53 protein-coding genes, 1 tRNA gene, 2 rRNA genes and 1 pseudogene (2 of these 57 running past the window's edge) are annotated in these 56042 nt (G+C 63.0%); 23 read left to right on the plus strand and 34 right to left on the minus strand.

Annotation, left to right across the window (positions count from 1 at the left end; genetic code table 11):
- The 3 genes from A9K68_RS07700 to A9K68_RS07710 all read left to right on the plus strand — a co-directional run.
- A 23S ribosomal RNA gene (locus A9K68_RS07700) occupies window positions 1-1253 on the plus strand; it begins 1568 nt to the left of the window's first position.
- A 294-nt stretch (window positions 1254-1547) separates the two neighbouring features.
- A 5S ribosomal RNA gene (gene rrf, locus A9K68_RS07705) occupies window positions 1548-1662 on the plus strand.
- Between the two features lie 344 nt (window positions 1663-2006).
- Window positions 2007-2083: transfer RNA gene (locus tag A9K68_RS07710), tRNA-Met, on the plus strand.
- 123 nt (window positions 2084-2206) lie between these two features.
- Here the strand turns inward: A9K68_RS07710 and A9K68_RS07715 are convergent.
- The 3 genes from A9K68_RS07715 to A9K68_RS07725 all read right to left on the minus strand — a co-directional run bounded on the left by A9K68_RS07715 (window position 2207) and on the right by A9K68_RS07725 (window position 4347).
- Complete coding sequence (locus A9K68_RS07715; RefSeq protein ID WP_156768415.1) at window positions 2207-2350, minus strand: hypothetical protein; 144 nt, start codon at window positions 2348-2350, stop codon at window positions 2207-2209.
- Window positions 2347-3354: a cell division protein FtsZ gene (gene ftsZ, locus A9K68_RS07720; protein ID WP_029348340.1), complete on the minus strand. Its 1008-nt coding sequence runs from the start codon at window positions 3352-3354 to the stop codon at window positions 2347-2349. Before ftsZ ends, A9K68_RS07715 begins: the two co-directional genes overlap by 4 nt.
- Window positions 3355-3561: 207 nt before the next feature.
- Window positions 3562-4347, minus strand: coding sequence for an SDR family oxidoreductase (locus A9K68_RS07725; protein WP_065009783.1), 786 nt, complete (start codon window positions 4345-4347; stop codon window positions 3562-3564).
- Window positions 4348-4422: 75 nt separating this feature from the next.
- Between A9K68_RS07725 and uxuA the strand changes: the two genes are divergently transcribed.
- Window positions 4423-5607 carry a mannonate dehydratase gene (gene uxuA, locus A9K68_RS07730; RefSeq protein WP_065009782.1) on the plus strand — a complete coding sequence of 395 codons (1185 nt, stop codon included), beginning with the start codon at window positions 4423-4425 and terminating at the stop codon, window positions 5605-5607.
- 22 nt (window positions 5608-5629) lie between these two features.
- On the opposite strand, the gene A9K68_RS07735 is transcribed toward uxuA, so the two are convergent.
- The 6 genes from A9K68_RS07735 to A9K68_RS07760 form a co-directional block, all read right to left on the minus strand.
- The gene (locus A9K68_RS07735) at window positions 5630-6523 is read right to left on the minus strand and encodes a sugar phosphate isomerase/epimerase (RefSeq protein WP_065009781.1); all 894 of its coding nucleotides are present in this window, start codon (window positions 6521-6523) and stop codon (window positions 5630-5632) included.
- A gap of 116 nt (window positions 6524-6639) precedes the next feature.
- On the minus strand, window positions 6640-7578 hold the full coding sequence (locus A9K68_RS07740; RefSeq protein WP_029348335.1) for an ABC transporter substrate-binding protein: 939 nt from the start codon (window positions 7576-7578) through the stop codon (window positions 6640-6642).
- Window positions 7579-7656: 78 nt separating this feature from the next.
- A complete protein-coding gene (locus tag A9K68_RS07745; protein WP_065009780.1) occupies window positions 7657-8655 on the minus strand; it encodes a ribose ABC transporter permease in 999 nt (332 codons plus the stop codon).
- Window positions 8652-10196: a sugar ABC transporter ATP-binding protein gene (locus tag A9K68_RS07750; protein ID WP_065009779.1), complete on the minus strand. Its 1545-nt coding sequence runs from the start codon at window positions 10194-10196 to the stop codon at window positions 8652-8654. The genes A9K68_RS07745 and A9K68_RS07750 overlap by 4 nt, the downstream gene beginning before the upstream one ends.
- Window positions 10193-11572, minus strand: a complete 1380-nt coding sequence (locus tag A9K68_RS07755; protein WP_065009778.1) for a carbohydrate kinase — start codon at window positions 11570-11572, stop codon at window positions 10193-10195. The genes A9K68_RS07750 and A9K68_RS07755 overlap by 4 nt, the downstream gene beginning before the upstream one ends.
- Window positions 11569-12351 carry a DeoR/GlpR family DNA-binding transcription regulator gene (locus A9K68_RS07760; RefSeq protein WP_065009777.1) on the minus strand — a complete coding sequence of 261 codons (783 nt, stop codon included), beginning with the start codon at window positions 12349-12351 and terminating at the stop codon, window positions 11569-11571. The genes A9K68_RS07755 and A9K68_RS07760 overlap by 4 nt, the downstream gene beginning before the upstream one ends.
- 200 nt (window positions 12352-12551) lie before the next feature.
- Between A9K68_RS07760 and A9K68_RS07765 the strand changes: the two genes are divergently transcribed.
- The 4 genes from A9K68_RS07765 (at window position 12552) to ggt (ending at window position 17463) form a co-directional block, all read left to right on the plus strand.
- Window positions 12552-13595, plus strand: coding sequence for a class II aldolase/adducin family protein (locus A9K68_RS07765; protein ID WP_065009776.1), 1044 nt, complete (start codon window positions 12552-12554; stop codon window positions 13593-13595).
- Window position 13596: 1 nt separating this feature from the next.
- Window positions 13597-14898 carry an FGGY-family carbohydrate kinase gene (locus A9K68_RS07770; RefSeq protein WP_082982523.1) on the plus strand — a complete coding sequence of 434 codons (1302 nt, stop codon included), beginning with the start codon at window positions 13597-13599 and terminating at the stop codon, window positions 14896-14898.
- Window positions 14895-15749, plus strand: a complete 855-nt coding sequence (locus A9K68_RS07775; RefSeq protein ID WP_065009775.1) for a TIGR01459 family HAD-type hydrolase — start codon at window positions 14895-14897, stop codon at window positions 15747-15749. Before A9K68_RS07770 ends, A9K68_RS07775 begins: the two co-directional genes overlap by 4 nt.
- Window positions 15750-15876: 127 nt before the next feature.
- On the plus strand, window positions 15877-17463 hold the full coding sequence (gene ggt / locus A9K68_RS07780; RefSeq protein WP_065009774.1) for a gamma-glutamyltransferase: 1587 nt from the start codon (window positions 15877-15879) through the stop codon (window positions 17461-17463).
- On the opposite strand, the gene A9K68_RS07785 is transcribed toward ggt, so the two are convergent.
- The 5 genes from A9K68_RS07785 to A9K68_RS07805 all read right to left on the minus strand — a co-directional run bounded on the left by A9K68_RS07785 (window position 17457) and on the right by A9K68_RS07805 (window position 22718).
- Entirely contained in the window at window positions 17457-18260 is an 804-nt protein-coding gene (locus A9K68_RS07785; protein WP_065009773.1) for an ATP-binding cassette domain-containing protein, read from the minus strand. The genes ggt and A9K68_RS07785 overlap by 7 nt on opposite strands.
- Window positions 18257-19138, minus strand: coding sequence for an ABC transporter ATP-binding protein (locus A9K68_RS07790; protein ID WP_065009772.1), 882 nt, complete (start codon window positions 19136-19138; stop codon window positions 18257-18259). Before A9K68_RS07790 ends, A9K68_RS07785 begins: the two co-directional genes overlap by 4 nt.
- Window positions 19135-19965 carry an ABC transporter permease gene (locus A9K68_RS07795; RefSeq protein WP_065009771.1) on the minus strand — a complete coding sequence of 277 codons (831 nt, stop codon included), beginning with the start codon at window positions 19963-19965 and terminating at the stop codon, window positions 19135-19137. The genes A9K68_RS07790 and A9K68_RS07795 overlap by 4 nt, the downstream gene beginning before the upstream one ends.
- Complete coding sequence (locus tag A9K68_RS07800; protein WP_065009770.1) at window positions 19962-20948, minus strand: ABC transporter permease; 987 nt, start codon at window positions 20946-20948, stop codon at window positions 19962-19964. Before A9K68_RS07800 ends, A9K68_RS07795 begins: the two co-directional genes overlap by 4 nt.
- 159 nt (window positions 20949-21107) lie before the next feature.
- On the minus strand, window positions 21108-22718 hold the full coding sequence (locus A9K68_RS07805; protein ID WP_065009769.1) for an ABC transporter substrate-binding protein: 1611 nt from the start codon (window positions 22716-22718) through the stop codon (window positions 21108-21110).
- Window positions 22719-23079: 361 nt separating this feature from the next.
- Here A9K68_RS07805 and A9K68_RS07810 point away from each other — a divergent pair, with 361 nt between their 5' ends.
- On the plus strand, window positions 23080-24267 hold the full coding sequence (locus A9K68_RS07810; protein WP_065009768.1) for a Xaa-Pro peptidase family protein: 1188 nt from the start codon (window positions 23080-23082) through the stop codon (window positions 24265-24267).
- 196 nt (window positions 24268-24463) lie between these two features.
- On the opposite strand, the gene A9K68_RS31260 is transcribed toward A9K68_RS07810, so the two are convergent.
- The 3 genes and pseudogenes from A9K68_RS31260 to A9K68_RS07820 form a co-directional block, all read right to left on the minus strand.
- Window positions 24464-24883 carry a cupin domain-containing protein gene (locus A9K68_RS31260; protein ID WP_082982524.1) on the minus strand — a complete coding sequence of 140 codons (420 nt, stop codon included), beginning with the start codon at window positions 24881-24883 and terminating at the stop codon, window positions 24464-24466.
- A gap of 27 nt (window positions 24884-24910) precedes the next feature.
- Window positions 24911-25750: pseudogene (locus A9K68_RS07815) on the minus strand (phosphoenolpyruvate hydrolase family protein); the annotation flags it as partial.
- Between the two features lie 11 nt (window positions 25751-25761).
- Window positions 25762-26958, minus strand: coding sequence for a Tm-1-like ATP-binding domain-containing protein (locus A9K68_RS07820; RefSeq protein ID WP_065009767.1), 1197 nt, complete (start codon window positions 26956-26958; stop codon window positions 25762-25764).
- Window positions 26959-27068: 110 nt separating this feature from the next.
- Here A9K68_RS07820 and A9K68_RS07825 point away from each other — a divergent pair, with 110 nt between their 5' ends.
- The 7 genes from A9K68_RS07825 to A9K68_RS07855 all read left to right on the plus strand — a co-directional run bounded on the left by A9K68_RS07825 (window position 27069) and on the right by A9K68_RS07855 (window position 33761).
- Window positions 27069-27752: a TetR/AcrR family transcriptional regulator gene (locus A9K68_RS07825; protein ID WP_065009766.1), complete on the plus strand. Its 684-nt coding sequence runs from the start codon at window positions 27069-27071 to the stop codon at window positions 27750-27752.
- A 356-nt stretch (window positions 27753-28108) separates the two neighbouring features.
- Window positions 28109-29425 (plus strand): ABC transporter substrate-binding protein, encoded by a 1317-nt coding sequence (locus A9K68_RS07830; protein ID WP_065009765.1) that lies wholly within the window; start codon window positions 28109-28111, stop codon window positions 29423-29425.
- 72 nt (window positions 29426-29497) lie between these two features.
- The gene (locus A9K68_RS07835) at window positions 29498-30403 is read left to right on the plus strand and encodes a sugar ABC transporter permease (RefSeq protein WP_029348308.1); all 906 of its coding nucleotides are present in this window, start codon (window positions 29498-29500) and stop codon (window positions 30401-30403) included.
- Between the two features lies 1 nt (window position 30404).
- The gene (locus A9K68_RS07840) at window positions 30405-31364 is read left to right on the plus strand and encodes a carbohydrate ABC transporter permease (protein WP_065009764.1); all 960 of its coding nucleotides are present in this window, start codon (window positions 30405-30407) and stop codon (window positions 31362-31364) included.
- Entirely contained in the window at window positions 31361-31570 is a 210-nt protein-coding gene (locus tag A9K68_RS07845) for a hypothetical protein (protein ID WP_065009763.1), read from the plus strand. The genes A9K68_RS07840 and A9K68_RS07845 overlap by 4 nt, the downstream gene beginning before the upstream one ends.
- The gene (locus A9K68_RS07850; protein WP_065009762.1) at window positions 31567-32676 is read left to right on the plus strand and encodes an ABC transporter ATP-binding protein; all 1110 of its coding nucleotides are present in this window, start codon (window positions 31567-31569) and stop codon (window positions 32674-32676) included. The genes A9K68_RS07845 and A9K68_RS07850 overlap by 4 nt, the downstream gene beginning before the upstream one ends.
- On the plus strand, window positions 32676-33761 hold the full coding sequence (locus tag A9K68_RS07855) for an ABC transporter ATP-binding protein (RefSeq protein ID WP_029348302.1): 1086 nt from the start codon (window positions 32676-32678) through the stop codon (window positions 33759-33761). The genes A9K68_RS07850 and A9K68_RS07855 overlap by 1 nt, the downstream gene beginning before the upstream one ends.
- 52 nt (window positions 33762-33813) lie before the next feature.
- On the opposite strand, the gene A9K68_RS07860 is transcribed toward A9K68_RS07855, so the two are convergent.
- Entirely contained in the window at window positions 33814-34785 is a 972-nt protein-coding gene (locus A9K68_RS07860) for an AraC family transcriptional regulator (RefSeq protein ID WP_065009761.1), read from the minus strand.
- 92 nt (window positions 34786-34877) lie between these two features.
- Here A9K68_RS07860 and A9K68_RS07865 point away from each other — a divergent pair, with 92 nt between their 5' ends.
- A complete protein-coding gene (locus A9K68_RS07865) occupies window positions 34878-36092 on the plus strand; it encodes an MFS transporter (protein WP_065009791.1) in 1215 nt (404 codons plus the stop codon).
- Window positions 36093-36099: 7 nt separating this feature from the next.
- On the opposite strand, the gene A9K68_RS07870 is transcribed toward A9K68_RS07865, so the two are convergent.
- A complete protein-coding gene (locus A9K68_RS07870) occupies window positions 36100-36447 on the minus strand; it encodes a GFA family protein (protein ID WP_065009760.1) in 348 nt (115 codons plus the stop codon).
- 126 nt (window positions 36448-36573) lie between these two features.
- Between A9K68_RS07870 and A9K68_RS07875 the strand changes: the two genes are divergently transcribed.
- Window positions 36574-37869, plus strand: coding sequence for an amidase (locus A9K68_RS07875; RefSeq protein WP_065009759.1), 1296 nt, complete (start codon window positions 36574-36576; stop codon window positions 37867-37869).
- A 7-nt stretch (window positions 37870-37876) separates the two neighbouring features.
- Here the strand turns inward: A9K68_RS07875 and A9K68_RS07880 are convergent, their stop codons facing one another.
- Genes A9K68_RS07880 through A9K68_RS07895 form a run of 4 tightly spaced genes read right to left on the minus strand, consistent with a single transcriptional unit; the run spans window position 37877 to window position 41692 of the window.
- The gene (locus A9K68_RS07880) at window positions 37877-38857 is read right to left on the minus strand and encodes a hydroxyacid dehydrogenase (protein WP_065009758.1); all 981 of its coding nucleotides are present in this window, start codon (window positions 38855-38857) and stop codon (window positions 37877-37879) included.
- A 1-nt stretch (window position 38858) separates the two neighbouring features.
- Window positions 38859-39575, minus strand: a complete 717-nt coding sequence (locus A9K68_RS07885) for a FadR/GntR family transcriptional regulator (protein ID WP_065009757.1) — start codon at window positions 39573-39575, stop codon at window positions 38859-38861.
- 2 nt (window positions 39576-39577) lie between these two features.
- Window positions 39578-40747: a mandelate racemase/muconate lactonizing enzyme family protein gene (locus A9K68_RS07890; RefSeq protein ID WP_065009790.1), complete on the minus strand. Its 1170-nt coding sequence runs from the start codon at window positions 40745-40747 to the stop codon at window positions 39578-39580.
- 57 nt (window positions 40748-40804) lie between these two features.
- The gene (locus A9K68_RS07895; protein ID WP_065009756.1) at window positions 40805-41692 is read right to left on the minus strand and encodes a sugar phosphate isomerase/epimerase; all 888 of its coding nucleotides are present in this window, start codon (window positions 41690-41692) and stop codon (window positions 40805-40807) included.
- 66 nt (window positions 41693-41758) lie between these two features.
- On the opposite strand from A9K68_RS07895, the gene A9K68_RS07900 reads away from it, so the two are divergent.
- The 4 genes from A9K68_RS07900 to A9K68_RS07915 all read left to right on the plus strand — a co-directional run bounded on the left by A9K68_RS07900 (window position 41759) and on the right by A9K68_RS07915 (window position 45522).
- Window positions 41759-41962, plus strand: coding sequence for a hypothetical protein (locus tag A9K68_RS07900; protein WP_127208719.1), 204 nt, complete (start codon window positions 41759-41761; stop codon window positions 41960-41962).
- A gap of 128 nt (window positions 41963-42090) precedes the next feature.
- Window positions 42091-43146, plus strand: a complete 1056-nt coding sequence (locus tag A9K68_RS07905) for a sugar phosphate isomerase/epimerase (RefSeq protein ID WP_065009789.1) — start codon at window positions 42091-42093, stop codon at window positions 43144-43146.
- Between the two features lie 156 nt (window positions 43147-43302).
- Entirely contained in the window at window positions 43303-44490 is a 1188-nt protein-coding gene (locus A9K68_RS07910; protein WP_036267011.1) for a Gfo/Idh/MocA family oxidoreductase, read from the plus strand.
- 177 nt (window positions 44491-44667) lie between these two features.
- Window positions 44668-45522: a sugar phosphate isomerase/epimerase gene (locus A9K68_RS07915; protein WP_065009755.1), complete on the plus strand. Its 855-nt coding sequence runs from the start codon at window positions 44668-44670 to the stop codon at window positions 45520-45522.
- Window positions 45523-45541: 19 nt separating this feature from the next.
- On the opposite strand, the gene phnE (A9K68_RS07920) is transcribed toward A9K68_RS07915, so the two are convergent.
- The 11 genes from phnE (A9K68_RS07920) to phnG all read right to left on the minus strand — a co-directional run bounded on the left by phnE (A9K68_RS07920) (window position 45542) and on the right by phnG (window position 55693).
- The gene (gene phnE / locus A9K68_RS07920; protein WP_065009788.1) at window positions 45542-47101 is read right to left on the minus strand and encodes a phosphonate ABC transporter, permease protein PhnE; all 1560 of its coding nucleotides are present in this window, start codon (window positions 47099-47101) and stop codon (window positions 45542-45544) included.
- A gap of 4 nt (window positions 47102-47105) precedes the next feature.
- Complete coding sequence (gene phnE / locus A9K68_RS07925) at window positions 47106-48080, minus strand: phosphonate ABC transporter, permease protein PhnE (protein ID WP_065009754.1); 975 nt, start codon at window positions 48078-48080, stop codon at window positions 47106-47108.
- Window positions 48081-48153: 73 nt separating this feature from the next.
- Window positions 48154-49062 carry a phosphonate ABC transporter substrate-binding protein gene (phnD, locus tag A9K68_RS07930; RefSeq protein ID WP_065009753.1) on the minus strand — a complete coding sequence of 303 codons (909 nt, stop codon included), beginning with the start codon at window positions 49060-49062 and terminating at the stop codon, window positions 48154-48156.
- Between the two features lie 146 nt (window positions 49063-49208).
- A complete protein-coding gene (phnC, locus tag A9K68_RS07935) occupies window positions 49209-50066 on the minus strand; it encodes a phosphonate ABC transporter ATP-binding protein (protein ID WP_065009752.1) in 858 nt (285 codons plus the stop codon).
- A gap of 193 nt (window positions 50067-50259) precedes the next feature.
- Complete coding sequence (locus A9K68_RS07940; protein ID WP_065009751.1) at window positions 50260-50877, minus strand: DapH/DapD/GlmU-related protein; 618 nt, start codon at window positions 50875-50877, stop codon at window positions 50260-50262.
- Window positions 50874-51581 carry a phosphonate C-P lyase system protein PhnL gene (gene phnL, locus A9K68_RS07945; protein WP_065009750.1) on the minus strand — a complete coding sequence of 236 codons (708 nt, stop codon included), beginning with the start codon at window positions 51579-51581 and terminating at the stop codon, window positions 50874-50876. Before phnL ends, A9K68_RS07940 begins: the two co-directional genes overlap by 4 nt.
- A 2-nt stretch (window positions 51582-51583) precedes the next feature.
- The gene (gene phnK / locus A9K68_RS07950) at window positions 51584-52360 is read right to left on the minus strand and encodes a phosphonate C-P lyase system protein PhnK (RefSeq protein WP_065009749.1); all 777 of its coding nucleotides are present in this window, start codon (window positions 52358-52360) and stop codon (window positions 51584-51586) included.
- Window positions 52357-53238, minus strand: a complete 882-nt coding sequence (locus A9K68_RS07955; RefSeq protein WP_065009748.1) for an alpha-D-ribose 1-methylphosphonate 5-phosphate C-P-lyase PhnJ — start codon at window positions 53236-53238, stop codon at window positions 52357-52359. Before A9K68_RS07955 ends, phnK begins: the two co-directional genes overlap by 4 nt.
- 268 nt (window positions 53239-53506) lie before the next feature.
- On the minus strand, window positions 53507-54619 hold the full coding sequence (locus tag A9K68_RS07960) for a carbon-phosphorus lyase complex subunit PhnI (RefSeq protein ID WP_065009747.1): 1113 nt from the start codon (window positions 54617-54619) through the stop codon (window positions 53507-53509).
- Window position 54620: 1 nt separating this feature from the next.
- Window positions 54621-55232 carry a phosphonate C-P lyase system protein PhnH gene (phnH, locus tag A9K68_RS07965; RefSeq protein WP_065009746.1) on the minus strand — a complete coding sequence of 204 codons (612 nt, stop codon included), beginning with the start codon at window positions 55230-55232 and terminating at the stop codon, window positions 54621-54623.
- Window positions 55232-55693 carry a phosphonate C-P lyase system protein PhnG gene (gene phnG / locus A9K68_RS07970; protein WP_065009787.1) on the minus strand — a complete coding sequence of 154 codons (462 nt, stop codon included), beginning with the start codon at window positions 55691-55693 and terminating at the stop codon, window positions 55232-55234. Before phnG ends, phnH begins: the two co-directional genes overlap by 1 nt.
- Window positions 55694-55815: 122 nt before the next feature.
- Here phnG and phnF point away from each other — a divergent pair, with 122 nt between their 5' ends.
- Window positions 55816-56042, plus strand: partial view of a phosphonate metabolism transcriptional regulator PhnF gene (gene phnF, locus A9K68_RS07975; RefSeq protein WP_065009745.1) — the 5' portion only. It continues 523 nt past the right edge of the window; the window shows 227 of its 750 coding nt (coding positions 1-227); it begins with the start codon at window positions 55816-55818; the stop codon falls past the right edge of the window.

The raw sequence follows: 56042 nt of genomic DNA on the forward strand, positions 1-56042 counted from the left end.
AAACCGACACTGGTGGACTGGTAGAGTATACCAAGGCGCTTGAGAGAACTATGCTGAAGGAACTCGGCAAATTGCACGCGTAACTTCGGAAGAAGCGTGACCCTTTTCCACGCAAGTGGAGGAGGGTGGCACAGACCAGGGGGTAGCGACTGTTTATCAAAAACACAGGGCTCTGCGAAGTCGCAAGACGACGTATAGGGTCTGACGCCTGCCCGGTGCTGGAAGGTTAAGAGGAGGGGTGCAAGCTCTGAATCGAAGCCCCAGTAAACGGCGGCCGTAACTATAACGGTCCTAAGGTAGCGAAATTCCTTGTCGGGTAAGTTCCGACCTGCACGAATGGCGTAACGACTTCCCCGCTGTCTCCAGCATAGACTCAGTGAAATTGAATTCCCCGTGAAGATGCGGGGTTCCTGCGGTTAGACGGAAAGACCCCGTGCACCTTTACTATAGCTTTACATTGGCATTCGTAGTGGCATGTGTAGGATAGGTGGTAGGCTTTGAAGCCTGGGCGCCAGCTCAGGTGGAGCCACCCTTGAAATACCACCCTTATCACTATGGATGTCTAACCGCGGCCCGTTATCCGGGTCCGGGACAATGTATGGTGGGTAGTTTGACTGGGGCGGTCGCCTCCTAAAGAGTAACGGAGGCGCGCGATGGTGGGCTCAGAACGGTCGGAAATCGTTCGCTGAGTGCAATGGCATAAGCCTGCCTGACTGCGAGACTGACAAGTCGAGCAGAGACGAAAGTCGGTCATAGTGATCCGGTGGTCCCGCGTGGAAGGGCCATCGCTCAACGGATAAAAGGTACGCCGGGGATAACAGGCTGATGACCCCCAAGAGTCCATATCGACGGGGTTGTTTGGCACCTCGATGTCGACTCATCGCATCCTGGGGCTGGAGCAGGTCCCAAGGGTATGGCTGTTCGCCATTTAAAGCGGTACGTGAGTTGGGTTCAGAACGTCGTGAGACAGTTCGGTCCCTATCTGCCGTGGGTGTAGGAATATTGAAAGGATCTGTCCCTAGTACGAGAGGACCGGGATGGACGGATCTCTGGTGGACCTGTTGTGGCGCCAGCCGCATAGCAGGGTAGCTATATCCGGACGGGATAACCGCTGAAGGCATCTAAGCGGGAAACCCACCTTAAAACGAGTATTCCCTGAGAACCGTGGAAGACGACCACGTTGATAGGCCGGGTGTGGAAGAGCGGCAACGCTTGAAGCTTACCGGTACTAATAGTTCGATCGGCTTGATCGTTCTCATTACTTATGCCCATTTTGGGCGACAATCCTTCGGATTGCGCCGAGATGGTTTGTTCTCACTCACGCTTGTTCCGCCCTGCGGGCGGCGCTACGTGGGTGCGGCGCATCGGCGCCGACGGTCGGTCGACCTTGCGAAGCTTCGCTTCGAAAGGCGCCATGACCATAAGAACGCTAAAGGCACACATAAGACCAGCGAACAGCTCAGAGAGAGCAGAACAGGGTTCCCTATTCGCTACTCACTATTGGCTATTCGCTCAAAAAGCTTCTCGAACAACGTGCGCTTTGCCGACCTGGTGGTTATGGCGGAGCGGCTGCACCCGATCCCATTCCGAACTCGGCCGTGAAACGCTCCAGCGCTGATGGTACTTCGTCTCAAGACGCGGGAGAGTAGGTCGCTGCCAGGTCTGCAAAACGCACGTTGTCAAAAAATCCAAATCTTCTCTCTACCAAAACAGGCCCGCCAATCGGGAGCTCGGGCCGCGCAAGCGGCCCTTTCAGTTGGCGGAACTAACTAAGCGCTGACTTGTTGAAAAGTTGACGCGGGGTGGAGCAGCGCCCCGTTCGCCCGCAAAAGGCCGAAGGCCTCGAGGACGAACAAAACAAAAAGCCCGGGCTGCCCGGCCGGCATTCGCCGTCTAGTTGACGCGGGGTGGAGCAGCGCCCCGTTCGCCCGCAAAAGGCCGAAGGCCTCGAGGACGAACAAAACAAAAAGTCCGGGCTGCCCGGCCGGCATTCGCCGTCTAGTTGACGCGGGGTGGAGCAGCCCGGTAGCTCGTCAGGCTCATAACCTGAAGGTCACAGGTTCAAATCCTGTCCCCGCAACCAAATACCAAAACGGCCCGCCTCAGTGCGGGCCGTTTTGCGTTTGCGGCCAGGCGCGGCCAGTTTTTGATGCTCGTCAAGGCCCGCAAGGGAGGCGAGCCGACACAGCTGGACAGAGAAAGAAAGTCAAGTCCTGTCCCCGGCAACCAGTTTCGGCATAAACCCCCAGCAATCTCGAATGGTTGCTGGGGTTTTCTTTGATGCCGGCGTCACTTGTTCGCCGGACATTCCAACCGGCGCTGCCAGGCCATGAATTTTTTTGTCGATCAATTCACACGGTTTTCCAAACCCGCCGTCAGCGGTATCTCGAGCCCGCGACGCAATCCCGTCGCAACAACCGACACCCTGAATTTTCCGGCGAGCGCCTTGTCGAAAATGGCGCCGACGATGATATCGGCGTCGGCGTCGACCTCCTCGCGGATGCGGGTGGCAGCTTCGTCGACCTCGAACAGCGTCATATCAGTGCCACCCGATATCGAGACAAGGACGCCCTTGGCGCCCATCATCGACGCTTCGTCGAGAAGCGGGTTTGCGATCGCTGCTTCGGCCGCCTTCCTGGCGCGGTCCTCCCCGGTGGCTTCGCCGGTTCCCATCATCGCGCGACCCATATCGCGCATCACCGACTTCACATCGGCAAAGTCGAGATTGATCAGCCCTTCCTTGACGATGAGATCGGTGATACAGCCGACGCCGGCGTAGAGGACGCGATCCGCCATGGCGAACGCGTCCGCGAAGGTCGTCCTGGCATCGGCGATCCTGAAGAGGTTCTGGTTCGGGATGACGATGACGGTATCGGCGCTTTCGCGGAGCCGCTCGATGCCCTCATTGGCGGCATGCATTCGACGGTTCCCTTCGAAGACGAACGGCTTGGTGACGACGGCCACGGTCAGTATTCCCGCGTTGCGCGCGGCCTGCGCTATGACCGGTGCCGCACCAGTTCCGGTTCCGCCTCCCATGCCCGCGGTCACGAAACACATATGCGTTCCCGCAAGATGGTCCATGATTTCGTCGATCGATTCCACGGCCGCGGCATGGCCGACCTCGGGCAGGGATCCTGCACCAAGGCCTTCCGTGACGTGCGCTCCCAATTGGATCAGCCGCGTTGCCTTCGACATGGTGAGCGCCTGAGCATCGGTGTTGGCGACGATAAATTCGGTGCCCTGCAAGCCTTCGGCGATCATGTTGTTAATGGCGTTGCCGCCACCGCCGCCAACCCCGATGACGGATATTTTGGGCCTCATCTCCGAGATTGCCGGCCTCGTTGCGGTGTTCATTTGCCGTCTCTCCCATTGAATGCGCCAGCGCAGCGGTCGGTGGAAGGCTTGCTCCTGGCGCACTGCAAAGACTTTGGACAGTGAGCGAATCAGGACAGCCCAGCGTAACCAAGGGAATCAGACGGTTGAACCGGCTGCAAGTGCAGTATGCAAACTCGCGCATGTTAAGCGCCATTGGTTTGCCGGCCGAGACCGATCTTCCTGTTTCTACTTCACGCCGATGCCGGCCGTCAGGCCGCCATCGATCCTGTAGTCCGCACCGGTGCAGAACCCGGCTTTCGACGAACACAGAAAGGCGATGAGTTCCGCCACTTCCTCCGGCTCGCCGATGCGCCCGATGGGGTGGGCTTCGCCGAAGCGCCTGTAGGCGGCCTCGACATCGGCGTCGGTGCCATTCTCGCCGCGCGCCGCCTGTTCAAGGATCGGGGTGCGGATCGAGCCCGGGCTGACGGAATTGACGCGAATGCCGGAGCGCGCGTAGTCGAGCGCCAGAGAGCGCGTCAGGGTGTGGATGGCGCCCTTGGTCGTAGCATAGGCGGCGACGTTCTGCTGGCAGGCGAAGCCCTGCACCGAAGCCACGTTGACGACGGCGCCGCCGCCTCTCTTCATCATCTCGGGAATACCGAAATGCGCGGTCAGGTAGATCGAGCCGACATTGACGGACATCGCCTGGTTCCAGGTTTCGAAATCGGTGCTAACAGCGGTTCCATATGGATGGACCGCCGCGGAATTGACGATGATATCAAGGCCGCCGAACCGCTCGACACCGGCCGCGACCGCATCGCGAACCTGATCCGGCACGGAGACGTCGACGGCCATGACCAGCGCCCCGGCGCCGGAGCTGTCCAGTTCCGCTGTCATCGTCGCGTTGGCCGCGCGGTCGATGCCGCAGGCGATGATCGCCGCGCCGCCCGCCGCAAGACGTCTGGCGGTTGCCAGGCCGATCCCGGTCGTCCCCGTCACCAGAGCGATCTTGCCGTCGAAATCCTTCATTGCGCAAACTCCTTTAATTTGACTTCCATTGTGGCCCAACAATACGGTTCTGTTTTATCGCAAAGGAAAGCCTCGATGGAACAATGCTGGCGCTGGTATGGCCCTGACGACCCGGTGACGCTCGATCATGTCAAGCAGGCCGGAGCCACGGGCGTTGTATCCGCCCTGCATAATATCTATGACGGCCGCGCCTGGCCTTTGGCGGATATCCTGGAGCGCAAGCGGATCATCGAGGCCGAAGGGCTGACCTGGTCTGTCGTGGAGAGCATTCCCGTCCACAATTCGATCAAGATCGGCTCGGCGGAACGGGTTGCCTATGTTGGCTGGTACAAGGACACGATCCGTGCGCTGGCGAAAGCCGGCATAAAGACCATCTGCTACAACTTCATGCCTGTGGTCGACTGGACCCGCACCGACCTTGCCTATCGGCTTCCAACGACGGGCTACGCCCTGCGTTTCGACGCGATCGATTTTGCCGCATACGACCTATTCGTCCTGAAGCGCAGGAATGCCGAGGCCAGCTACAGCGCGGCACGTATCGCAGAGGCGGAATTACGCTTCAAGGCGCTGAACGACGAGCAGATCGACAGGATCGAGCGCAATCTCATCGCTGGCCTGCCAGCAACCGAGCGCAGTTACAACCGTGAAAGCTGTCGCGAGGCATTGGCGGAATACGATTCGATCGGGCCGAAGGAGTTGCGCAACAATCTTGCCCGGTTTTTGCACGAGATCATTCCCGTGGCCGAGGAGGAGGGGGTGCGCATGTGCATCCATCCCGACGACCCACCATTCTCACTCTATGGCTTGCCACGGATCGTCTCGACCGCCGAGGACGCGCGTTTCATCCTGAACGCCGTCGACAGCCCGGCGAACGGCCTGACATTCTGCACCGGCTCGTACGGTACGCGCACCGATAACGACATTGTCGGCATGGTCAAGGAATTCGCCGACCGGATCCATTTCGTCCATCTGCGCAATGTAACCATCGAGGATGACGGCTCCTTCTATGAAGCCGAGCATCTGGAGGGCGGCACTGACATGGCGCATGTCATCCTCGCTTTGATGCAGGAAGAGACGCGCCGCAGTAGGGAAGGTCGCGCCGACTGGCGGATTCCCATGCGTCCTGATCATAGCCACCTGCTCGCCGACGATATCGGCAAGACCAGGATCAACCCCGGCTACTCATTGATCGGCCGGCTGAAGGGCCTCGCCGAACTGCGCGGCATCATGCGCGCCGTGGAACGTTTTGATCTGGCCTGAGGATCGCAAACGGGAAGTGGTGCTAAGGTCGATGGCTTGATGAAACAAGCTCGGCCTTGCGCCGTGCCGTCTCCAGCCCGATGGCTATGAAGCGGCGCGCATGCCGGGCCAGTTCCATATTGTCGGTCCACAGATTGCGCCAGATGGCGGTTTTCTTCGACAGGTTCTCGTCGACGATCTCCGATGAGAAGGATTCGAAGCTGAGGTCGTCGCTATAGCCGATCGCGGTCAGCGCATCGAAGATCGCGGCGAAGTCGATGTTGCCGGTGCCGAGGAAGCCGCGATGGCTCTCGCCGATATGGACATAGCCGATCTTCTTCGCGGCGTGGCGGATGGCCAGCCCGACATCGGCCTCCTCGATATTCATGTGGAAAGTGTCGAGATGCAGGAAGATGTTGTCGGAGCCGGTGTCCTCGACGAAAGCTAGCCCTTGTGCGGCGGTGTTGAGCAGATTGCTCTCGAAGCGGTTGACGATCTCGAGGTTGAGCGTGACGCCGGCGGCCTTGGCGGTCTCCGCGACCTTAGCGAGCGTGGCAGCACTGCGGTTCCATTGATCGCGCGTCGGCGCCCCAGTCTGCAATCCGTGGCTGGTGCTGAGGATGCCGGCGACCTTCCGGCCGCCGAGATCGCGGGTGAGCGCGATCGTACGTTTCAGGATTTCGACGCCGTGCGCCGCAATCGCCTTGTCGGCGCTTGAAATGTCGCCGTCGGCCGGCAGTCCGATGCTGATCGCCACGCCGAGATCGAGGTCGGCGATGCGCCTGGCCAGCCCGCCAATGTCAACATTGGCAGGGTCGAGATAGGAGAATTCGATCAGGTCAAAGCCGGCCTCTTTGGTGTTGGCCAGCGTCCGTTCGAGGTCGCCTTGCGCCGAGCTTGCCGACCAGACGAAAGAATGGATTCCAATGCGCGACATGATCGTCTCCTGCTGGTCGAGAGCATCGGACCCAAAGTGGAACCCGGTTTTGGGAAAATCCGATGCTCAGACAAAAGGTGCGGCCGGTCATCCCGGCCGCAGCTGCCTTGGGAGGCTTAGCGGGCTGCGGTCCAGCCTTTGTAGTCCTTCAGGTTCTCTGCCGTGATCAGCTGCGGGTCGAGCAGTACCGTCGCCTCGGCCGGCTTTTTGCCGGCGAGCACCTCAGCCGCCATCTGCAGCGACTGGCCAGCCATGACGTAAGGATCTTGCGAGGCCGAGGCCTTGATCATCGAGGTGCCGGAAGAGAGTTCCTTCTCGATGTCGGGCGCGCCGTCGACCGCGGTGAAGATGAACTCCGAGCGGTTGAGCTGCTTGGCCGCAAGCTGGGCGCCGATCGCCGTCGGATCATTGATGGCGAACACCGCGTCGATCTTGTCGAAACGGGTCAGCAGCGACTGGAACACCTTCAGGCCACCGTCGCGCGAGCCTTCGGCATTCTGGTCGTCGGAGAGGATCTTGATATCCGGGTGCTTCGCCAGCACGTCCTTGCAGCCTTTGACCCGCTCCAGGATCGACGACGATGCCGGGCCGTTCAGGATGACATAGTCGCCCTTGCCGCCGGTGTGGTCGACCAGATACTGGCAAGCCGCTTCGCCGGCCTTGACGTTGTTGGTCATCACGGTGACGTCGGCGCCCGGCGCCGAAACATCGAAAGCGGCAACCACGATGCCCGCCGCCTGCGCCTTCTTCACCGCCGGTGCGATCGCCTTGGCATCGACGGCGTTGAGCATGATCACGTCGACGCCGGCGGCGATGAAGGAGTCGACCTGCGAGACCTGCTTGTTGAGGTCGTAGTCGGCCGACACCGACGTCACCTCGACATTAGGATTGATCTTCTTGGCGGCGTCCTCGATGCCCTTGATGGTGGCGACGAAGAACGGGTTGCCGAGCAGGCCGACCGAGATGCCGACCTTGTTCAGATCCTTGGCCGAAGCCGGTGCGATGACGACGGCCGCAAGGGCAACGCCGCAGAGCAGTTTAGCGATGGTCTTCATTGTTTTCCTCCTGATGCCCCGCGCCTCTCACGGTGCGTTACATGAAACCGGGTCGTTGACGCCGGCGACTAAGGTCAATCACGTTCTTGCTCCTGCCTGGAGCCTGTAGCGGTCGAGGGCGACCGCCACGATGATGACCAATCCCTTGATGATGTACTGCCAGATATCCGAAACACCGGCCAAGATGAGCCCATTGGAGAGCACCGCGATGATCAGCCCGCCGATCAGCGTGCCCCAGATCGAACCGACGCCGCCGACAAAGCTGGTACCGCCGAGAATGACCGCGGCAATGGCGTCGAGTTCGTAGGATTGCCCAAGCTGCAGCCCGTTGGCCGCGTAGAGCCGGGCCGCCGACATGGCGCCGCCAAGGCCGGCCAGAAGGCCGGAAACGCCATAGACGAAGAGCAGCACCAGCGGCACCTTGATGCCGGTGAGGCGCGCGGCCTCGGCATTGCCGCCGACGGCATAGATCCAGGTGCCGAGCACGGTGCGCTTGAGCACCAGCCAGGACAGCACCACGACCGACAGAGCGATGATGACCAGCCAGGGGATGCCGAACAGCGAACCGTTGCCGATGAAGTCGAACGGCAGGTCCGAGTTGAACACCGTGGTGTCCTGGCCGAGCAGGCGGGCGACGCCGCGCACGGCTGTCAGCGAACCCAGCGTGACGATGAAGGGCGGCAGCTTGATATAGGCGACGAGCAGCCCGTTGATGACGCCGAAGCCGAGGCCGACCAGAATGGCCGCCGGCACGCCGAGCATGCCCCACTCCGGCACCAGCGACACCATCACCGCCACCATCGCCGAGGCGGCAAGAATGGAGCCGACGGACAGGTCGATGCCGCCGGTCAGGATGACGAAGGTCATGCCGGCCGCGAGCACGATGTTGATCGACGACTGCTGCGTGACGATCAACAGGTTGGTCTCGGTGAGAAAGCGCGGGTTCATGAACTGGAAGCCGGCCGCCAGCAGGATCAGGACCGGCAGCATGCCAAGCGCGGCGAAGGCGGTGCGCAGCCGCCGGCTCCTGCCGACCGCCTGGTCACCCGCGCTGATCTCGGTTGCCTTGTCGGTCATCCCTTGGCCGCTCCCGTTGCAAGTTCCATGATTGCTTCCTGACTGAGCGGCTGGCCGGCGGATGCCATAACTTCGCCAGCGATAGTGCCGTCGCGCATCACCAGCACGCGGTCGGCGACGCCGATCACCTCCGGCAGTTCGCTGGAGATCATCAGGATGGCGATGCCCTTCTTGGCGAGATCGTCGATCAGCCGGTAGATTTCGGACTTCGCCCCGACATCGACGCCGCGAGTCGGCTCGTCGAGGATGAGGACCCGCGGCTCGGTTTCGAGCAGACGGGCGAGCAGCACCTTCTGCTGGTTGCCGCCCGACAGAGAGCCGGCATTGGCCTGCACCGACCTGGTGCGGATGGAGAGGTCGGAAACGGCCTTGGCGGCGCGCCTTTCGGCCGTGGCGAAGTCGCGCAGGCCGCCGGCCTGCGCGTCCCTTGCGAGCACGCCCATGCTGATATTGTCCGAAATCGACATGTCGAGGAACAGACCGAGTTCCTTGCGGTCTTCGGTGAGATAGGCGATGCCGGCGTCCAGCGCCTCGCGCGGCGAGTCGATGGCTATCGGCTTGCCGTCGAGTTCCAGCGTGCCTGATGTGTGCCTGTCGGCACCGAAGATCAGCCGTGCGAGCTCGGTGCGGCCTGAGCCGACCAGGCCCGCCAGCGCCAAGACTTCGCCCTTGTGCAGGTCGAAGGAACAGTCCTTCAGAAGATTGCCGTCCGACATGCCCTGCACCGATAGCGCGATCGCGCGCTTGCTGTCCGGCGGGCGGTGATCCTTCTTGTAGAAGGCGGACAGATCACGGCCAACCATCATCGAAACGAGGCGCGAGGCGTTCAGATCGGCGCGGTCGAGCGTGCCGACAAAGCCGCTGTCGCGCAGCACGCTGACACGGTCAGCAAGTTGGTAGACCTCTTCCATTCGGTGGCTGATGTAGATGATGGCGATGCCCTGCGACTTCAGCGTCGCAATGACCTCGAACAACCTGTCCGTCTCGCGCGAGGTCAGCGAGGTGGTCGGCTCGTCCATGACGATGATGCGCGCGCTGGTCGACAGCGCGCGAGCGATCTCGACCAGCTGGCGTTCGCCGAGCGACAGGCTGGAGACCGAGTCCCGCGCCGAGAAAGAGACGCCGAGCCGTGCGATGATCTCGTTAGCGCGCCGATTGCACTGATCGCGGTCGACGATGCCGAACCGTCTCGGCTCGTTGCCGAGGAAGATGTTCTGCGCAACCGTCAGGTTGGGCGCCAGCGACAGCTCCTGATAGATGACCGCAATGCCGTTGGCGCGCGCCTTGATCGGGTCGCCGGTCGCAACCGGTGTGCCGTCGATCAGGATATCGCCGCCTGGATCCGGCCGATACGCGCCGGACAGCACTTTCATCAGCGTGGACTTGCCGGCGCCGTTTTCGCCCATCAGCGCGTGCAGTTCGCCGGCGTGGACGGTCAGCGACACGTCCTGCAAGGCGCGGATCGGGCCGAACGTCTTGGAGATGTGCCGCATCTCCAGCATCGGCTGGCGCGCCGTCTCGATTTGGGCAGCGGCGGTCATCGTGCACCTCGCGCTGCAGTTTCAACGATGCCTCGATCGCCGGAGAGGCCGCGCCAGCTGTCGCGGTATCCAGCAAGACCAGCGAAGCCGGAGGCGCACACCGGCTCCGGCGCCTCGGCGGCAAATTCGCGTCCAACACTCTCGAAGGCAAGAGCCGCCGCTCCGGTGGCGCTGCCCTCCAGCGTGGCGCCCTGCATGAAGAGCTGGCCGGGCCGCAGCTGCGCCAGCAGGGCGGCGAGCACGCCGCCACTGTTCAGCCCGCCATCGACGATTACGGTATCGTTCGAATGGATCAGTTCGAGACACAGATCGATCATCAGTGCGACATAGAGCAGTGCCACAGCCGCGCGCTCCTCCGCGTTGGGTGTGCGCCCGACCAATTCGCCGGGATGGCCAGGCATCGGCCCGCCCGGGGCGAAACTAGGCAGCGCCATGATGCCGGCGTCGATCACCTGCTGTACCGAGGAGCGGGCGATTGCGCCTTGCCAGCCGGCGCTGATTGTCGCGAATTCACGGCCGCCCATGAAACGGATGGTCGGCACCGGGCCAGCATCGACATCGACATTGACCAGCATGTCGCGGTCGCGGTCGAGCGCGTCGAGGGGGCAGTCCGGGTTGAGCACGACGACCCAGGTGCCGGTCGAGACGACAGTGACCGGCCCAAGCTCCTGCCGGCGATAGGCATGGAGCGCCGCATTGCTGTCATGGACACCGTTGTGGATGGCAATCGGCTGTGTTGCCCCGCCGAAGCGCCGCTCGCCGATGACAGCTCCGGCACGCTCAAAGGCGGGCATCTGGCCGCGCCAGCCCTCGGCGTCGACCAGCGAACTGAAATCGCGCTTGCGCGGCGCCCACAGATGCGAGTGACAGCCGAGATAGGACACTTCCGAGACCGCCCGGCCGCCAAAGCGCCAGCTCCAGTATTGCGGATAGCCGAGGATCGATTTCGCGGCATCGAACGCGCTGGGTTGCACCGCCTTCAGCCACAGCATGTGGCGACCATAGTTGAAGCCGAGCGGCAGGAGCGGCGAGAAAGTCTCGGGAAAATCCGGAATGCGGCGATCGATCTGCGCGGCGATCTCAGCAGGTGGCTCCTGCTCGTAGTCGAGAATAGGATGCGTCAGCGCCGCATTGTCGACCAAGGCAAAGGTGCAGCCATGGCCCGAAACCATCAATCCTTCCACACCATGATTGTCGACCGCTTCGCCGACGACGCGAGCCGCCCAATCGTGAAGCGCTGTCTCGTCGAGCACACTGAAGTCGCCTTTGCGCGTCCAGTTCGGCTGAGTCCGGCGCTCATCGAGAATCTGCCCGTCCTGACCAAAGACGAAGAGCTTCGAGTTGGTCTTGCCGAAGTCGAGGACGGCCACCTTCACTGCAGGGCTCCAGACGCAGAGGCGATCCGCACCGTGACGCCGGCGTCTTCGAGCATGCGTGCGTCCGCATCGGACAGGCCGTCATCGGTCACCAGCGTGCCGATGCGGGACAGAGGCAGCGCGATGTTGCGCGCGTGGATCGACAGTTTGCGGCTGTCGGCCAGCACCACGATCTGGTCGGCGCATAGGCTGAGTTCGACGATGGAGCGGACCAGCAGCGGATGCGATTCCAGCACGCCCTCCGGGCCGATGCCTTGCGCGCCAAGAAAGAATTTCGACGCATAGAACGGCACGGCCTGGGTGAGCGAATGGATGATGCCAGGCTCGCGATGAAGCTCACCGCCGGCGATGGTTAGGCTGCAATGACCGTGGTCGCTCAAATAGGCGATGAGCGGCATCGAGTTGGTGTAGAGCCGGATGTTGCGGTCGGCGAGCTTGGCACCGAGATGGAAACAGGTCGAACCGCCATGCACGATGACGGCGTCGCCATCGCGCACCATGGTCGCGGCGAGAGCCGCGATCAGCCGCTTGGCTTCGACTGCGAGATCGCGGTTCTCGTCATAGGGCCTGGCATAAGCGACGCCCGCCTGCGAGGCGCCATCGAGCGCCGAGATGCCGCCATAGACCTTTCGTGCTTCACCGGCCTCATCGATCTTGTCGATGTCGCGCCGCACCGTCGCTGCCGACACGCCGAGCCGCTCCTGCAGCTCGCGCACTGAGGCGAAGGGGCGATCCCGCAACAACTCGACAATCTGACGCTGGCGGCCGGAGTCGCTCAACGGATACCCTCCCGAAATGCCATTTTGCCACGGCAATTGGTGCAACTTACTCAACATCGACCAGATTGCAAGCTCGATTTGACTAGATAAGATCACTATTGACGTAACTTACTCGCATCTGCGATACCAGCATCACTCGTTATCCCGGCAGCGGGATATCCAAAGCCGTGGCCACGCGGCGGTTTTGTGAAGGAATTTCGATGGCAAACTATGCGGATGCGCAGGAATTGGCTGCTTTGCGGTCGCTTTCGGCCAGCATCGGGCGCGACCCGCATTTGACCCAGGCCGCGGGCGGCAACACTTCGCTGAAGGCTGGCGACACGCTCTGGATCAAGGCTTCCGGTACTTGGTTGAAGAATGCGCTCGCCGAAGACATTATGGTGCCCGTGGCGATCGCCCCGCTGCTCAGGGCTGTCCAACAGCGCGACCCGGCCGCCGATAAGCCGCAGGGTTTCGCCATCGAGGCGCTCAACACACGCAGGCTGCGCCCCTCGATCGAGACCACGGTTCATGCCCTGATGCCGCAGCGCGTCGTCCTGCATGTCCACTGCGTCGACACTATTTCGCTTGCCGTGCAGGCCGACTGCGAGGCTCAAATCGCCAAGCGCCTCGATGGTCTCGAATGGGCGTATGTTCCCTATCGCCGGCCGGGCCTCCCGCTCGCCCAAGGCATTGCCGAGCGCCTTCGACCAGGGGTCGATATGCTGATCCTTGCCAATCACGGCCTGGTCGTCGCAGCCGAGACCGTTGCCGGCGCCGAAGCGCTGCTGCGCCGCGTCACAGGGCTGCTGGCGCGGCCGCCCCGCGAGGTGGCGGAGCCCAACCTTGCTGCACTGACGGCGCTCATCGGACGCACCGGTTACAGGTTGCCGGCGGATGTCGAAGCGCATGCGGCCGCGATCGATCAGGAAAGCTGCCGCATGGCGTCGGGGGGCAGCCTCTATCCCGATCACGTTATCTTTCTCGGCCAGGGTTCGGTCGTGGCGAGACCCGGCGAGGACGTGAGGCGTGTCACCGAACGGTGCGACAGTGCACCGGTGGCAATCCTGTTTCCCGGGCTTGGCGTGCTGATGCGCGGCGACGCGAGTGGCGGCGCCGACGCCATGCAACGCTGCCTTGCCGACGTGACGGCGCGGGTCGATGTCGCGGCGAAGCTGAACTATCTGACCGCAGCCGAGAACGACGAACTGATCAACTGGGACGCCGAGCAGTACCGCCAGAAACTCAATGCAGCCGGCAGCTGACATGGCGCGTTCGAAGGGCCCGCTTTCGATCGGCCCCCTTTCGATCGGCATCGACATCGGCACATCAGGTGCGCGCGCCGTCGCCATGCGCCCGGACTTTTCGATTGCCGCGCGTTCCGCCGTCCCACTCGATAGATTTGGCCAGAACGCCCCCGACCCATCAGTGTGGTGGTCAGCGGTCGGCGCGGCGCTGACCGAACTGCTTTCAGGCATCGATCGCGTCGCGGTCCGGTCGATTGCCGTCGACGGCACTTCGGGCACGCTGCTGCCGGTCGACGGCACCGGGCGGCCGCTCGCCGAACCGTTGATGTACAATGACAAGGTCGACGACGACGCCATTCTGGCCGTGATCGCGCGCGAGGCGCCGGCAGCGAGCGCAGCACTTGGGGCGACGTCCGGTCTCGCCAAGGCGCTCCGGTTCCAGCGACGGTCGGGCGTTGCCGCGGTGCTGCATCAGGCCGACTGGATCGCGGGACAGTTCTCCGGCCGTTTCAATGTCAGCGACGAGAACAATGCCCTGAAAACCGGTTACGACGTCGAGGCCCGGCGCTGGCCGGACTGGATCGCCGCGACCGCCATGCGCATGGAACTCCTGCCTCGCGTCGTCAAGCCGGGCGACATCACGGGAACGCTCTCCGCGAGCGCCGCGGATTTGTTCGGCCTGGCGCGCGACGTCGCCGTGGTCGCCGGGACAACGGATGGCTGCGCGTCATTCCTGGCGACGGGGGCTGCGGCAGTTGGCGACGGCGTCACCGCTCTGGGGTCCTCGCTGACCATCAAGATCCTCTCCGACCGGCCGATCTCGGCGCCGCAGTTCGGAATCTATAGTCACCGGTTGGGAGATGCCTATCTGGCGGGTGGTGCGTCGAATTCGGGCGGCAAGGTGCTGGCGCAGCATTTTCCCCTTGCGCGCATCATCGAGTTGAGTGCGGCGATCGACCCTATGACGGAGACGGGCCTCGACTATTATCCACTTCCCGCGGTCGGCGAACGCTTCCCCGTAGCCGATCCTGCCCTGCCGCCGCGTCTGACGCCGCGGCCGGCGGACGACGCCGACTATCTGAAAGGAATGTTGGAGGGCATTGCCGAGATCGAGGCGCTCGGCTATCGCCGGCTTGCCGAGCTCGGCGCGCCTCGGCTGAACTCGGTCAGAAGTGTCGGCGGCGGTGCGGCAAACGCCGCCTGGACCGCGATCCGGCAGCGCAAGCTGGGCGTCGATTTTCTGCCGGCGCTTTCGGACGAGGCGGCCGCCGGCACGGCGCGGCTGGCGCTGATGGGCGCAATCGAAGCGGGGCTTTTGTGATCACGAAGACAGTTGAACATGTCGATGGCATCGGAGCGCTGGTTGAGCGCTATCAGGTGTTCCTGCTCGATCAGTTCGGCGTGCTGCACGATGGTACAAACCCTTATCCGGGCGCCGTGGAGGCATTGTCGGCGCTTAAGCGCGCAGGCAGGACGATTGTGCTGGTCTCAAACTCGGGCAGGCGCGCGCGGCCCAACGAAGCCCGCTTGCTGAAGCTCGGCTTCCAACCAGGAAGCTGGGATCAATTTGTCTCCTCCGGCGAGATCGCGTGGCGGTCCTTTCACGAAATGGCGATATCTGGAACGCTGCGCCCAAACACGAAGTGCCTACTGATCAGCCGCGAGGGCGATCGCTCGGCGATTGAAGGCCTGCCTTTCGCGTTGACCGGTGACGGCGACGATGCCGAGCTGGTGCTGATCGCTGCCAGTGAGGGCGATCGCTATGACATCGATCACTATCACAGACTTTTTGCACCGGCAGCAATGCGGCAGGTGCCGTGCTTCTGCACCAACCCCGACAAAATCATGCTGACCGCCGTGGGGCCCCGCTTTGGCGCCGGTCAGCTTGCGGATCTCTATGAGAGCCTCGGCGGCAGCGTCACCCGTATCGGCAAGCCCTATACCCCGATCTTCGACGCCGCGCTGGCGCTGGCGGGCAACCCGGACCGAAGCAGCGTGGTTTGTGTCGGCGACAGCGTCGAACACGATGTCGCCGGCGGAATTGGCGCCGGCGTGGCGACTGCGCTGGTCCTGTCCGGAATATTGGCTGACACCCCTGACCTGGCCGAGCTTTTCGACAGGCTGGATGCCTACCCCGATTACACCACGGATGCTTTTAAATTCGCTGATTGAGGCCGTCAGTTTTCCAGGGTTGGGCGCTGCCACGGCAATGATACTGTCGGTCGTGGTGCTCGGTGGCGCAGCCCTTTGGCTGCCGGTGCCAGTTCACATCAGGTTGGTCGGAGGCTATTGATCCTGCATGCGTGATTTTCAACTCCCCGGTCGGTCGCCGGTTCGTGCGACGGAAGCGATGGCCGCGACATCGCACCCTCTGGCGACACTGGCGGCGCTCGAGATGCTGCGGTCCGGCGGTAACGCGATGGATGCAGCCGTGTGCGCGGCGGCGGTGCAGGCGGTCGTCGAGCCGCAATCGACCGGTATCGGCGGCGACTGTTTTGTCCTCTATTGTCCCAACGGCCAAGGCGAGGTTCTGGCCTTCAACGGCTCCGGCCGCGCACCTGCGTCAGCGACGGCTGAATGGTATCTGGACAGGGGGCATGTCGAACTGCCTGAGTCCGGTCCGCACGCGGTCACCGTGCCGGGCGCCGTTGACGCCTGGTGCCGGCTGCTTGAGAAGCACGGCAGAAAGGGCATCGACGCCGCGCTCGCACCTGCCATACGCTACGCCGAACAGGGCTACGTCGTCCAAGACCGCGTCGCCTTCGACTGGGCTGAAAGTGCTGCCTTGCTTGCCGCTGACGAACATGCCGCGCGGATATTTCTGCCGGATGGAAGGGCGCCGCAGGCAGGCGAGTTGCACCGGCAGCCGCAACTGGCCGACACCTTGCGCATCGTCTCGCGCCGTGGCCGCGCCGGCTTTTACGAAGGCGAGGTTGCGGACGACATGGTCTCGCGTCTGCGCGCGCTTGGCGGGCTGCATGCGCTCGAGGATTTTGCGGCCACGAAGGGTGAGTATGTCAGGCCCGTCGGTACGTCCTACCGAGGCTACGACATCCATCAGATGCCGCCGAACAACCAGGGCCTGACGGCACTGATCATGCTGAATGTGCTGTCAGGCTTCTCGCTCGGCTCCCTGGAACCGAACGGCGCCGAGCGCCTTCACCTCGAGATCGAGGCTGGGCGGCTTGCCTATCAGGACCGCGACGATTTCATCGGCGACCAGAACCAAGTCCATGTTCCGGTAGAGCAGTTGTTGTCCAGATCGCATGCGGACCGGCTCCGCGCCGAGATCGATCCGGCGCGTGCGATGACGCATCTGCCTCGGCTTGAGCTTCAGCCGAGCGATACCGTTTACATCTCCGTGGTCGACCGCGATCGTAATGCGGTCAGCTTCATCAACTCGACCTTTGGTTCGTTCGGCAGCGGGGTGGTCGGCCCGAGCACCGGCGTCGTCCTGCAGAACCGCGGCAGCAGCTTCCGCCTGGCGGCGGACCACCCAAACCGCATCGCACCGGGAAAACGCCCCATGCACACCATCATGCCGGGCATGGTGACAGCCAAGGGCCGGGCGATCATGCCGTTCGGCGTGATGGGCGGCGGCTACCAGCCGTTCGGCCATGTCCACCTGCTCACCAACATTATCGATTTCGGCATGGACCCGCAGGAGGCGCTTGATGCGCCGAGGGTGTTTTACCGCCAGGACGCAGTGGAGGCGGAGCGTGGCGTTCCGGCCGAGGCGATCGCCGGCCTGCGCGAGCGAGGCCACGACGTGTCCATCCCAACCGAGCCGCATGGCGGCGGCCAACTGGTGCTGATCGACTGGGACAAGGGCACGCTTACCGGCGCGTCCGATCCACGCAAGGATGGTTGCGCGCTGGGTTATTGACGATCGGCCGCGCCTTGCGTGCTGGTCCTGTTCAGTTTTGGCGCTGCCGTCACCAGCGCCTTGCCGATCGTCGATTGCGGGGCACCGATGACCGCACGGGCGTTGCCGCTCTCGGCGACGCGGCCGGCGTCGAGGATGACGACACGATGGGCGATGGCGCTGATAACGCCGAGATCATGCGAAATGAACAGATAGGCGATCCGTTCCTCGCGCTGCAGATCGAGCAGCAATTGCAGGATCTGTCGGCGCACCGATACGTCGAGCGCGGACACCGCTTCGTCGAGCACGATCAGCGACGGCTTTGTCGCGATGGCGCGAGCAATCGCGATGCGCTGGCGCTGGCCGCCCGAGATCTCGTGGATGGCGCGGCCGGCGAGATCAGCGCTCAGGCCGACGCGATCGAGCAGAGCGGCAATGCGGCGCGGGCGTTCTGATCGGGTTGCGATGCCATGGATCCGCAGCGGATCGTCGAGCACGCGCGCGACGGTGGCGCGTGGGTTGAAGGCGGCGAGCGGGTCCTGAAATACCATTTGCAGACGAGCACGCCGGGCGCGCAAGGCAGCGCCGCTCAGGGATAGGAAATCGCCGCCTTCGAACTCGATGCGGCCGGCGTCCGATTCGATCAGCCGCAGCAGCAGCCGCGCGATGGTCGACTTGCCGCTGCCGGAAGGCCCGGCCAGTGCCAGCGTCTCGCCGGGCTCGATGTCGAAGGAAACATCATCGACGGCGGCGATTGTCTTGCCGCCGCGACGATATCGTTTGGCCAGGCCGCAAACAGCCAGCAATGGACGGCTCACCTCGATGCTCCTGCCGGCTGCAGCATTGGTTCGGCGTCGAGGCCGAGATGAGCGTCGAGCAGCGCTCTTGTGTAGGCGTGGCGCGGGCCAGCAATGATCTGCGCCGTCGCACCGAGCTCGACCAGCTCGCCGTGCCGGAACACGGCGATGCGCTCGGCCAGCTCGGTGGCCAGCGCGATGTCGTGGCTGACGAACAGCAGCGTCATCCCGTCCTCGGCCACCAATTGTCGGATCAGCGCGACGATCTCGGCCTGCACGATGGTGTCCAACGCGCTGGTCGCCTCATCGGCGATCAGCAGTTTCGGACGTGCCGCGATCGCGGCGGCGATCGCTACGCGCTGCTTCTGGCCGCCGGAAAGCTGGTGCGGATAGGCGCGCAAGGCGGCGTCGGGATCGGACAGGCGGACGCGTTCGAGCAGGGTTTTTGCCCAAGCATAGGATTGCGGCCAAGGAAGGCGGAGATGCGTGTGCGCAACTTCCGCGATCTGCTCGCCGACCGACATCACCGGATCGAGGCTGGCCGAGGGGTCCTGGAAGACGAAGCCAATGTCGCGGCCGCCGAGGGGGGTGTGAGTGGACCGGGTAATGAATTCGGATGGCTGGCGTTCTTTCACACCCCCCTCAGAGGGGGGTGCCTTGGCACCAACGGATGGCGACGATGGCAAAAACCAGTCAAGGCAGCCGTCAATCCTGGAGAAAGCCGGCAGCAGCCCGGCGATGGCCAGCGCCAGCGTGCTCTTGCCCGAGCCGCTCTCGCCGATGATGGCGAGGCGCTCGCCGGCGGCGGCATCGAGGTTGACATGTTTCAGTGCCGCCACCTCGGCGCCATCGCGGCGATAGCTCACCGTCAAATCGCGGATCGAAAGCAGTGCCGTCACGACAGGCTCCTCCTCACCGCTGTCGTTTCGACGACGCCTTCGCCGGCGAGATAGAGGCCGAGCACGGTCAGCACGAGCGCTACGCCCGGAATGATCGACAGGAAGGGCGCGGTGCGCAGCACGGCGCGACCTTCGGCGATCATGCCGCCCCAGGTCATGCGGTTCGGGTCGCCGAGACCGAGGAAGGACAATGCCGCTTCAGTAAGGATCGCCGCGGCGACGATCACCGACGACAATGCCAGCACCGGCGGCAATGCGTTGGGCAGCACTTCGCGAAAGGCGATCTCCAGCGGATGCATGCCGATGACGCGGGCGCCGGCGACAAAATCGCGCTCGCGGATCGACAGCACTTCGGCTCGCGCTACGCGCGCCGGACCGGTCCATGCGCCGAGCGCTATCGCCGCGACGACGACGCCGAGCGATGGCCCGACGACGCTGACGAAAGCCAGCGCCAGCAGGAAGCTCGGCACGGTCTGGAAGGCGTCAGTGATGCGCATAAGGACTTCGTCGACGAGGCCGCCGGTAAAGCCGGCCAGCGTGCCGACTATCGCGCCGACGGCAATGGCTGCGGCTGCCGCCGCCAGCCCGACTGCCAGCGAGGTGCGGGCGCCGTGGAAAAGTTCGGCCAGCACGTCACGGCCAAGCCGGTCGGTGCCGAGCGGCAGCGACCACTCCTGAAAGGGCGGCAGCAATGCCGGCCCGGCAATGGCCTGCGGATCGCCGGGGAAGAACAGCGACGCCGACAGGGCGATGGCAAACAGCGCCACCAGGATGATCGCGCCGGCGATCGCTTCCGGCGCCCGAAGAAAGCGGCGAAGCGGGTTCACGCGCTCGCCTCGTTGGCGCCGACGCGCGGATCGAGGAAGGCGTAGGCGATGTCGACGAGAAGGTTGATCACGACAACCAGAACGGCGCTGGTGAGAATGATGCCGAGCAGCAGCGGCGTGTCTCGCGCCGCCACTGCTTCCTGCGCCAGCCGGCCAAGGCCGGGCACGGAAAAGACGCTTTCGATGACGACGCTGCCGCCGAGCATCTGCGACGATTGCAGGCCGAGCATGGTGACCAGCGGCAACAGCGCGTTGCGGGCAACGTGGGCGAGCACGATGCGGCGGCGGGACAGCCCTTTAGCGCGAGCGGCGAGGACAAAATCCTGTCGCCAGACCTCGGCCATGCCGGCGCGCATCATGCGCAGGTAGAGCGCGAGATAGATGAAGCCGAGTGCGCACACCGGCAGGACGAGATGGCTGGCGATATCAACGGCGCGGTCGAGGCCGGTCTTGGCCGACGCGAGGCTCTCGATGCCGCCGATCGGGAACCAGCGCAGGTCGACGGCGAAGACGATGATCAGCACCAGCCCGAGCCAGAAGCCGGGAACGGCATAGAGCGCCAGCGAACCGATCGACAGGAAACGGTCGCGAAAGCTGCCGGGCCTGGCGCCGGCATAGATGCCGAGTGCCGAGCCGAGCCCGAAGGAGAGCGCGGTGGCGCTACCCATCAAAAGCAGCGTGTTGGGCAGGCGTTCGAGGATGACGTCGCGGATCGGCCGCAAAAAGCTCACCGATTGGCCGAGGTCGAGATGCAGCAGCGCCCAGAGATAGTTGGCCAGCCGCGTCAGCGCCGACTGGTCAAGGCCCCAACGATGGCGCAGCAGTTCGATCATGCCGGCATCGCCGCCGGTCGAGGCGATATAGGCGTCGACCGCGTCGCCGGGGGCGGCTTCCAGCAAAAGGAAAGTGCCGATGACGACAATCAGCAGTACGAAGACGCTGCCGACGAGGCGACGGCGAAGGAGGATGAGGCTGCGGGTCATGCGGCAATCGCGCTGGGGAGGGATCCCAGCCAGTGGCGTCGCGTTCCACGGCGCCCCCCTCGTGGGGGAGATGTCCGGCAGGACAGAGGGGGGCGCGAAGGAACTCTCATCGCCGAAGCTGAGCACCCGATTACGCGATGTGCAAGCCTGGAGAAAACGCTAGCCCGCCAAATAGGTGTCCGCCCAGTTCGACACCGCCCAGCGCGGGTTGTTGGCGACATTCCCCACCGTATCTCTGATAACGCTGATGAAGCTCCATTCGGCGACGTTGATCAGCGGCAGGTCGGCTGCGACCTTTTTCTGAAACTCCTTGTAAAGTTGCGTCCGCGCGGCGGGGTCGAGCGTCTCGGATGCCTTGGCGATCAGGGCGTCGAGTTCGTCGTTCTTGTAGCCGCCCTGGTTGGAGAACGGCACCCCGTCGGGAATGCCGCTCTGCACGAGGATGGTGGTCGAGATCGCAGGGTCGCCGCGGAACACCGGCGGCCCGACCGCGAGGTCGAAAGCGTGGTCGGTGTAGACAGCCTTGATATGCGCGGCCGAGTCGTTGTTGACCAGCTGCGCGTCAATGCCGATGGCGGCGAGCGCCTGGCGCAAATAGTCGCCGAACTGCTTGGTCTCGTTGAAATAGGGTGCCGGCAGTAGCTTCAGTGAAAAGCGCTTGCCGTTGTCGCCTTTGCGGTAACCGGCTTCGTCGAGCAGGGCGTTGGCCTTGGCCACATCGAAGTCATAGGTCGGCACATCGGCCGTATAGAATTGCGGATCGTTCTTCGGCACCGGGCCAGTGGCTGTGGCGGCGTAGCCGAGGAACACTGTCTTGACGACGAAATCCTTGTCGATGGCGTGGGCGATCGCCTGGCGCACCTTCAGGTCGGCCAGTTCCTTGCGGCGATGGTTGATCTCGACGACAAGCTGATAGGTCAGCCCCTCATAACCCTTGGTAATCACCTTGAGACCAGGCACCTTGGAGATGCGGTCGAGATCGGCCAGCGGCACCGCGGAAAAGGCGGCGAGCTGGATCTCCTCCGCCTCGAGCGCGCTTGCGGCCGAGGTGCGGTCGGGCAGCACCTGATAGATGATCTCGTCAAGGTAAGGCTGGTCCTTGCCCCAATAATCGGCATTCTTCTCCAGCCGGTAATATTCGCCTGACTTGTGTTCGGCGAATTTGAACGGGCCGGTACCGACGGGCGCGTTGTTGGCCGGGTTCTCTTCGATCTTTCCGGTCTCGTAGATGTGCTTGGGCACCACGCTGCTCAGCGCCGGCAAGGCATTGCGGATCAGCTGGAACGGTGTCGGCTTGGCGAATTTGAACACAGCCGTCAGTTCGTCCGGCGTGTCGACCGCCTCCAGATCCTTGAACACGGTGCGGCCGAGATTCTGCAGCGGCTTCCAGATCTGCAGCGCCGAGAACGCGACGTCGGCGGAGGTGAAGGGTTTGCCGTCATGCCATTTGACGCCCTCGCGCAATTTGAACGTTACCGACAGGCCATCGGCGGCGCCCTCCCAACCTATCGCCAGGCGCGGGTCGAGCCCGTCCTTGCCCTCGAAGGACGCCTCGGCCAGCGTTTCCACGATCTTGCTCGAAATGAAGAACACGCCGTTGGAAGCAACGATCGCCGGGTTGAGGTTGCGCGGCTCCGAATCGGCGGCGACGACCAGCCGTCCGCCCTTGTTCGGCGTCTGTGCCAGACCGATGGTGGGCAGCGCCGTCGAGGTCAGAAGCAATGCCGAACCGGTAAGCACGGTGCGTCTGGAAATCGTGAAATCTGACATGATTGAACTCCGTCCCTCTCAGCCACCCGGCCGGGTGGGCCATCACCCTCGGACGCCAGACGGCCTCCTTGCAAGGGTGATTATGAGCCTTGCCGAGGGTTTCGCCAGAGACGGATTTGGCGCATCCTCATGTGGCTTTGAAATTTTCGTCCGCTGGACCAGTTACAAGAAGCCGTTCAATCCGACCATTTCTGGTAGGACCAAATTAGGCTGGACACCGCAGTGTACGACGGAGGGTGCCGGAACGGCCGTTCCACATGTTTCTGGCTGGACCAGGCTGGACAAAATAGTGCAGATTTGACCGACAGCCAGAGCATCAGAACCAAAACAGCCTCGGCCAGGGAAATTCAGGGAGAGAGAGATGAACGTCGCCCCGGGCAAGAATGCCGTCAGCACCATCCCGTTCGATCATGCCAGGGTCGATCGGCTGATGGAGGAGGCCGGCATCGATGTGCTGCTCGCTACCTCCAAGCACAACACGCAATATCTGCTTGGCGGCTACAAGTTCATCTTCTTCGCCGCCATGGATGCGATCGGCCATAGCCGCTATCTGCCGATCGTTGTCTATGAGAAGGGCGGGCCGGGCCACGCCGCCTATATCGGCAACCGCATGGAGGGCGGCGAGCACCAGAACAAGCCGTTCTGGACGCCGACCTTGCATGCCGCCTGCTGGGGCACGCTCGACGCCGCCAACCATGCCGTCGAACACCTGACGAAAATCGGCAAGGGCGATGCCCGCATCGGCATCGAGCCGGCTTTCCTGCCGTCGGATGCCTACACGCTGATCCGCAAGGCATTGCCCGACGCCAGGCTGATCGACGCGACTGATATGCTCGAGCGGATGCGTGCCATCAAGACGGAAGCCGAGTTGGAGAAGTTGCGCATCGCCTCCGAACTGATCACCGATTCCATGCTGGCGACCATTGCGTGGGCACGCGAAGGCACGACCAAGACTGAGATCATCGAGCAATTGCGGCGCGAGGAGACCAATCGCGGAGCGCATTTCGAATATTGCCTGCTGACGCTGGGTTCCAGCCACAACCGCGCCGGCTCGCCACAGGCATGGAAGAAGGGCGAGGTGATGTCGATTGACTCAGGCGGCAATTATCACGGCTATATCGGCGACCTCTGCCGCATGGGCATTCTGGGCGAGCCGGATGCCGAACTCGAGGACCTTTTAGCCGAGGTCGAGACGGTGCAGCAGGCGGCCTTTTCCAAGGTATGCGCTGGCACACTGGGCGGTGATATGATCTCCTATGCGGAGGGCGTGCTGAAGAAATCCAAGGTTGCGCCCTATACCGATTTCTTCGCCCACGGCATGGGGTTGATCACGCATGAAGCGCCATTTCTGATGACCAACCATCCGGTGACCTATGAAGGCACCTATTCCGAAAAGCCGCTGGAGAAAAACATGGTGCTCTCGGTCGAGACGACGATGCTCCACCCGACGCGCGGCTTCATCAAGCTCGAAGACACGGTGGCGGTCACCGATAGCGGCTACGTCATGTTCGGCGATCGGGGCAGGGGCTGGAACCGGGGTGGGGTTTGACAGCCATGCAATGAAAGGCGCTGCCCCCTCACCCGGATTGCCAACCGAATTGCAAAGGGCAATTCGGGACAATCCGACCTCTCCCCGAGGGGAGAGAAGGGCGCCAACACTGGCGCCTGTCTCTTCTCCCCAGCGGGGAGAAGGTGGCCGCGAAGCGGCCGGATGAGGGGGCCTCAACACTGAGGCGGCGGCAAGATCACTTCCCGCCCGGCGGCAGCAGCCTGAAATCCGGCAGGTCGCGCAACGCCAGTTCCGGTCCGGCGGGCGAATAGACGACGAAGAGCTGCATCGGCCCATCGCCGGTATTTAGCGTTGAATGGAAGCGGCTTTCCGGCACATAGATGGTGCAGCCGGGGCCGACCTTCGCAATGACCGGATTGCCCTTGTCGTCCTCAACCATCTGCTCGCCATTACCTGATATGACGAAGATGATTTCCTCGGCGCCCGGGTGGTTGTGGCGCGTGTGGCCCTTGCCGGACGGCAGGTCGACGACGCCGCCGGAAAAGCGCGTCGCGCCGTTCACCTCGGGCGCCACCGTCAGCGACAGTCTGCCCCAGTCGAAGCCGAAGGCGCTGACATCCTTCGGGTAGACAAACACCTTGCCCTTGTCGGTCATCGTCTCACCCCTTCTTTTCTTTGCAACGATTGTGCCGCCAAGCGTGACGGCCTTGAAATCCGCAGTCTGCCTGGCGATCGCCGCTTCCGCCGGCAGCCGCTCCATCGAGCTTGCCCCGTAAAAGCCGTGCAGGCCCTTGCAGCGTTCGAGTATGTACCGGGCGTCGTCCGGCATCGAGATCGGCCCGCCATGGCAAAGCAGGATGACGTCCTTGCGCACGACACGCGCCGCTTCAGCGATGGCGTCGACCTCCGTCACGCAGTCGTCGAGCGACTTGGCCGACGTCGCGCCGATCGAGCCGCCGGTGGTCACCCCCATATGGGCGACGACGATGTCGGCGCCGGCCTTGGTCATGGCGCGGGCCTCATCGGGATTGAACACATAGGGCGTGGTCAGCAGATCAAGCTCGTGTGCCGCGGCAATCATGTCGACCTCGAGCCCGAAGCCCATGCCGGTTTCTTCGAAACTCTGCCGCATCTGCCCGTCGAACAGGCCAATGGTCGGAAAGTTCTGCACGCCGGAAAAACCCATCGTCTTCAGCTCGGTCAGCAGCAGCGGCATGATGACGAAGGGATCGGTGCCGTTGACGCCGGCCAGCACCGGCGTCTTCTTCACCACCGGCAGCACCTCATAGGCCATTTCCTTGACGATCTCGTTGGCGTTGCCATAGGCGAGCAGGCCGGCGGCCGAGCCGCGGCCGGCCATGCGGTAGCGGCCGGAATTGTAGATGATGATCAGGTCGATGCCGCCGGCCTCCTCGGCCTTGGCCGACAGCCCGGTGCCGGCGCCGCCGCCGACGATCGGCACGCCGCCGGCAATCATCTTGCGGAACTTCTCCAGGATCTTCTTGCGCGGTATGGCGGGCATGGCTTCGTCTCTCACTGTCTGGCGATGTCGAGGAAAGCCGCAACCGCAGCCTTGGCGAATTCGGGATCGTTGATGTGCAGCGGCAGGCGGATCACGCGACGCGTGGTATCCGGCATGATCGTGCGCTCGATGGCCTCGAAGAGTGCTGCATCGGCCTCGGGGTCGAAGAAGGCGCCGCCTTCGATGTCGAGCGCCGAGACGCCCTTTTCGGGAATGAGGAACCGGACCGGACCCTCGCAGAGGCTCAGTCTGGCGCCGATCCATTCGCCGATCCTGCGGCATTCGTCAGGCGTCGTGCGCATCAGCGTCACGTTCGGATTGTGCTCGTAAAACAGCCGCCCGCTATAGCGTTCCGGAATGGTCGACGGCGCCCAGAAATTCACCATGTCGAGCGCGCCGACCGAACCGACATAGGGCAGCCTGGTGCGGGCGATCGCGCCGAAGCGGTCTTCGGTCGCCGGCAGCACGCCGCCGAACAGAAGGTCGCAGACTTCTGTCGTCGTGATGTCAATGACGCCGGACAGCAAGCCGCTGTCGGCAAGCTTCTCCATGGTGCGGCCGCCGGTGCCGGTGGCGTGGAAGACCATGCAGTCATAGATCGATCGGAGCTGTTCGGCGATGGAAGTCACGCACGGCGTGGTCACGCCGAACATGGTGAGGCCGATCGACGGTCTGCCGTCGGGCGGCTCCGCCGGCTTTGCCGCCATGCCTGATATGGCCTGGGCGGCGTTGTGCAGCACGACACGAGACAGCCGGTTCAGGCCGGCCATGTCGGTCACCGACGGCATCATCACGATGTCGGAGACATCGACATAAGGTGCGGTGTCGCCCGAGGCGAGCGTCGAAACCATGATCTTGGGCAGGCCGAGCGGCAGCGCGCGCATGCCTGATGTGATGATCGAAGTGCCGCCACCACCGCCAATGCCGATCACACCTGCTATATCGGTGCGCGATTGAACAAACCGGGTGAAAGCGAGGGCCATTGCCGCCACTGCGGTGCCGCGGTCGTCGGTGCTCAGTACGGCACTGCTGCCGCCGGGATGGTGGCCGGCGACCTCTTCGGCCGAGACATCGACCGGCACGGTTGGGTTGCGCGTTCCAACATCGATGCGGGCGACAGCAGCACCGGTAGCAGCGACCGCATCGGCCAGAAAGGCGAGTTCATCACCCTTGGTGTCGGCGGTGCCCACCACATAGACGCGCTTCATTGCGTTCCCCGGTTCTAGGCGCGCTCGGCGTGCCACCTGCCGCTCTTTGCCCGGCCGCTCGGCATCGCGACGGCCATTGCAATTTTTTGAGACGCGCGTATCATATTGACATGAATGTCTCACGTCAACAAGCGGCGGTTTCCGACGATGCCGGTTCTGGAGCCGCACGCGGACCGCGCGCGCGCACAAGGCGGTTGATGCTGGAGACGGCGACAAGGCTGATGCAGGCGGGCGCCACGCCTTCGGTCAGCGAGGTCGCCGAAGCAGCAGAAGTCTCCCGCGCCACCGCCTATCGATATTTTCCAAGCCAGGCGGCCCTGGTGCAGGCGGTGGTCGACGAAGGACTCGGGCCGATCCTCACCTGGAAATCAGCCTCGGCCGATCCCGAGCGCCGCGTCGTTGAACTGTTCGACACGGCCATGCCGCGCATCGAAGCCTTCGAGGCGACCTTCAAGGCGGCGCTGAAACTGTCGCTCGACCAGTGGGCGCGGCGGCAGGCAGGCACGCTGGGCGGCGAGCCGGCCTTCACGCGCGGCCATCGCGTCGATCTGCTCAAGGACGCGATCGCACCGCTCAAGCACCGGCTGCCGCCACGCGAATTCAAGCGCCTGGCGCAGGCCCTGTCGTTGATCTTCGGCGTCGAAGTGCTCATCATACTGAAGGACATATGGGGGCTGGACAGCCGCAAGATGATGTCGGTAGCGCAATGGGCAGCCGGCGCCCTGGTGCGGGCTGCAGTGATGGAATCGGTGACCGAAGGAGGCAGAAGCGCGCCGGCGACAGCCACGGAATAGTATCGATCTGGTTCGACCAGTTTGGGATGCTGATTACCGACAATAGTCGACGTGCCGTAACGCGAGCAAGGCCCTTGCGTATCAAGGAGTAGGAAAATTTAAGAAAAACAGACAGATGTTGCTGGAATCCGCTTGTCTGAGGGGCTGCCATCGTCCAAGAAAGAGCTTGACGTGTGTCCGAAATTGGTAATACCAGATCAGGACAATATGGCGGATTAAAAGTGAGGGCTGCGATCCATTCCGGCCGAGCGAGGAGGCTCGAAACCGAAACGCTGCCACCACGGGAGAACTACCAGGGTCGGCCTCACCGCCGGCTCGCATGATACGGTAGAATGCGCACAAGGGAGGAAATCATTATGCGCAAGACAATGACCAGCATGCTTGCTGGTATCGGCTTAGTGCTCGCCTGCGGAACGTCCGTCTACGCGCAGGACAAGGAACTCACCATATTCTGGGCTGAATGGGATCCGGCAAACTATTTGCAGGAACTCGTCAACCTTTACGAGGCCGAGAGCGGCGTGAAGGTCACGGTCGAAACCACGCCTTGGTCCGACTTCCAGACCAAGGCATTCACCGAGTTCAACGCCAAGGGCAGCGCCTACGACATGGTCGTCGGCGATTCCCAGTGGATCGGCGCCGCCTCCGAGGCGGGCCACTATGTCGACCTCACCGACTTCTTCAACAAGCACAACCTGAAGGAAGTGATGGCGCCGGCGACGGTGAAATACTACGCCGAATATCCGTCCAACTCCGGCAAATACTGGTCGATCCCGGCCGAGGGCGACGCGGTCGGCTGGTCCTATCGCAAGGACTGGTTCGAAGACCCGAAGGAGATGGAAGCCTTCAAAGCCAAGTACGGCTACGATCTCGGCGTGCCGAAGGACTGGAAGCAGCTGCGCGACATCGCCGAATTCTTCCACCGTCCCGACGAAAAGCGCTACGGTATCGCCATCTACACCGACAACTCCTACGACGCTCTGGTGATGGGCGTCGAGAACGCCATCTTCTCCTTTGGCGGCGAACTTGGCGACTATGCCACTTACAAGGTCGACGGCATCATCAACTCAGAGCAGAACGTCAAGGCGCTCGAGGCCTACAAGGAGCTCTATTCCTTCACCCCTCCTGGCTGGGCCAAGGCGTTCTTCATCGAGGACAACCAGGCGATCACCGAGAACCTGGCGGCGATGAGCATGAACTACTTCGCCTTCTTCCCGGCGCTCATCAACGAAGCCTCGAACCCGAATGCCAAGGCCACCGGCTTCTTCGCCAACCCGCCAGGACCGAACGGCGACCAGTTCGCCGCGCTCGGCGGCCAGGGTATCTCCGTCATCTCCTACTCCCAGAACCAGGAAGAGGCGATGAAGTTCCTGGAATGGTTCATCAAAGACGAGACGCAGAAGAAATGGGCGGAACTCGGCGGCTACACGGCGAGCGCCAAGGTGCTCGAGTCGCCTGAATTCCAGAACGCCACACCTTACAACAAGGCCTTCTACGAAACCATGTTCAAGGTGAAGGACTTCTGGGCGACGCCGGAATATGCCGAGCTGCTCATCCAGATGAACCAACGCGTCTATCCGTACATCACCGGCAATCAGGGCACGGCCAAGGAAGTGCTCGATTCGCTTGCTGCGGACTGGAACGCGACGTTCAAGAAATACAACCGCGTGAAGTAAACGGCACTAACGCTCGGAGGGGGCGGAGCCCGTCCCTTCCGTTTTCTTTTCCGGACAAGGAAGGAACGGGCCTTGGCCACTGCAGTCATGACTACGCTGGATCCCAACTCGCGCTCCGCCGCCCGCGGCATGAGCGACCTCACGATCCGCAATCTCTTCATCATTCCGACGATCGTTTTCCTGATCGTCTTCAACATCTTTCCACTGATCTATTCGCTCGGCTATTCCTTCACCGACTTTCGCGCGTCGAGCCCCGCGGCGGCCAATTTCGTCGGACTGCAGAATTACCGCGAGCTGCTCAACGACCCGTTCATCTGGTCGAATTTCGCCATCACCGCCAAATATGTCATCGTCTCCGTAGTCGGCCAGGTCATCGTCGGCTTCGGCGTGGCGCTGCTGCTCAATCGCGATATTCCGTTGAAGGGCCTGCTGACGACGCTTCTGCTGTTGCCAATGATGCTGTCGATGGCCGTCGTCGGCCTGTTCTGGAAACTGCTCTACGATCCGTCCTTCGGCATCATCAACTATACGCTCGGCCTCGGCTCCTTCGAGTGGCTGTCCAACCCCGACATGGCGCTCTACGCGGTTGCCATCACCGACATCTGGATGTGGTCGCCATTCGTCATGCTGCTGTCGCTCGCCGGCCTGTCGGCAGTGCCGAAGCACCTCTACGAAGCAGCCGCGATCGACCGCGCCGGTTCGTTCTATACGTTCTTTCGCATTACGCTGCCTTTGGTCGCGCCGATCCTGATGATCGCGATCATCTTTCGCACCATGGAGGCGTTCAAGACCTTCGATCTCGCCTACATCTTGACCAGCCAGCCGACCACCGAGGTGATCTCGATCCGGCTCTACAAGATGGCGTTCCAGGAATGGCAGACCGGGCGCTCCTGCGCGCTCGCCTACATCGTGCTGATCATGATCCTGGCCATCACCAACATCTACGTCAAATACCTGAACAAGGTGAAGGAGCGCTAGAATGGCCGCCGTCACCACCTCTACCGAGCGTTCGTTCAACAAGCTCGCCATCGTCGGTGTGCTGATCGTCACGATTATCTTCCTGGCGCCGATCTACTGGATAGCGTCGACGGCGTTCAAGCCGCGCAACCTCGCCACCACCATCCCGCCGACGGTGGTGTTCCAGCCGGAGATATCCCCTTTCGTAAAGCTCTTCACCAAGCGGTCGCAGTTGCGCAATGCGCCGACGCCGGAACAATACGCCGCCGCCCCGTGGTGGGAGCGCCTGGTGTTTGACGGCGGCGAGAAGGTGGTGCGCTCGGGCAGGGGTGAGGTGCAGTGGTCCGGCTATCCGAGCCGCTTCATGAATTCGCTGATCGTTGCCATCACCTCGACGATCCTCGCCGTCGGCATGGGCACTTTCACGGCTTACGGGTTCTCGCGCTTCAAGATAAAGGGGGAACAGGACCTGCTTTTCTTCATCCTGTCGACGCGCATGCTGCCGCCGGTCGTCGTCGCCATCCCGATGTTCCTGATGTACCGGGCGGTCGGCCTCAACGACACGCATTGGGGCCTGATCATCCTCTACACCGCCTTCAACCTCAGCTTCTCTGTATGGCTGATGAAGGGGTTCATGGACGAAATTCCGAAGGAGTACGAGGAGGCGGCCCTCGTCGACGGCTATACGCGCATGGAGGCATTCTTCAAAATCGTGCTGCCGGAGGCGGCCACCGGCATCGCCGCCACCGCCGTGTTCTGCTTCATCACGGCGTGGAACGAATATGCCTTCGCGCTGATCATGACCAACCGCCGCGCCCAGACGGCGCCGCCGTTCATTCCAAGCCAGGTCGGTTCCGGCCTGCCCGACTGGACGGTCATCGCGGCCGGCACCTTCCTGTTCCTGCTGCCCGTCGCCATATTCACCTTCCTGTTGCGCAACCACCTCCTGCGCGGCATGTCCTTCGGAGCGATCCGCAAATGATCCGCCATGCTACAATCCAGCGCACGGCCGAGATCGTGATGGTGTGCGGCATCATCGCGCTCTGCCAGCCGTGGAATCTCTTCCTGCACCGCTACGGGCTGACAATCATCATTGTCGGGCTGCTGACGTTCATGATCACCGGCTGGGTCGGTCCAAGGCAGAAGCCGCAGGCGACCGGCGCGCCGGAAAAAGAAGGTCACCCATGACCCAGATCGAGCTTCGTGGCGTCCAGAAATTCTTTGGCGCCGTTCAGGTCATCAAGGACCTCAATCTCAAGATCGACGACAACGAGTTCATCGTGCTGCTCGGCCAATCGGGCTGCGGCAAGACGACGACGCTTCGCGCCATCGCCGGACTGGAGACGATCGACGGCGGCGATGTCCTCATCGACGGCAAGCCGGTCCAGCATCTCAAGGCTGCCGACCGCGACATTGCCATGGTCTTCCAATCGTTCTCGCTCTATCCGCATATGAGCGTCTACGAGAACATCGCTTTTCCGTTGCGCGCAATGCGCAAGAGCAAGGCTGAGATCGACGGCGAGGTGCGCTCGGTCGCCAAAGTGCTGCAGATCACCGACCTGCTCGGCAAGAAGCCGTCGGCGCTGTCGGGTGGCGACATGCAGCGCGTGGCGATCGGCCGGGCGCTGGTGCGGCGGCCGAAGGCGATGCTGATGGACGAGCCGATCGGCGCGCTCGACGCCAAGCTGCGTGAGGAGATGCGCGCGGAGATCAAGCGGCTGCACATCAAGCAGGGCTCGACCACCATCTACGTCACCCACGACCAGATCGAGGCGATGAGCCTTGCCGACCGCATCGTCATCATGCATGAGGGCGTTCTGCAACAGGTAGGCAGCCCATCGGAAGTGTATGCGCACCCGGCCAATTTGTTTGTCGCGCAATTCGTTGGCTCGCCTGTGATGAACGTCGCCAACGCGGCGGTGACGATGAACGGCTCCGGCGCCAGGGTCACCGTCGACGGTGCCGCGGAAGGGTTCCTTTTCCCGGCCGAACTGGTCGGCCAGCTGGACGCCGCGAGCGTCGAGCAGGATCGCCTTGCACTCGGCATCCGCCCCGAAGGAGTGATGGTCTCGCGCGAGCCGGCGGACGGTTATCTGCCGGTCGAGGCGCACATCATCGAACCGCTTGGCTCCTACGACATCGTCGACCTCAAGATCGGGGCACAGATGTTGCGCGCCCGCACCCGTTCCGGTTTCGTCGGCAAGCCGGGGGTCCAGGTCTTCGCCAAGCTCGACCCGGCGCAGGCGCACTTCTTCAATACGACAAGCGGCAATTCGCTGGGGGTGAGACTCTGATGGCCCATATCCAGCTCAAGAACATCTCGAAGACATTCGGCAATCACACCGCATTGACCGGGCTCAATCTCGACATTGCCGACGGCGAGTTCTTCGTGCTGCTCGGCGAGACCGGCGCCGGCAAGACGACGACGCTGCGCATGATCGCGGGCCTGGAAGAGCCGGACGAGGGGCAGATATTCATCGACGGCGCTGATGTCGCCGACTGGGGTGCGGCCGAGCGCGACGTGGCGCTGGTTCTGCAGCAATACTCGCTTTATCCGCGCTACACGGTGCGCGAAAACCTCGAATTTCCGCTGAAGCCAAAAATCCGCCGCATCGAGCCCGACGAGATCAAGACGCGCGTCGACCGCGTTGCCAAGACCTTGCGCATCGAGCATCTGCTCGACCGCAAGACGGATCGCCTTTCTGGCGGCGAGATGCAGCGCGTCTCGATTGGTCGCGCCATCGTCAGGAAGCCCCGCGTATTCCTGATGGATGAGCCGCTGTCGGCCCTTGATGCCAAGCTGCGCGAGGCGCTGCGCACCGAGCTGAAGAACATCCAAATGAACCTTGGTCAGACCTTCCTGTTCGTCACGCACGATCAGATCGAGGCGATGTCGATGGGCGACAAGGTTGGCGTGCTCAATCATGGCCGCATCGTTCAGACCGGCACGCCGTATGAGATCTACAACAATCCGCGCGACACCTATGTGGCGAGCTTCGTCGGCTCGCCGCCGATGAACCTCATCGACGGCAAGCTCGTCGACGGCCGCGCGGTGATGGCACCGTTGAATTTCGAGCTGCCTTTTACGGGGGGTGCCAAGACGAGCGGTGCGACCGACGGTCGCCCGCTCGTCTTCGGTATTCGTCCCGAGGATGTCTATCTCGAGAGCGGGGCGCCGGTGGAAGCGCGCGTCCACGATGTCGAGAACCATGGCGTCGAAAAGATCCTGACCCTGCGGGTTGGCGACGCCATGCTGCGGGCCACGGTGCCGGCCAGAACCGATGTCGAGATCGAGCAGCCGGTGCGCTTTGCCTGGGATCCGGACAAGGTGGTGCTGTTCGACAAGGGAAGCGGGATTAGTCTCCGCCACGCGGGCTAAGCGCACCCGTTGGGCGGGAGGATGCGAAGCGGCTTGAAGCCTCTGTCCAGGTTTAGCCGGCTTGGCGGGTCTCAGCCTGTTCCTCGGCCCGAAAATGGCTGGGAGCCGATCCGATAACGCGCTTGAACGCCCGACTGAACGAGGCGTCGGATTCATAACCGAGGCGAGCGGCGACGACGGAAATCTTCAGCCGGTCGCGGACCAGCCATTGCCGTGCCTGGTGCATTCTCACCTGGGTGACATATCTCGCCGGGGTTTCGCCGACGATCGTCGCGAAGCGTTCCGCGAAACTCGATCGCGAGGCGCCCATCATCCTGGCGAGCGTTTCCACCGTCCAATCGCGGTCCGGTTCGAGATGGATCGCGGCCAGCACGCGACCGATCTCGCGGTCTCTCACGGCCGCGATCCATCCGGACGAGTCGCCGCAGCCGCGCTCGACCCATGACCGGATGACGGTGGCGGCCATCACATCGGCAAGCCGTGCCAGAATGCCGCCGGAGCCGACGCGCTCCATCGTCACTTCGCGCGCCATGGCCTCCAGCAGATGCGGAATGGCCGGTTCATAGGCTTCCAGTTCGTGCGCACGCATGACATCCGGCATCATGCCGAGCAAAGGGTGCAAACCATCGAGATTGAAATACATGCTGCCGAAAAACAGCAGGGTCCCCGGCCGGCAGCCTTCGTTCGACAGGCAGTAAACGCCCTTGCAGACCTCTGCGACCTCGTAACCCTGGATCGGCGAGGCCTCGGTGCCCGGTTCGCTGGCCAGGACATGTGCTGCACCGCGCGGCAACAGCACCGCGTCGCCTGCATTGAGTTCCACCCATTCGCCGGACGGCTGCAGCAACCAGCATCCTCTGCGGCCGATGAAATGAAATCGCGCCGCCGGCTGAGCCGGGAACTGGATGCCCCAGGGCTCCTTCATTTCGCACCGGCCATACTCGACGCCATCAAGACGCAACCCGCGCAATATGTCCGTCAGCGGATCGCCAGTGACCGGAACTTTGGACGAATGGTCAAGCATGATGGTGTTTCTAGCATGGAAACTCCAGACGGTCACTCCCTATGTTGCACTGCGGCCAAATGTTGCGCTGCAACCAGATCGGAGATCCCATCATGACCGAACCCGCGACAGGCGTCATGGACGCCGTTCTCGATCCCGCCGAAAGCGACGAGCGAGCCGAGCCGGCGTGGGGGGCGGTCGTATCCCTCGCGCTCGGTGTGTTTGGGCTCGTAACCGCAGAATTCTTGCCTGCCAGCCTGCTGACGCCGCTGGCGCAGGACCTCGGTGTGACGGAGGGCACTGCCGGCCAGGCGGTGACAGCGACGGCCGTTGTCGGCGCGATCGCCGCCCCGACTATGGCTGTCATCACCAAACGGCTTGATCGCAGACTGGTCATGTGGGCGCTGACGGTCCTCCTGATCCTGTCGAACCTCCTGGCGGCATTTGCGTCCTCGCTTCCCGTTCTTCTGATCGCCCGCATCATGCTCGGGATCAGCCTCGGCGGCTTCTGGTCGATGTCGGCGGCGATGGCGATGCGGCTTGTTCCGATGCGGCTGATGCCGCGCGCCATGTCGATCATTCTCACCGGCGTTTCGGTGGCGACGGTCTGTGCGGCCCCGGTCGGCGCCTATGTCGGCGACGTCTGGGGATGGCGAACGGCCTTCATGATCGCGGCTGTTGTCGGGGCCCTGGCGCTGCTGATGCAGGTCGCCACCCTTCCGAAGCTGCCGCCGGCGGGCGTTGCCAGTTTTCGCACCTTGCTGGAGGTGATGAAGCGGTCGACGATCAGGGCAGCACTTCTGGTGGTCGTGCTGGTGGCCTCGGGACACTTTGCCGGCTTCACCTATGTCCGGCCATTTCTCGAGAATGTTCCGGCACTGGATATCGAGACGATCTCGCTGGTGCTGCTCGCCTACGGCATTGGTGGGTTCTTCGGCAATTTCGCCGGCGGCTTCATGGCCGAGCGCAATCTCAAGGCAGCCGTCGGCCTGGCGCCTCTGCTGATTGCATTGTCAGCGCTCCTGCTGCTCGTTCTCGGTGTCTCACCCGTGGTGGCGGCAATGGCGGTTGCCGCCTGGGGCTTTGCCTTCGGTGCGGTGCCGGTCGGGCTGCAAACCTGGCTGGTAAGAGCCGCTCCCGACCAGGCCGAAAGCGCCGGCGGGCTGATGGTCGCCACGTTCCAGGTGGCCATTGCGCTCGGCGCCGTTTTCGGCGGCCTGCTGGTCGACAATGCCGGCGTCGCCAGTGCGTTCGCCTATTGCGGGATCGCGACGCTGCTGGCGGCCCTGGTGGCGTTCCGGCTTGGCCCAAAGGCAGCCGACAGTTGAGGGTCCGTCAAACCGCGCGGCCGTCGAAGTCGAAAATCGGCACAGCGTCCAGATCGAGACCGTCTATGCAATGGATGTTGACGTAGGCGCTTCGTTCGCTCTCTTCGCTGACATCCTCGGCGAAGGGATGGATGCCGCAGGTCCGGCAGAACCGATGGGCGATGACATGGTTGCCGAAGGTGTACCTGCCAAGATCGTCGCCCCAAGCAAGCACCCGCAATGCCCCGTGCGGCACTGCCCATAGCAGCGCGCCTTTGCGCGAGCAGATCGAGCAATTGCATCGCACGGCTCCGGTCAGATTGCCCTCGACCTCGAAGGCGATCTTGCCGCAGTGGCAGTTGCCTTTGTAGAGCATCAGGTCGCCTCCTTCCTTCGGTTCGACAGGGGTGCAAAAGTGCTTATGGCGGGTTATGTCTCTGCAGGCCACGCACCAGCGGTCGCCTGTAAGACGTTGCAGGCGTCCAGGAGTCCGACACCGAAAATGCAATCCGTCCGCGACAGCCTCGAAGTCGTCCTTTCGCGTCTCGCCGTCCGCGCGGACAATGAAAGCGTATTCGTAAAGCTCTATCCGGAAGCCGCACGGGCAGCAGCCGATGCCGCCGATGGTCGGCGCAGAGCCGGCGTGACGCTCGGGCCGCTCGACGGAACAATTCTGTCGATCAAAGACCTGGTCGATGTCGCCGGCGAGCCGACCACGGCCGGATCATTGTTGCTCAGCACCGCGGCGCCGGCGCTGCGGGATGCCGTCATCGTGCGGCGGCTGCGGCAGGCCGGTGCGATCATCATCGGCAAGACCAACATGACCGAATTCGCCTTCACCGCGATCGGCGTCAACCCGCATTACGGCACGCCCGGCAATGCAACCGACGCCGGCCGGATTGCGGGCGGCTCATCCTCGGGCGCCGGTGTTTCCGTTGCCGAAGGCACGAGCGAGATCTCGATCGGTTCCGACACCGGCGGTTCGGTGCGCATTCCGGCGGCGCTGAACGGTGCCGTCGGCTTCAAGCCGACGGCGCGGCGCGTATCACGCGTTGGCGTCTTCCCGCTGTCCGACACGCTCGACTCCATCGGCCCGCTTGCCCGCACCGTCGCCGAATGTGCCGCAGCCGACGCGGTGATGGCGGGCGAGGAGGCTGTGGCTCTGGTTCAGCTTTCGCTTGCCGGACTGCGCATCGGTATTCCACGCGGCGTGCTCTTCGAGGATACGGAAAAAGAGGTCTCGGCGGCGTTCGAGCGATCTGTTCGCAAGGTAGAGCTTGCGGGTGCACGCCTCGCCGATCTGTCCATCGATGACCTCCTCGCCGATTTGCGCGCGGTAACCAAGCGGGCCTCGATCGCGGCAATGGAGGGTGCCGGGGTTCATGCAGATTGGCTGGCGACAGGTGCGACGACGCCGGTCGATCCGCGGGTGAGCGAGCCGTTGTCGCGCGCCGCCGCCGTTCCCGCCACGACCTACATAAGGGCAATCCGCCGCCGCACTGCGCTTGTCGCCGTCATGGACGAGCGGCTGGCGTCGATCGATGTGCTGGCCCTTCCGACCACACCGGTCACCGCGCCGACCATCGTGTCGATGACCGGCGACGAAGCTCTATGTGAGCGTACGGAAGGCCTTCTGCTGCGCAACACGCAGGTCGCCAACCAGTTCGACCTCTGCGCGATCTCGCTGCCGATGCCGGGAATAACGCGCCCGGCCGGGCTGATGCTGGTGGCGCGCCAGTGCCACGACCACCGTCTCCTGCGCATCGCGGCGGAAGTCGAGGCACTGCTTGGCCGTTGAGGCGCCGTCAGGCGTCGGCCGGAAACCGCCGCCGGTAGTGCTCGACCACTTCGGGATTGCGCAGATTGACCGGCAATTTGTTGGCCAGCACCAGCAAGGTTTCATGGGCTGAACCGACGCCCATGCGCATCATAGACTGCTCGGTGATGCCGGCCATGTGCGGCGTGACAATGACATTGTCGAAGCTGAAATAGGGATGATCTGAAGGCAGCGGCTGCGTCGCAAAGACATCGAGCGCGGCACCGCCAATACGATCCTTTTGCAGCGCTTCGATCAACGCCTCGTCGTCGATCACCGGCCCGCGCGAAATATTGATCAGCAGCGTATGCGGCTTCATTCGACCGATGCGCTCGCGGTTGATCAGGCCGCGCGTCTCCGGTGTCAGCGGGCAGCACAGAACGATGATATCGCTCTGCTCGATCAGTGCGTCGATCGACAGGAAGCCGACCCTATCGGGCGCCGGCCTCATGCTGCGCGTCGTCGCTACCACGTTCAGGTCGAAACCATGTGCTGCGATATGGCCGATTGCCTGTCCGATGGCGCCGAAGCCGACAATGCCGATCGTCTTGCCGGCGAGCTCGCTGGCGAGAATGGTGTGGTCGCGGCCGGCCAGCCAGCCCTTCGCCCGCAAGTCGCGGTCCACCATGCGGAAACGCCGAAGCAGCGCCAGGGTCGCGAACATCACGTATTCGGCGACCGACCGTGCATTGACCGCCGGCACGTTTGCCACCAGCACGCCGGCTGCAGTGGCCGCTTCCATCGGAACCATGTCGAGCCCGGCGCCATGGCGGATTGCAGCCCGGAGCTTCGCAGCACCTTCGAACAGCGCTGATGGCAGCGGGGCGCGAACGATGATGATATCGGCGTCCCTCGCCTCAGTCGCCAGCGTGTCCGCATCGAGGGCGGAAGCGACAACGAGTTCGCCGGCACCAGTCAACATGGCGGAGGCGCGCGGGTGCAGCGTGTGCGTCGACAGGATTTTGGGCATATCAGACCTGTTCGAGTGCTGGGCTGTGAGGTTCTGCCCCGCCGCCTTCGATCAGGCCTTTCCAGTAACTTTCCGCGCCTTGCAGATGGGCACTCATCAGCGCCTGGGCGAGATTGCCGTCGCGGCGCAGCAGCGCCTCGTAGATCTGGATGTGCTCGGCATGCGAGCGCACGCTGCGTTCGGGATCGTTGAAATAGATCGGCAGGCGTTGCTCGCCCATCATGTAATAGACGCTGCATATGTTGTGAAAAACGCTGTTCTTGGTTGCCCGCACGATTTCAAGGTGAAATTCGCGGTCCTCCTTGGCGAGGCCCTCGCCTGCCGCAATGCGCTCCTCCGACGCCTTCAGGATTTCGCGCAGCCGCTCGAAATTTTCATCGGTAGCGCGCGAACAGGCAAGCTCGGCGGCCTTGATCTCGTGGATCTTGCGCAACTCGACCGTCTCGTAGATCTGGATCGGATCAAGCGGCAGGCCGGCCCTGGCAAAAAGCGCCATCGCCTCGACGCTGGCCTGCTTGGTGTCGATGTAGATGCCGGACTTGGCCCGGCGCTCGACGATGCGCATGGCTTCGAGGATGGCCAGCGCCTCGCGGATCTGGCCGCGGCTGACGACGAAATGCTCCGCCAGTTCACGCTCCGACGGCGTTCGGCCCGTCGCCTTGTCGGAGTGGGAGAACAGATAGGCAGCGAGTTCCGCGAGAAGGTTCTTTTCTTTCATGATCAGCCGCGTAGCGCGTGCGCCTCCAGGAACCGTTCCGAAAGGGTGAATCCCAGTCCGGGCTTCTCCGGGATCGCCATCATACCGTCCTTTGCTTCGACAGTCTCCTCGATCAGATCGTGGATCATCGGGTTGGCGCCGAGCGAATACTCGATGGTAAAGCTAGCCGGCGAAGCAGCGCAGACATGCAGCCCGGCAAAGAAGCAAGGCGCGCCAGCCCACAGATGCGGCGCAAAGCGCAGATTGAAGGCGCTGGCGATGGTGCCGATCTTTATCGCCTCGCTGATGCCGCCGCAAAAAGCCGGGTCAGGCTGGAAGATATCGGCCGCCTTGAGCGTGGCGAGGTCGCGGAAAGCATAGCGCGTCGCTTCGCTTTCGCCGGTGGCGATCGGGATGGAGCCGGACGCCCGCACTTCGGCCATGCCGGGCTTGTCGTCGGCGATGACCGGCTCCTCGAACCAGGCCAGATCGAGATCGCCGGCGAGATGGATGAAGCGCTTGGCTTCCGCCACCGTATAGGTGCCATGCGCATCGACCATCAGGTCAACCTCGGGGCCGAGCGCCTGTCTTGCGGCGCGCACGCGGGCGGCGGAAAGATGCGGAGCGCCGTCCATCGCGCCGATCCGCATCTTCAGCGCCTTGAAACCGCCCTTGGCGATATAGGATTTTAACTGGTCGCCGATCGCCTCGGTGGAAGCCCAGCCGCCGGAAGCATAGGCGGGCATGCGGTCGAGCTTGCGGCCGCCGAGCAGCCGCCAGACTGGAACCCCCTGCGACTTGCCCAGAATATCCCACAACGCGATGTCGACGGCGCTGATCGCAGCGACGCTGATGCCGCGCCGCGCCAGTTGCGGCATGGCGTGGCCGTTTTGCGCGGCACTGTCGTGGCGCACGCCATTGTAGAGCATCTCCCAGATCACCCCGATGTCGGCCGGATCGCAGCCGATCAGCTGCGGGCCGACCTCGTGGTTCAGCATGTGGACGAGGGCGCCATAGCTGCCGGTGCTGCCGGCAGCATTCTTGCCTTCGCCCCAGCCGACCAGCCCGTCGTCGGTCTCGATGCGCAGGATGGCGGCATCAAACGTCGTCACTTGACCGAAGTCGCTGCGGTGCTGCTTCGCGGCTTCGATCGGTATGCGGACCCACCAGGCTTGGACCGTCTTGATGCGCATGTTCATCCCCGGCCTTGCCGCCGGTCAGGGCGGAAGGCTCATTCTCAAACGGACCGACTACTTGATCAACGGCAGCAACGTTTCAGCGTTGATGCGCATCTGATCGGTGTAGAACTTTTCCGTCAGCACGCTGGAACCATGGTCCTGAATGAATTTGAGCTGCTCCGGCGAGATGTCGACCGGATTGCGCTCGACCATGTCGGGATAGGGAGCGGCCGGCGTGCGGTCGACGGGGGCGACGAACTCGTTGGTCAGCGCGCCATCGTAACCGACCTCCTTCAGCGTGCCGACGATCTTCGGCCAGTCGATCTGTCCGAGACCGGCGGCGAAGCGGTTGTTGTCGGCGACATGGAAGTCGAACAGGCGATTGCCGACCTGCCGGATGGCATCATAGACGTTAAATTCTTCCATGTGGATGTGGTAGGCGTCGAGGCAGACGCCGCATTCGGGGCTGACTGCATCGGCCAGCGCCAGCGCCTGGGCGCCACGGTTGAACAGATAGGTCTCGAAACGGTTGAGCGGCTCGACCGCGATCTTGACACCGACCTTCTTGGCATGGGTGAAGCATTCCCTGGTAGCGTCGACGACCCATTTCCATTCTTCTTCTTCGGTGCCGTCCGGCACCACCTTGCCGACGGTGGCGGGAACCAGGGTGATGATCTCGCCGTCGAGTTCGCTCACCATCGTCAGCACATCCTTGACGTACTGTACGGAGCGCTCGCGCTGGCCCTGGTCCTTGGCGGCGAGATTGCGCTCGCCCAGCATCAGCGTCACCGCCCCCCAGCAGCGGATGCCGTGCTCCTTCAGGAGCGCGCGCGTCTCATCGGTCTTGTATTGCTCGGGCTCGCCGGAAATTTCGATCGACTCATAGCCGAATTTCTTGATGCGTTTGAGCGTCGTCTCCAATGGTTCCGCCCGCATCCAGTTGTGCGTCGAAAGATGCATGGTCTGTCCTTCCCAGAATTCGCCTGTAACAGTTCGCCTGCGACGCGCTCCACCAGAGTGCGTCGCATGATTCCTCCCCAAGGCGCTCCAGCATTTGTCGTAAACTGGTTCGACCAATTGGGCGTGAAAAGAGGTCTACAGCAATTTCATCTGGACGGCAAGAAATCCTACAAGGCAGCCCCGGCCCATGATTATTTCATTGATAAAACTGGCGTATTAGTCCGCTGCCCGGCAATTTTCGCAGCGCTGGTTGCGAGTGGCACCGCTTGACCAAATGACCATATTTGGTAATACCAGAATGGCGGTGCGTACTAGCGCCTGTCGAGAAAAGACCAAAGAGGCTGGCCCTGCTTTCAATCGGCGCTATGCTTGGTCGTGGATAATTAGGGAGGATGCCGATGCCGTCGACAATGAAGGGTCCTGGGCTGTTTCTGGCGCAGTTCGCAGGCGATGCCGCACCGTTCAATTCGCTGCCGGCGATCACCAAATGGGCGGCCGGGCTGGGCTACAAGGGCGTGCAGATCCCGACCTGGGACAGCCGGCTGTTCGACCTCGAGAAGGCGGCGTCTTCCCAGGCCTATTGCGACGAAGTGAAGGGCATCTGCACCGAGGCGGGCGTTGAGATCACCGAGCTGTCGACGCATCTGCAGGGACAGTTGGTGGCGGTGCATCCGGCCTATGACGCGCAGTTCGATGGCTTCGCGCCGCCTGCGTTGCACAATAATCCTAAAGCCAGGCAGCAATGGGCGGTCGAACAGATGAAGTTCGGCGCCAAGGCGTCGAAGAATCTCGGGCTTAAGGCGTCGGTGTCGTTTTGCGGAGCGTTGGCCTTCCCCTACCTTTATCCTTGGCCGCAACGGCCGGCGGGATTGATCGAGGAAGCATTTTCCGAACTGGGAAAACGCTGGAAGCCGATCCTCGACGTCTATGAGGACAATGGCGTCGACGTCGGTTACGAAATCCATCCGGGCGAGGACGTCTTCGACGGTGCGACCTTCGAGATGTTCCTCGACGCGGTGGGCGGCCACAAGCGCTGCAACATCAACTACGACCCGTCGCATTTCCTGCTGCAGCAGCTCGACTATCTCGAATTCATCGACATCTATCACGAGCGGATCAAGGCGTTCCACGCCAAGGATGCCGAGTTCAATCCGACCGGCCGGCAAGGCGTCTATTCCGGTTATCAGAGCTGGACGAACCGGGCCGGGCGCTTCCGCTCGCTCGGCGACGGACAGGTGGATTTCGGCGGCATCTTCTCCAAACTCGCCCAATATGACTACGATTCATGGGCCGTGCTGGAATGGGAATGCTGCCTGAAGCACCCCGAGGATGGCGCGGCCGAAGGCGCTCCCTTCATCCAGCATCACATCATCAGGATGACGGAAAAAGCATTCGACGATTTCGCCGGCGGCGCGACCGACAAAAAGGTGCTGCGCGCCATGATGGGAATCTAGCGCTTTTTTCCCTCCCCCTCGAGGGAGGGTCGATCCGCGCAGCGGATCGGGGGGTGGGGTCGCTGGGCGTAGAGCTCGGCATGAACCGACCCCTCCCGGCCCTTCGGGCCACCCTCCCCTCAAGGGGGAGGAGTATTTCAGACGAGGGAGAAAATCATGGTCGGCGCATCGAAATCGGAAACGGGAGGCGGCCCGATCCGCTACGGCATGGTCGGCGGCGGGCAAGGCGCCTTCATCGGTGCCGTCCACCGGATCGCGGCGCGCATGGACAATGAGTTCGTCTTGGTCGCAGGTGCCCTGTCGTCCGACCCGGCGCGTGCCAAGGCATCGGCCGAGGAGCTCGGGCTCGATCCGGCGCGCAGCTACAGCTCGTTCGCCGAGATGGCCAAGGCCGAGGCCAAGCGGCCGGACGGCATCGAGGCGGTGGCCATCGTCACGCCCAACAATGTCCATGTGCCGGCGGCGAAGGCTTTTCTCGAGGCCGGCATCCATGTCATCTGCGACAAGCCGCTGGCGACGACACTGGCCGAGGCAAAGAAGCTGGCGGCACTAGTCGAAAAGACCGGCAAAGTGTTCGTGCTGACGCATAATTACACCGCCTATCCGATGGTACGGCAGGCGCGCGAGATGGTAGCCAAGGGGCAGCTCGGCGACATCCGCATCGTGCAGTCTGAATATCCGCAGGACTGGCTAACCGAGGACCTCGCCGCTACCGGCCAGAAACAGGCGGCCTGGCGCTCCGACCCCAAGCAGGCGGGTGCCGGCGGTGCGCTGGGCGACATCGGCACGCATGCCTACAATCTCGCGCGCTTCGTCTGCGGGCTGGAGCTCGATTCACTTTCCGCCGATCTCGACGCCTTCGTGCCGGGGCGGCAACTCGACGACAATGTCAACGTGATGCTGCGCTTCAAACCGGTCGGCAAGTCGCACCCGGCCAAGGGCATGATCTGGGCGAGCCAGGTGGCGCCCGGCCACGAGAACGGGCTGAAGCTGCGCATCTACGGCTCGAAGGGCGGACTTGAATGGGTGCAGGCCGACCCGAACTATCTCTGGTACACGCCGTTCGGCCAGCCGAAGCAGTTGATCACCCGGAACGGCGCCGGCGCGCTTCCCGTCGCCGGGCGCGTCAGCCGGGTTCCGTCAGGCCATCCGGAAGGCTATCTCGAAGGCTTCGCCAACATCTACCAGGAGGCGGCCCGCGCCATCCGCGCGGCGCGCCGCAAAGGCGGCAAGCCGGCTAAGGAAGTTATCTTCCCGACCATCCAGGACGGCGTCGAAGGCATGGCCTTCATCGAAGCCTGCGTGAAGTCGTCGAGGAAGAACGGGGCCTGGACGAAGCTCTGATCGGGGTGCTGATCTTCAGGTGATGCCGGCCTGCAAACGGCAGTTTCATGCGCTTCCGGTGCTCACGTACGAAAAGTACGCTCCGCTCCGGTTCTCGGAAACTACCATTTTCGGCTCGGCCTAACCTGAATCTCAACACCCCTGTCTGTGGATTGCGCAATGATGGGAGGGGCGTCGATGAAAATCGGCATGTGCATGTTTTTGTGGACGACGGCCGTGTCGAAGAAACACGAGCCATTGCTCAGGGATATCAAGGCGACCGGCTGCGATGGCGTCGAGATACCGATCTTTTCAGGCACGCCGGACGATTACACGAAACTTGGCGAACTGCTCGACCGGATCGGGCTGGAGCGCACCGCCGTTTCAGCGATGGGCGATCCGGCGCTGAACTTGATCTCGGCCGATGGCGCAACGCGCAAGGCCGGCATCGACTATATGAAGTGGGCGATCGACTGCTCGGCGGCGCTCGGCGCCAAAACGCTGAGCGGCCCGTTGCATTCGACACTGGGCGCCTTCTCCGGCAGTGGGCCGACGGCGTCGGAGAAGAAGCGCTCCGTTGCCTCGCAACGCGCCATCGGCGACCATGCCGGCAAGAGGAACGTCACCATCGGGCTGGAGGCGCTCAACCGCTTCGAATGCTACCTGCTCAACACGATGGACGATCTGTCGGAGCATATCGACGCTATCGACCGGCCGCATATCAAGGCGATGTACGACACCTTCCACGCCAATATCGAGGAGGCCGACCCGATCGGCGCCTATACCCGCAACCGCAGGAACGTCGTCCATATCCATATTTCGGAGAATGATCGCGGCGTGCCTGGGCGCGGCCACATTCCGTGGAAGGAGACGTTTTCGGCCATCCGCAAGAGTGGCTATGACGACTGGCTGACGATCGAGGCCTTCGGCCGCTCGCTGAAGGATTTGGCGGCGGCAACCAAGGTCTGGCGCGATTTTTCGGAAAGCCCGGAAGTCGTCTACCGCGACGGCTACAAGCATATCAGGAGTGGCTGGAAAAAGGCTGGTGCTTAGGACGCAGCCGAGCTTCCTCTCAGGCGATCTGAGCCGCCGGCGGCAGGCCGGCGGGCGCGCGCTCGCGCCGCTCGTCATTGGCGTTTCCGACTGTCCCCATCAGTTTGCGGCGTAGATAGCTGGAGATGTTGTCGAAGATGAAGACGACGAGCAGAATCAGCAGAACCATGTAGAAAACATTGGCCCAATTGGTATTGGTGCGCATGGCCTCCCACAATTTCAGACCGATGCCGCCGGCGCCGACAGCCCCTATGATCGTCGCTGACCGGGTGTTCGATTCCCAGAAATAGAGCGATTGGCTAAGGAATACCGGCAGAACCTGCGGCAGCACGCCGTAGCGCTGCTCCATTGCCGGCGTGGCGCCAACCGAGCGGATGCCCTCGCGCTGCTTGTCGTCGATGTTTTCCAGCGCCTCGGAGTAGAGCTTGCCCAAGGTTCCGGTATCGGTGAAGAAGATCGCCGACATGCCAGCCAGGGGGCCGGGACCGAAGCCGCGCGTGAAGAACAGCGCCCAGATCAGCATGTCGACCGAGCGCAGGAAATCGAAGAGACGTTTTGTCACCTGGTTGGCTATCCGGCTCGGCGTGACGTTGCGCGCCGCCAGGAAGGCGAGCGGAAAGGCGACGATCGAGGCCAGCACCGTGCCAACAAAAGCCATGACGATGGTTTGCAAGAGTTTCAGCCAGACGTCTCCATGCTGCCACTCGGCGTTGTTGAGGATGTTGTCCCAGGCGAGCGCTGCGTTTGACCGTGACGGGTCGATGCGGGCCCCGGAGACGATCAGTGAAGCGACCTCGCCGAACGGCTTTCCCCAGAATGGCGAGTTCGTGTCAAAGACGAAATTGGCCCAGCCGAAGAAACGTCTCCAGGCGACGACTTCGTCATTTTGCACCTCGGCGCGGCCGAGAAAGCCGAACGAGACGTAGGCTGTCGAGCCTGGCCTGCGTTGCTCGATCCAGTCGGGCAGCGGTGTGCGTGGCGTGACAGAGCTGTCCTTGGCAATATCGAAGATGACGCTTTCGGCGCCGCGCGTCACGGTGACGAGGTTTGGCGTGATGGCGATCCGGCCATTGCCAAGGGTGACAGTCGCCGCCACAACGGCGTTTTCGCGCACCGTTTCAGGTGCAGCCGGAGCGGATTGGCCCAACGGGGCGGCCGGGTTCTCGGCGGTCGGCGCGCCGGGCGCCATGAACGAATCCTGCGATGACTTGTTGGTCGCGATCCCCGGTGCCGGCGCTGCGTCGACCCGCCGCTCGATGACGGCCATCTGCTTGGCCACCCAGTCGGGATCTGGATTGGATCCCAGTTTGGAAAAGCGGGAGTAGTCGACCGTCAGATAGTTATCTTTGAACTCGATGTCGGGCCGTATTTCGTAAGACACCCAGTCGGCGAGATAAGCGCCGGCAAGGTTCCAGTTCGCCTTTTCGAGCACGGTGGTGATCGAGAAGAACCACGCGCAATAGAAGGTGTAGAGAATGCAGAGAAGGATGCCAATCGGGACGGCGTAGCGCTTCCATAGGGAGCGCCGGAAGGCGTCCGGGTGGCGAGCGGCGATGTCGTCGATGGCGTCGGCGTTCATGGTGTTACTCTCCGCGCCCGTATGCGAACGCTTGCCGGCCGACAAGACGATGCCTCAGCCATGCCGAAAACTGGTCGACAGCGACTATCGTGCAGAACAGCAGAAAGACGATGGCAATGGTCTTGGCCTCATGGCCTCGGCCGATCGAAAGACGCAGGGATTCGCCGATGCCGCCGGCGCCGACGGCACCGAGAATGGTCGAAGCGCGCACATTGATCTCGAAGCGGAGCAGGAAGTAGCTCATGAAATTGGGCAGGACCTGAGGCACGATGCCGAACCACACCCGTTCGATCCAGTTGGCGCCAACAGCCCGCAAGCCTTCTTCAGGCTTCATGTCGGCATTTTCGACCACTTCGAAGAACATTTTTCCGAGCGCGCCGACGGTGTGGATGCTGACCGCGAGGATCGCCGGAATCGGTCCAAGCGAGAAGACCGCCAGAAAGAAGCCGGCGATGACGATTTCCGGAAAGGCGCGGACGATTTCAAGGAAGCGGCGCGTGGTGAAGCGGAGCCAGCGGCTGGCCGTGATGTTGCCTGCAGCCAGGAAGCAGAGCAGGAAACCGAATGTGGAGCCCACCAGCGTCGAAAACAGGGCAATGTTCAGCGTCTCGATCATCCGGTGGAAATACTCCGGAATGTAGATGCCTTGGGTCAGGTAGACCCGACCTTCGGGGTAGTCGAACTTGAGGCTGCCATCGTCATAGGGGGAAGGCCGGTCGAACAGCGCGCGCACCGGGTCGAACCAGTCGCGCGGTTTCAATTCGGTGAAAAAGTCGGCGATGTAGGGAAGGCGGTCGAAGAACTTTCCGGCGTTGGTTTCGTTGGCGAACCAGAGCGAGCCAGAGAGTGCAAGAAACAGGAAAGCCAAGCCACCGATCGTGTAAAAGCGCCGGCGAGCGGCGAGGTCGCGCCAGTGCCGCTCGACTGTGGCTGCCTCCGGTGAAAGCGCAGGCGCGCGGTAAACATCGGTCGCACTCATCGATAGATCCCCGGCCCCTGATGCGGCAACGCCGCCGGCGGCACATGGCCCCGGCGGCGTTGTGGCAGTTTACTTACGAGCCGATCTTCGCCTTACGGGCATCGATGATTGCCTGATAGAATTCCGGGGTGACCGGCGAATAGCCCTTGAAGTCGCCGCCTTGTATCGCGGAGAAACAGGCCGGATCGGTTTCCGGAAGCTTGGTCAGGAAATCGGTGATCTTCTGTTTGGCGCCGGCGTCGATGGACGTACGCAAGACCAACGGGCCGTTCGGGATCATCGGCGACTGCCACAATTCGACGAGGTCGTCCATCTTGAGCACGCCCTTGTCAACCATCTTGCGGAGGTTGCCCGAGCTGTAGCCGTCCTTGAAATCGCCGACGCCGGAGGCCCAGGTGGTGCCGGCATCGAAGGTGCCCTTCAGGACTTCAAGGACAAGCTGTTCATGGCCGCCACCGAAACCGGTCGACGCGAAGTAGCTCTTCACATCCATGCCGATGTCCTTGGGCAGTGACGTGACTGGGATCAGATAACCAGAAGTCGAATCGGGATCGGCGAAACCGAGTTTCTTGCCCTTCATGTCGGCGAGTGTCTTGATGCCGGAATCGGCACGGGCGACCATGACCGAATGGTAGCCGGTCGAACCGTCGGTCTGGATCGTCGTCAGGATCGGTTGAACCGCGTCCTTGTTTTCGAGATAGATCTTGGCATAGGCGGAAGCGCCGAGCTCGGCATAATCAAGCGTGCCGCCGAGCAGGCCCTGGATGACGCCGTCGTAGTCGGCGGCCGGGAACAGCGAAACTTTCCCGACGCCCAGCACTTCCTTGATGTGGTCGGCAAAGCACTGATAGTTGCGCAGGCGATCGGCTTCGTTCTCGCCGCCCAGAATGCCGACGCGGAATTCCTTCAGGTCCTGTGCCTGGACCGCGCCCATCGCCATGGCGAGGATGGAAACGGCACCGAAAAGTATCTTTCTAAACATTTCGCGTCTCTCCTGTTGATTCCGGCATCGCGCCGGTAGCGTTCGAATTTTGACAGCGCCCTTGACGCGGGCTGGCGATCCAGGCGCTCTTTTGTTTGTCCATGATCCTTTCTGGATACCGGTATCCACTTGTCGGGATCATGGAACTAGTAGCCAGGAAGTGCGGGCTCGAGCGGTCCTGCGGATGCGGCGATTTTTTGCTTGATGGCGACGCTGGTCGAGGTGATGGCCTCGGAGATTTCACCGCCATTGCTGTCGGCGCCGTAGACCATGCGCACCGCCTCACGGTTGAGATCTTCGGGTGGGCCGTCGAACACGACCGTGCCGGCAGCCATGCCGATGATGCGGTTGCAATAGGTGCGCGCAGTATCCAGCGTGTGCAGATTGGTGACGACGGTGATGCCTTCGCGCAGATTGATGTCCTGCAGCGAATCCATCACCACCTTGGCATTGAGCGGGTCGAGCGAGGCGATCGGCTCGTCGGCGAGGATAACCTTCGGCTGCTGCATCATGGCGCGGGCGATCGCGACGCGCTGCTGCTGGCCGCCGGACAAGGTGCCGGCCGGCTGCAGCGCCGTGCGGGCAATGTCGAGACGCTCGAGCGCCGCTATCGCCTCGGCCCGTTCCTCGCGGGAGAAGACACCGAGCAGATTGACAATCGTCGAGCGGTGATTGAGCCGGCCGAGCAGCACATTGGTCAGCACGTCGAGACGCGGCACCAGGTTGAATTGCTGAAAGATCATGGCGCAATCGCGCTGCCAGCGCCTGAGCAGCGAGCCGCGCAGGCTGGAGACTTCGGCGCCTTCAAAGAAAATCGACCCTTGGCTCGGATCGATGAGGCGGTTGATCATGCGCAAAAGGGTCGACTTGCCGGCGCCGGAACGGCCGATGATGCCGACCATCTGACCGTGCGGGATCGAGATATCGACATTGCTGACGGCGGTGTTCTTGCCAAACCGGCGGGTGACGCCGCGGATTTCGAGCGTGGCTGAGGTTGCTGACATAGGCAAGTTCCAGTCCAGTCGCGTTTCGAAGGTCTGTTAACCATCGCTAGCGCAACGCCATGAACCTGCGGTGTCGGATTGATGTCAGTTTTGTTACCGCCCACGGGCTTGGGCGGCGCGCCGTGAATGGTGAATGGTACGGTGGCAGCCAGAAGAGGCTGGTGAAGGCCTTTCTATTCACCATTCACCCCCTTCAGCCGCCGTATTTTTCCAGAAACGCTTCCGCCGAAAGGGCGCGGAAATCGTAGAGCGCGGCGCGCAGGCGGGCATGGTCCCAATCCCACCAGGCGAGTGCCTGATAACGTTCCGCCGTGTGGCGGTCGAAGCGTTCGCGGATCGGCTTCGCCGGCACGCCGCCGACAATGGTGTAGGGCGCGACGTCCTTCGATACCACGGCGCCGGCGCCGACCGCCGCGCCATCGCCAACGATGACGCCGGGCAGGATGGTCGAGCCGTGGCCAAGCCAGGTGTCGTGGCCGATGGTGACGCGCCTGGCACGGCGCTGGGCAAAGAATTCGCTCTCGTGCTCGGCGTCGTCCCAATAGTCCGAGGCACGATAGGTGAAATGGTGCAGCGTCGGCCGCCAGGTCGGATGGTTGGTGGCGTTGATGCGCACGCTGGCAGCGATGTTGGCGAATTTGCCGATCGTCGCGCACCAGACGCCGCAGTTCTGCATCATGTAGGAATAGTCGCCGATCGTGCTCTCCGAAACCCGGCAGCGTTCGGCGATCTCGGTCCAGCGGCCGAGCGTCGAGTTCTCGACTTCCGCCGTTTCGTGGACCAGCGGCGTTTCCGACAGTTTTCGGGTCACGCGGCGATTTTTCCGGCGGCAAAAGCGGTCACGTCGATGACGCGGTCGGCTACCGCCTCGCGCACGTCGTGGTCGTGGAAGATGCCAAGCAGGGCGACGCCGGCCGCCTTCTTGGCCGCGATCAGCGCAATCACCACGTCGCGGTTGCTGGCATCGAGCGAGGCGGTCGGCTCGTCGAGCAGCAGAATCGGGTGCTCGGTGATGAAGCCGCGCGCGATGTTGACGCGCTGTTGTTCGCCGCCGGAAAAGGTCGCCGGCGGCAGCATCCAGAGCTTTTCCGGCAGGTTGAGCTGCCCCAGCAAGGCGCGCGCCTTGCCGCGCGCAACTTCACGGTCCTCGCCGCGCTCGACCAGCGGTTCGGCGACGACGTCGAGGGCGGAGACGCGCGGCACTGTGCGCAGGAACTGGCTGACATAGCCGATCGTGAGCCGGCGCACGGCAAGCACGGTGCGCGGGCTCGCCGTCGCGAGATCGATGAGCGCGTCCTCGTGCTGGACGATGATCTGGCCTTCGTCGACCGCATAGTTGCCGTAAAGCATCTTCAGGATCGAGCTCTTGCCGGCGCCGGAAGGGCCGCCGAGCACGGCGCACTCGCCTGATCTGATCGAGAACGACACGCCGGTAACGACAGGCAGTTTGATGCCGTCGCGCAGATGCATGGTGAAGCTCTTGGCGACATCGGAAACGACAAGCGGGGTTGCCATGATCACACCTGCAATATGGAAGAAACAAGGAGCTGGGTGTAGGGCGCGCGCGGATCGTCGAGCACGCGGTCGGTGAGGCCGCTTTCGACGACGCGGCCGTCCTTCATCACCATCATGCGTTGCGACAGCAGACGTGCCACTGCGAGGTCGTGGGTGACGACGATTGCCGCAAGGCCGAGATCGGTGACCAGCCCGCGCAACAGGTCGAGCAGACGCGCCTGCACGGAAACGTCGAGGCCGCCGGTCGGCTCGTCCATGAACACCAGCCGCGGCCCGGTGACGAGATTGCGGGCGATCTGCAGGCGCTGGCGCATGCCGCCGGAAAAGGCGCGCGGCTCGTCGTCGATGCGGTCCTCGTCGATCTCGACGCGTGACAGCCAGTCGACCGCAGTGGCGCGGATTTTCCCATAGTGGCGGTCGCCGACCGCCATCAGCCGCTCCCCGACATTGGCGCCGGCGGACACCGTCATGCGCAGCCCGTCGGCGGGGTTCTGGTGGACAAAGCCCCAGTCGGTGCGCATCAGGAAGCGGCGCTCGGCCTCGCTCATGCGGTAGAGTTCGCGGAACTGGCCGTCGCGCATGCGGTAGCTGGCGGTGCCGGAACTCGGCAGCAATCTGGTCGAGAGGCAGTTGAGCAGCGTCGTCTTGCCGGAACCGGATTCGCCGACCACCGCCAGCACCTCGCCCGGCCAAAGGTCGAATGTGACGTTTTCGCAGCCGACACGCGAGCCGTAGAATTTGGATAGCGCGGAAACGCGCAGCAGTGGTTCGTCGGTCATTGCGCCGGCTCCATCGTTTCGGGCGCAAGACGGCCGCGATGGCCTCCTTCGCGCCGTTTCTCGCAATGGTCGGTGTCGGAGCAGACGAACATGTGGCCGCCATGGTCGTCGAGGATGACCTCGTCGAGATAGACGTTCTCGGCCGCGCACAGCGCGCAGGGCTGGTCGAAGGTCTGCACCTCGAACGGATGGTCCTCGAAATCGAGGCTGGCCACATCGGTGAAGGGCGGCAGCGCATAGATGCGCTTTTCGCGGCCGGCGCCGAACAGTTGCAGGGCCGGCGAGCGGTGCATCTTTGGGTTGTCGAATTTTGGCGTCGGCGAGGGATCCATCACATAGCGGCCCTCGACCTTGACCGGATAGGCATAGGTAGTGGCAATGCGGCCGTGCCTGGCGATGTCCTCGTAGAGCTTCACATGCATGAGGCCGTATTCCTCCAGCGCATGCATCTTGCGCGTTTCCGTTTCGCGCGGTTCGAGGAAGCGCAACGGTTCGGGAATCGGCACCTGATAGACCAGCACCTGGCCCGCGCTCAGTGGATGTTCGGGAATGCGGTGGCGGGTCTGTATGATGGTCGCCTTGGCCGTCTCGGTGGTGACGGCGACATTGGCGACCTTCTTGAAGAAGGCACGGATTGAAACCGCGTTGGTGGTGTCGTCGGCGCCCTGGTCGATGACCTTGAGCACGTCTTCCGGGCCGATGATCGAAGCCGTGACCTGGACGCCGCCGGTGCCCCAGCCATAAGGCATCGGCATTTCGCGCGAGGCGAACGGCACCTGATAGCCGGGAACGGCTATGCCCTTGAGGATCGCGCGGCGGATCATCCGCTTGGTCTGCTCGTCGAGATAGGCGAAGTTGTAAGTGGCGATGTCGGTCATGGCGATCGCTTCCGCTGTGTGCTACCGAATTGACTTCCAAGACACGGAAGAAGGGCCAGGCTCAGATGACTCCAACCGGATGGATGCACATCGGAATCCTGTTGCTGGTGTTTGTCGGCGTGGTTGCCTTTGTCCTTCGAAGAATGGTTCTTCCTGCGCCGAAGGAAGGCGCGAATGGCGAAACCGTTGGCGGCAGTAGCGGCTACGGCGGATCCGGAGGGGTGTAGCGGCCATTCCCACGAGATCATGGCGGTGGAGCTAACTAAAGTCATTCCGCAGCCTGCCTCTTCTCTTCGACTTTGCCTGCGTTTTCGCGGGCGTCATGCTCGGCGCGCATGCGGCGCACGAGGTCGAGCTCGGCCTGGAAGTCGACATAGTGCGGCAGCTTCAGATGCTCGACGAAGCCGGTCGCCTGGACATTGTCGGAATGCGAGATGACGAACTCCTCGTCCTGGGCAGCGGCGACGACGTCTTCGCCGAATTCCGAAGCGCGTAACGCCCGGTCGCACAGTGCCATGGCCATCGCCTTGCGCTCGCTCTGACCGAAGACGAGGCCGTAGCCGCGGGTGAATTGCGGCGGCGCCTTGGCCGAGCCCTTGAACTGGTTGACCATCTGGCACTCGGTGACGCGCACGGAGCCGAGCGGTACCGCGAAGGGCAGCTCCGGCACATCGAGTTCCAGCTCGACCTCACCGATGCGAACTTCGCCGACGAAGGGATGGTTGCGGGCATAGCCGCGCTGGGTGGAATAGCCGAGCGCCAGCAGAAAACCCTCGTCGCCGCGTGACAGCGCCTGCAGGCGGATGTCGCGCGCCATCGGGAATTCCAGCGGCTCGCGGGTGATGTCGCCGGGGACATGATCCTGCGGCATGTCGCCATCAGGCTCGATCAGGCCTTCGCGGGCGAGGATCGCGGAGACGCGCGGCATGGCTTCCGCCTCGCTGGCACGCTGCAGCGGCTCGGCGACATCGCCGCCCGCGGCGAGCTCGGGATCGAGCAGCCGGTGAGTGTAGTCGAAAGTCGGGCCGAGCAGCTGGCCGCCAGGAAGATCCTTGTAGGTCGCCGAAACGCGCCGCTCGACCAGCATCGCGCCGGTGTCGATCGCCTTGGTATAGCCGAAGCGTGGCAGCGTGGTGCGATAGGCGCGAACCAGGAAGATCGCCTCGATCATGTCGCCGCGCGCCTGAACGATGGCGAGTGCCGCCAGCTCGCGGTCGTAGAGCGAACCCTCGCTCATCACCCGGTCGACGCCGAGCGCCAGCTGCTCGACGATCTGGTCGAGGCGCAGCGCCGGCACGGAACGGTCGCCGCGCCGGCGGTCGGCGAGCAGGGAGTGGGCGTTGGCAATGGCCGCTTCGCCGCCTTTTACCGCGACATACATATCACGCCTCCATCGTCTTGATGCGCGTCGTGCGCGGCAGGCAGGCAACGCCGTCGGGGGTGGCAAGGATGATGTCGACGCCACGCGGAAAGCGCTGGTTGTTCTGCTTCCATTGCTCGACGAAATGGCGCGGCATCTGCGCCGGCGCGATGGTTGCAGTCATTTCGATGCCGGGACCTTCGAGCAGCAGAGGGGCGCCTGAAACGATATCGCTCACCTGCAGGATTAGCGTTGTGGAGCGGTCGGGATAGTCCTGGGTGCCCTGCGAAAAGCCATCGAGCGACATCATCTCGGCCGGCGTGGCGATCAGCGCGAAATGCGCGTCGGCCGGCGTATTGGCCAGCGGCGCGCCGGTGTGGAAGCCGAGCCAGGATTTCACCGCTGCTGGGGCCTGCAAAACGGGGTCGAGCCAGAGCGGCGTGTCGTTGTCGCACAGCGCCAGCGCGATGGCGCCGGCGGTGGCCGACAGTGGCGCCGGCGGGCGGGCAAAGATCGGCAGGGGCTCCAGGGTGCCTGGCCGCGCCATCGCATCCATCACGGCGCGGAACACCGTCTGGGCGTCGAACACCGGATCGGCAAAGCCGCCCTCGATCGCTTGCGTTGCGATGTCCATCAGTCTTCTCCGCGTACCATGGTGAAGAAATCGACCTTCGTTGCCGCCGTCTCGGCGCGCCGCCGTTCACGTGCGCCGGCAAGTGCGGCCTGCAGCGGCGCAATGAGTTTTGTCTCGACCTCGCGGCGCAGGGCAGGATCCTGCCAGAGTGCGTCGGCGATCGCCGCCAGTTTCGCTTTCTGCTTGTCACGGCCGAGCGCGTAGCAGTGGCCGACCTGTCCGGATGCGAGCCGGACGGTAGCGCGGGTGACCGTCGCCTCGCCGACATTGAATGGTGCGCCGCCGCCGCCGATGCGGCCACGCACGGTGACCAGGCCGGTTTCGGGACCGCGCAGGAGTTCTGCTTCCGAAGGCAGGCCGGCTGCGTTCCAAAGGCGGACGATATCGTCGCCGGTCGATTGCGCTAGCGTCGCCATGACGGCCTTGCGCTCAGCCTGATCGCGCGCTTCCTGTCCTCGCATGGCAGCCATTCCTTCTCGTTCCGAATTTGTATAATGATGTAGACAATTATACAAATTATACCTATTCTCTAAAGCGTGTCCATGACGGATGGATGACAGGGCGAAAAAGATCGGGGCAAGAGATGATCGGGCAACAGATTGCCAGCAGCATAGAGCGGCGCAGCGGCGTCTCGCTGTGGCGGCAGATCGCCGACCAGATCCTGCATTCGATCGCCATCGGCGACTTTGCCGAGAATGCCGCGCTGCCACCGGAGATTGCACTGGCGGAGCGTTATGGCGTCAACCGCCATACGGTGCGCAGCGCCATCGCAGCACTGGTGCAGGATGGCGTGCTGAGGGCCGAACAGGG

It is taken from the genome of Mesorhizobium sp. AA22, from assembly GCF_001672375.2.
Classification (GTDB): domain Bacteria; phylum Pseudomonadota; class Alphaproteobacteria; order Rhizobiales; family Rhizobiaceae; genus Mesorhizobium; species Mesorhizobium wenxiniae.

Bases quoted from the DNA above. Each gene is read 5' to 3' on its own strand.
- ftsZ (WP_029348340.1), bottom strand. From the start codon at position 3,354: ATGAACACCGCAACGAGGCCGGCAATCTCGGAGATGAGGCCCAAAATA.
- A9K68_RS07725 (WP_065009783.1), bottom strand. From the start codon at position 4,347: ATGAAGGATTTCGACGGCAAGATCGCTCTGGTGACGGGGACGACCGGG.
- uxuA (WP_065009782.1), top strand. From the start codon at position 4,423: ATGGAACAATGCTGGCGCTGGTATGGCCCTGACGACCCGGTGACGCTC.
- A9K68_RS07735 (WP_065009781.1), bottom strand. From the start codon at position 6,523: ATGTCGCGCATTGGAATCCATTCTTTCGTCTGGTCGGCAAGCTCGGCG.
- A9K68_RS07740 (WP_029348335.1), bottom strand. From the start codon at position 7,578: ATGAAGACCATCGCTAAACTGCTCTGCGGCGTTGCCCTTGCGGCCGTC.
- A9K68_RS07745 (WP_065009780.1), bottom strand. From the start codon at position 8,655: ATGACCGACAAGGCAACCGAGATCAGCGCGGGTGACCAGGCGGTCGGC.
- A9K68_RS07750 (WP_065009779.1), bottom strand. From the start codon at position 10,196: ATGACCGCCGCTGCCCAAATCGAGACGGCGCGCCAGCCGATGCTGGAG.
- A9K68_RS07765 (WP_065009776.1), top strand. From the start codon at position 12,552: ATGGCAAACTATGCGGATGCGCAGGAATTGGCTGCTTTGCGGTCGCTT.
- A9K68_RS07770 (WP_082982523.1), top strand. From the start codon at position 13,597: ATGGCGCGTTCGAAGGGCCCGCTTTCGATCGGCCCCCTTTCGATCGGC.
- ggt (WP_065009774.1), top strand. From the start codon at position 15,877: ATGCGTGATTTTCAACTCCCCGGTCGGTCGCCGGTTCGTGCGACGGAA.
- A9K68_RS07800 (WP_065009770.1), bottom strand. From the start codon at position 20,948: ATGACCCGCAGCCTCATCCTCCTTCGCCGTCGCCTCGTCGGCAGCGTC.
- A9K68_RS07805 (WP_065009769.1), bottom strand. From the start codon at position 22,718: ATGTCAGATTTCACGATTTCCAGACGCACCGTGCTTACCGGTTCGGCA.
- A9K68_RS07810 (WP_065009768.1), top strand. From the start codon at position 23,080: ATGAACGTCGCCCCGGGCAAGAATGCCGTCAGCACCATCCCGTTCGAT.
- A9K68_RS31260 (WP_082982524.1), bottom strand. From the start codon at position 24,883: ATGACCGACAAGGGCAAGGTGTTTGTCTACCCGAAGGATGTCAGCGCC.
- A9K68_RS07820 (WP_065009767.1), bottom strand. From the start codon at position 26,958: ATGAAGCGCGTCTATGTGGTGGGCACCGCCGACACCAAGGGTGATGAA.
- A9K68_RS07825 (WP_065009766.1), top strand. From the start codon at position 27,069: ATGAATGTCTCACGTCAACAAGCGGCGGTTTCCGACGATGCCGGTTCT.
- A9K68_RS07830 (WP_065009765.1), top strand. From the start codon at position 28,109: ATGCGCAAGACAATGACCAGCATGCTTGCTGGTATCGGCTTAGTGCTC.
- A9K68_RS07840 (WP_065009764.1), top strand. From the start codon at position 30,405: ATGGCCGCCGTCACCACCTCTACCGAGCGTTCGTTCAACAAGCTCGCC.
- A9K68_RS07845 (WP_065009763.1), top strand. From the start codon at position 31,361: ATGATCCGCCATGCTACAATCCAGCGCACGGCCGAGATCGTGATGGTG.
- A9K68_RS07850 (WP_065009762.1), top strand. From the start codon at position 31,567: ATGACCCAGATCGAGCTTCGTGGCGTCCAGAAATTCTTTGGCGCCGTT.
- A9K68_RS07855 (WP_029348302.1), top strand. From the start codon at position 32,676: ATGGCCCATATCCAGCTCAAGAACATCTCGAAGACATTCGGCAATCAC.
- A9K68_RS07860 (WP_065009761.1), bottom strand. From the start codon at position 34,785: ATGCTTGACCATTCGTCCAAAGTTCCGGTCACTGGCGATCCGCTGACG.
- A9K68_RS07865 (WP_065009791.1), top strand. From the start codon at position 34,878: ATGACCGAACCCGCGACAGGCGTCATGGACGCCGTTCTCGATCCCGCC.
- A9K68_RS07870 (WP_065009760.1), bottom strand. From the start codon at position 36,447: ATGCTCTACAAAGGCAACTGCCACTGCGGCAAGATCGCCTTCGAGGTC.
- A9K68_RS07875 (WP_065009759.1), top strand. From the start codon at position 36,574: ATGCAATCCGTCCGCGACAGCCTCGAAGTCGTCCTTTCGCGTCTCGCC.
- A9K68_RS07880 (WP_065009758.1), bottom strand. From the start codon at position 38,857: ATGCCCAAAATCCTGTCGACGCACACGCTGCACCCGCGCGCCTCCGCC.
- A9K68_RS07885 (WP_065009757.1), bottom strand. From the start codon at position 39,575: ATGAAAGAAAAGAACCTTCTCGCGGAACTCGCTGCCTATCTGTTCTCC.
- A9K68_RS07890 (WP_065009790.1), bottom strand. From the start codon at position 40,747: ATGCGCATCAAGACGGTCCAAGCCTGGTGGGTCCGCATACCGATCGAA.
- A9K68_RS07895 (WP_065009756.1), bottom strand. From the start codon at position 41,692: ATGCATCTTTCGACGCACAACTGGATGCGGGCGGAACCATTGGAGACG.
- A9K68_RS07900 (WP_127208719.1), top strand. From the start codon at position 41,759: ATGATTCCTCCCCAAGGCGCTCCAGCATTTGTCGTAAACTGGTTCGAC.
- A9K68_RS07905 (WP_065009789.1), top strand. From the start codon at position 42,091: ATGCCGTCGACAATGAAGGGTCCTGGGCTGTTTCTGGCGCAGTTCGCA.
- A9K68_RS07910 (WP_036267011.1), top strand. From the start codon at position 43,303: ATGGTCGGCGCATCGAAATCGGAAACGGGAGGCGGCCCGATCCGCTAC.
- A9K68_RS07915 (WP_065009755.1), top strand. From the start codon at position 44,668: ATGAAAATCGGCATGTGCATGTTTTTGTGGACGACGGCCGTGTCGAAG.
- phnE (WP_065009788.1), bottom strand. From the start codon at position 47,101: ATGAACGCCGACGCCATCGACGACATCGCCGCTCGCCACCCGGACGCC.
- phnE (WP_065009754.1), bottom strand. From the start codon at position 48,080: ATGAGTGCGACCGATGTTTACCGCGCGCCTGCGCTTTCACCGGAGGCA.
- phnD (WP_065009753.1), bottom strand. From the start codon at position 49,062: ATGTTTAGAAAGATACTTTTCGGTGCCGTTTCCATCCTCGCCATGGCG.
- phnC (WP_065009752.1), bottom strand. From the start codon at position 50,066: ATGTCAGCAACCTCAGCCACGCTCGAAATCCGCGGCGTCACCCGCCGG.
- phnL (WP_065009750.1), bottom strand. From the start codon at position 51,581: ATGGCAACCCCGCTTGTCGTTTCCGATGTCGCCAAGAGCTTCACCATG.
- phnK (WP_065009749.1), bottom strand. From the start codon at position 52,360: ATGACCGACGAACCACTGCTGCGCGTTTCCGCGCTATCCAAATTCTAC.
- A9K68_RS07955 (WP_065009748.1), bottom strand. From the start codon at position 53,238: ATGACCGACATCGCCACTTACAACTTCGCCTATCTCGACGAGCAGACC.
- A9K68_RS07960 (WP_065009747.1), bottom strand. From the start codon at position 54,619: ATGTATGTCGCGGTAAAAGGCGGCGAAGCGGCCATTGCCAACGCCCAC.
- phnH (WP_065009746.1), bottom strand. From the start codon at position 55,232: ATGGACATCGCAACGCAAGCGATCGAGGGCGGCTTTGCCGATCCGGTG.
- phnG (WP_065009787.1), bottom strand. From the start codon at position 55,693: ATGCGAGGACAGGAAGCGCGCGATCAGGCTGAGCGCAAGGCCGTCATG.